Below are 55837 nucleotides of genomic sequence, written 5' to 3'. Positions count from 1 at the left end.
CTTGCCCGCGCCGTTGGGGCCGACCAGGGCGGTCATCCCGCCCGAGGGGATCTCCAGGTCCACGGGGCCGATGGTGACCTCGCCCCCGTAGTCCTTGCGCACGTTGGTGAGGGTGATCACAGCCGGCCCTTTCGGAGGATGACGTAGAGGAAGACGGAGCCGCCGACGAGCTCGATGATGATCGAGACCACGCCCTGGGCGTAGAAGACGTGGTGGAGCACGAAGTAGGCGCCGGTGAGGACGAGGAAGCCGGTGAGGACCGCCACCGGGAAGACCCGGCGGTGGTCGTACGTGTCGGCGAACTGGTAGGCGAGGGTCGCCACCAGGAAGCCCAGGAACGTCATCGGGCCCACCAGCGCGGTGGAGACCGCCATGAGGACGGAGACGAGGAAGAGCGTGCGCATGACCTCGGCGCGGTGCCGCACCCCGAGGTTCAGGCTGGCCTCCCGCCCGAGGGCGAGCACGTCGAGCCGGCGGGAGCCGGACCACAGCAGGCCGCCGGCCAGCAGGCACAGCGGGACGGCCACGGGCAGGTAGTCGGCGTGGGCGTTCGTCACGGAGCCGAACAGCCGGGCGGAGAGCACGTCGAAGTCGCTGGGGGAGAGCAGGCGCTGCATGAACGTCGAGACCGAGCCGAGCCCTCCGCCGACGATGATGCCCACGAGCAGCATGACGTGCAGGTTCCCGTACCGGCCGGAGAGCAGCCACCCGTAGAGGGCGAGGGACAGGGCCACCATGAGGGCGACCTGCAGGAGGAACTGCGGCACGCCCTGCAGGACGAGGATCCCGGCGGCGCCCAGGAAGTAGACCGTGGAGGTCTGGATCGCCACGTAGAGGGACTCGAAGCCCATGATCGACGGGGTGATGATGCGGTTGGTCGTGGCCGTCTGGAAGCTCACGGTGGCCATCGCCTGGCAGAAGGCCACGACCGCCATGATGACGACGCCGGTGGCCCGGCGCTCCGCGATCCGCCAGAAGCCGTCCGAGCCCACCGGCATCGGGTTGTCCCAGGCGAGCAGGCCGAAGGCGAAGCCCGCCGAGGCGAGGGCCAGCACGGCCACGACGGTCCAGTACCGCCGCCGGGCCCGCGGCGTGGGGAAGGGGCCGGTGCCGCGCCGGGCGCCGGGCGCCGGCGGTGCCGCCGGGGCGGTCGGGGTCGCGAGCACGGCGTCAGACACGTCGACGCTGCCTCAGGAGCAGGTGGACGAACACGACGGCGCCGACGATCCCGAGGATCACCGACACCGGGATCTCGAACGGCATGATGACGATCCTCCCGATCAGGTCGCACACCGTCACGATGGCGATGCCCAGCAGGCACACCCACGGCAGGTTGCTGCGCAGGTCGTCGCCGCGGACCATCGAGACGATGTTGGGGACGATGAGGCCCAGGAACGGCAGGTTGCCGACGACGACGGTCACGACGCCGGTGGCCACCGCGATCAGCCCGGTGCCGAGCAGGACGGTCCGGTGGTAGTTCAGCCCGACGTTGGTGGCGACGTCCTCACCGAGCCCGGCGACGGTGAGCCGGTCCGCCACGAGGAAGACCGCGACGCCGACCAGCAGCACGATCCACAGCACCTCGTACTGGCCGCGCAGCACCGAGGTGAAGCTGCCGGCGAACCAGACCCCCAGGTTCTGCAGCATGTCGGTCTGCAGCGCCAGGAACGTCGAGGCGGAGCCGACCACCGCGCCCAGCATGATCCCGACGATGGGGACGATGAGGGAGGAGCGCAGGGACACCCGGCGCAGGAAGAGGAAGAAGATCATGGTCCCGACGAAGGCCGCCGCCACGGCCCCGGTCATCCGGGTGAGGAGGCTCGCGGTGGGCACCAGCAGCGTGACGACGAGCAGCCCGAGCCCCGCCCACTCGGTGGTGCCCGTCGTGGTGGGCTCCACGAACCGGTTCTGCGTGAGCAGCTGCATCACCAGCCCGGACATCGCCATGGCCGCACCGGCGAGCACCAGGGCGACGGTGCGGGGGATCCGCGTGATCGCGAACATCGCGCCGCCGCCCTCGGCGCCGAAGACGTCGTAGACCCCCGTGAGGAGGGAGGCGGCCAGCAGCGCCAGGACCCCGAGCGCACCGGCGAGCAGCTTCCGGTCGAACAGTGCGCCCTTGCCGCCCGTGCGGCTCCGGGGTCGCGGTGTGGTCGTCGTCATGGGGGAGCCTCTCCTCCGGCCTCGTGCCCGGCGCGGGACGGTGGTGGTGCCCGCTGTCGCAGGCCCCGCCACCGTCGTCCGCACGACGGGTCAGTCCTGCTCGCCCATGGCGTCGGCGAGGGTGTTGAAGAACTCCGTGTAGGTCTGGATGCCCTCGTTGGTGTAGGTGTCCTTGGGCATGTAGACCACGTGGTCCTCCCGCACCGCGGTGACGTCCTGCAGCGCCTCGGCGTTCTCGAGGACCTCCTGCGCCGGGGTGAACTCCGCGTCGTCGGCGGCGATCGCCGCGTCGCGGTCCATCACCAGGATCCAGTCGGGGTTCGAGTCCGCGATCGCCTCGACCGAGATGTCGTCGCCCTGGTGGTCGTCGCTGGCGCCCTCGACCTCGAGGGCCGGTGCGAAGTCGAAGATCTCGAACAGCGGGCCCAGGGTCCGGCCCACACCCGGGGCGACGTAGCCGATCTCGCCGCCGGAGACGGTGACCGCCATGACCGTGTCGCCGGGCCGGTACCCCTCGACGACGCGCTGCATCGCCTCGTCGAAGGCGCCGTTGATCTCCTCGGCCTCCGCGGTGCGGTCGAAGATCTCGCCCAGCACCGAGGTCTGCCGCTTCAGCTCCTCGTCGAGGGGCTGGTCCTCCCGCGGGTCGAGCTCCACGACGGTGGCGTCCGGCACGAGGTCGGCGAAGTCCTCGCGGTAGTCCGCGAAGCGCTGACCGTTGACGATGAGGTCGGGGTCCGCCGCGACGACGGCCTCGAGGTCGGGCTCGCGGTGGTTGCCGATGTCGGTGACGGACTCGTCGTCGGCGTAGGCGATGGTGTCCGGCATGAGGGCGCGCGGGGCGGCCGCCAGCCGGACGTCCCAGTCGGCCAGCGTCTCGAAGGTGCGGTTGTCGGTGGCGACCACGGTGGACGGCGGGGCGGCGACGGTCTGCGTGCCGTGGTTGTCCTCGACCTCGACCGCGGCCGTGGCCGTGGAGGCGGCGGAGGACTCCGTGGACGCGGTCTCGCTGCCCTGTGCTCCACCGCAGGCGGTGAGGGCGAGGGCGCTGACGGCGGCCAGGAGGGCGGCCGGGTACTGGGTGCGGTTCATGGTGTTCCTTCGTGCGCGGATTCGGCTGCGGAGCCCCGTCGCGCCGCCCCCGGCGGGGCGCACGGCGGGGCTCCGCACGGGGCGACGCCCCGGTGCGGGTGCACGGGACGTCGGGGGCGGCACCGGTTCTCGGCCGAGGTAAGGCTTGCCTTACCGCTCAACCTAGAGGGCGCGGGCGGGGGAGGCAAATCATTGGGCAATACCGGCGTGCCCTAATTCGGCCGCACGCGGATCGGCCGCTCCGCCGCGCTGGCACTCGCCTTGACCGACTGCTAGGCGACTCCTATAGTCGGCCTTGGCACTCTCCGGGTGAGGGTGCTAAGGGCCAGGCGATCGATCGGCACCGCGACGACGGTTGGTGCGCCAACCGGCCCGAAGCACGACGGCGGGCCCTGCCCGCGGTCGCCCACCGCTTTCCACGCCTACAGAGAAGGAGAGATCGTGTCGGTCTCCATCAAGCCCCTCGAGGATCGCATCGTCGTTCAGCCGCTCGCCGCTGAGCAGACCACCGCTTCCGGCCTCGTCATCCCGGACACCGCCAAGGAGAAGCCCCAGGAGGGCAAGGTCCTGGCCGTGGGCCCCGGCCGTGTCGACGACTCCGGCAACCGCATCCCGGTCGACGTCAAGGAGGGCGACGTCGTGATCTTCTCCAAGTACGGCGGGACCGAGGTCAAGTACAACGGCGAGGAGTACCTGGTGCTCCCGGCCCGCGACGTCCTCGCCGTCGTCGAGAAGTAGACCCCGCGCAGACCGCGCAGTCCTGACGAAGGGTGCCCGCCGCGCGCCCCGCTTCCCCGGCGGGCCCGCGGCGGGCACCCTTCGTCGTCCCCGATTCCCGAACCCCGCTGGACCACCAGCCACCCAGAAGGAGCTCTTCGCTCATGGCCAAGCAGCTGGCATTCGACGATGCCGCCCGCAAGTCCCTCGAGAACGGCGTCAACAAGCTCGCCGACACCGTCAAGGTCACCCTCGGCCCCCGCGGGCGCAACGTGGTGCTCGACAAGAAGTGGGGCGCCCCCACGATCACCAACGACGGCGTGACCATCGCCCGGGAGGTCGAGCTCGACGAGCCCTACGAGAACCTCGGCGCGCAGCTCGCCAAGGAGGTGGCGACCAAGACCAACGACGTCGCCGGCGACGGCACCACCACCGCCACCGTGCTCGCCCAGGCGCTCGTCAAGGAGGGCCTGCGCAACGTGGCCGCCGGGGCGGACCCGCTGAGCCTCAAGCGCGGCATCGAGAAGGCCGTCGAGGCCGTCGCGCAGCGCCTGCTGGACAACGCCCGCCCGGTCGAGGGCGTCAACGTCGCCCACGTGGCGACCATCTCCGCGCAGGACCCCGCCATCGGGGAGCTCATCGCCCAGGCCTTCGAGACGGTCGGCAAGGACGGCGTCATCACCGTCGAGGACGGCTCCAGCACCGAGGTGGAGCTCGAGGTCACCGAGGGCATGCAGTTCGACAAGGGCTACCTGTCCCCGTCCTTCGTGACCGACGCCGAGCGCCAGGAAGCGGTCATGGAGAACTCCCTGGTGCTGCTGTACCAGGGCAAGATCTCCTCCGTGCAGGAGCTCATGCCGGTGCTGGAGAAGGTCCTGCAGGCCAAGAAGCCGCTGACCATCATCGCGGAGGACGTCGAGGGTGAGGCCCTGTCCACCCTGGTGGTCAACAAGCTGCGCGGCACGCTCGACGTCGTGGCGCTCAAGGCCCCCGGGTTCGGCGACCGCCGCAAGGCGATCCTGCAGGACCTCGCGGTGCTCACCGGCGGCGAGTTCATCACCTCCGAGCTCGGCATCAGCCTCGACCAGGTGACCCTGGAGCAGCTGGGCACGGCCCGCCGCGTCACGGTCACCAAGAACACCACCACGGTGGTCGACGGCGGCGGGACCCCGGAGCAGATCCAGGAGCGCGTCGCCACGATCCGCGCCGAGGTGGAGCGCACCGACTCCGAGTGGGACCGCGAGAAGCTCCAGGAGCGGCTCGCCCGCCTCGCCGGCGGCGTCTCCGTGATCAAGGTCGGCGCGGCCACCGAGGTCGAGGCCAAGGAGCGCAAGCACCGCATCGAGGACGCCGTGTCCTCGACCCGCGCGGCGCTCGAGCAGGGCATCGTCTCCGGCGGCGGCACCGCCCTGGTGCACGCGGCCAAGGTCCTCGACGAGTCCGACCTCGGGCTCACCGGCGACGCGGCGACCGCGCTCGGCATCGTCCGCCGCGCGCTGCGCCAGCCGCTGTACTGGATCGCGCAGAACGCCGGCCAGGACGGGGCCGTGGTCGCCTCCCGCGTGGCCGACCTGGAGCCCGGCCACGGCTACGACGCCGCCGCCGGCGAGTACGTCGACATGGTCGCCGCCGGCATCATCGACCCGGTCAAGGTCACCCGCTCGGCGCTGCAGAACGCCGCCTCCATCGCGGCGCTCGTGCTCACCACGGAGACCCTCGTGGTGGACAAGCCCGCCGAGGACGCGGGGCACGGCCACCAGCACTGACCCGCGCCGCCCGTCCGACGGACCCGTCCCGCCCGCGCGGGGCGGGTCCGTCGGCCGTTGCCGCCCGTGCCCGGCCGCCTCCGGTAGAGTGCGGGGGTCCCATCCGACCACTGCCCGCGCCCCTCGGCGGCACGGTGTTCCCAGGAGATGCCCATGACCAGCCTTCGCGAGCAGGGCGTCCCGGCCCCGGCCGACACGGTCACCGCCCGGCGGGTGGCCCGCTACGCGGGGTTCCGCCCGGAGGTGCAGGGGCTGCGCTTCGTGGCGGTGCTGCTGGTGGTGCTCTACCACGTCTTCCTCGACCGGGTCTCCGGCGGGGTGGACATCTTCCTGCTGATCTCGGCGTTCTTCCTCACCCTGTCCTTCGTGCGCAAGCTCGAGGCCGGCCAGCCGCTGGCCCTGGGCCGCTACTGGCTGCACGTGTTCAAGCGGCTGCTGCCCCTGGCCGTGCTCACCGTCCTGGGCACCCTCGTGCTCGCGTGGCTGTTCTACCCGGAGGCGCGGATCGACCGGATCCGCACCGAGGCGCTGGCCTCGGTGTTCTACGTGGAGAACTGGGCCCTGGCCCGGGCCGAGGTCGACTACTACGCCGCCGACGACTCCACCGCCTCCCCGTTCCAGCACTTCTGGTCGCTGTCGGTGCAGGGGCAGGTGTTCCTGCTGTGGCCGCTGGTCTTCGCCGCGGCCTGGCTGCTGGGCCGGTGGCGGGGGTGGCGGCCGGTGCCGGTGCTGGCGGTGCTGTTCGGCGCCGTGTTCGTGGTCTCGCTGGCGTGGTCGGTGCACAGCACCGCCGCCCAGCAGGCCTTCGCCTACTTCGACACCCGCGCCCGGCTGTGGGAGTTCGCCCTGGGCTCGCTGCTGGCCCTGGCGGTGCCCTACCTGCGCCCGCCCCGGGCGGCGCGCGTGGCCCTGGGCTGGGCCGGGATGCTGAGCATGGTCTCGGTCGGGGTGCTCATCGACGTGCAGGGGGCGTTCCCGGGGTGGATCGCGCTGTGGCCGCTGCTCTCGGCGGCGGCGATCATCGTGGCCGGCCGGTCGGGGTCCCCCTTCGGGCTGGACCGGGTCCTGGCGTCGAAGCCGCTGGTGCGGCTGGGGGACGCCTCCTACGCGCTGTACCTGGTGCACTGGCCGCTGCTGATCACCTACCTGGTGCTCCGGGACCGGCCGGTGGCCGGGCCGCGGTCGGGCGTGGTCATCATCCTCGTCTCCCTGGTGCTGGCGGTGCTCGCCACGGCCCTGGTGGAGCGCCCGTTCCAGCGCTGGGCGTGGCCGGAGCGCACCAAGCGGCGGCTGGCGGTGTCGGTGGCGGTGAGCCTGGCCCTGGTGGCCGTCCCGGTGCTGGCCTGGCAGCAGGCCGACGCCCGGCGCGCCGCGCTGCTCGCGGAGGAGGCCGCCCGCAACAGCCCCGGGGCGGCCGTGCTGCAGCCGGGCTTCGAGTTCCGCGGCGACCCGGAGGCGCCCACGCTGCCGCTGGCCTCCGCGCTGCAGGAGGAGTGGGTGGGGCTGCCCGAGCCCTGCTCGGGGCGCTTCGCCCCGGAGCAGGAGCTGCTCGAGCAGCACTGCCGCCAGACCCCGGCCCTGCCGGACCCCGAGCGCACCGTCCTGGTGGTCGGCAACTCCCACATGGAGCAGTTCATGGGCGCGGTGATCCCCCTGGCGGAGGAGCGCGGCTGGCAGCTCGTCGCCGTCCTGCAGCCCGGCTGCGCCTTCGCCGTCCGGCCGGAGGGCGACGCGTGCCACGAGGGCAACGAGGCGGCCCTCGACTACGTGGAGCGCCTCGACCCGGACATGGTCCTGACGACGTCGACCTACGCGGCCCGGATGGACGGATCCGCGGAGGCCATGGTCGGAGGCTTCCCGGAGCTGGTCGACCGCCTGACCGGCCAGGGGATCGAGGTCGTCGGCTTCCGCGACAACCCCCGCTTCGACTTCAACCCCTACGAGTGCGCGCAGACCCACGGCGAGGACGCGGCCCGGTGCCAGGTCCCCGTGGCACAGGTGCTGGCCCCGGTGAATCCCGCCGACGCCCTCCGCGACCGCCCCGGGTTCACCTCCCTGGACCTCACGGACCTGATCTGCCCCGAGGGCCTGTGCCGGCCCGTGGTGGGCAACGCCTTCGTCTTCTTCGACCCGCACCACCTGACCTGGACCTACGCGCGGACCATGGCCCCCGCCCTCGAGGAGCGGCTCCTCGGGGCCGCCGGATCCGGGGCCGTCTCGTGAGCACGGTGCGCACCGGTGCCCCGCGGCCCGCCGACGGGCCCTCGTCGGCCTCGGCCGCGGGGGCGCCCGGCGCCGGCGACCCGGCCACGGCCCGGCGGGTGGCCCGGTACTCCGGCTTCCGCCCGGAGGTGCAGGGGCTGCGGTTCGTGGCGGTGCTGCTGGTGGTGCTCTACCACGTGTTCCTCGGGCGGGTCTCCGGCGGGGTGGACGTGTTCCTGCTGATCTCGGCGTTCTTCCTCACCCTGTCCTTCGTGCGCAAGCTGGAGTCGGGCCGGCCGCTGGCGATCGGGCGCTACTGGCTGCACGTGTTCAAGCGGCTGCTGCCCCTGGCCGCGCTCACCGTGCTCGGCACCCTGCTGCTCGTCGAGCTGCTCTATCCGGCCTACGACGTCGGACGCTGGCGGGCCGAGGGGCTGGCCTCGGTGTTCTACGTGGAGAACTGGGCGCTGGCGCTGAACGCGGTGGACTACTACGCCGCCGACCACTCCACGGCCTCCCCGTTCCAGCACTTCTGGTCGCTGTCGGTGCAGGGGCAGGTGTTCCTGGTGTGGCCGCTGGTCTTCGGGGTGGCCTGGCTGCTGGGCCGGTGGCGGGGGTGGCGGCCGGTGCCGGTGCTGGCGGTGCTGTTCGGGACGATCTTCGCCGTCTCCCTGGCGTGGTCGGTGCACTCCACGGCCGCCCAGCAGGAGTTCGCCTACTTCGACACCCGCACCCGGTTGTGGGAGTTCGCCCTGGGCTCGCTGCTGGCTCTGGCGCTGCCGTATCTGCGGCCCTCGCCCAGGGTGCGGGTGGTGCTGGGCTGGGCCGGGCTGGTGAGCATGGTCTCGGTGGGGGTGCTGGTGGACGTGCAGGGGGCGTTCCCGGGGTGGATCGCGCTGTGGCCGCTGGCCTCGGCGGCGGCGATCATCGTGGCCGGGCGCTCCGGGTCCCGGTTCGGGCTGGACCGGGTCCTGGCCTCGAAGCCGCTGGTGCGGCTGGGGGACGCCTCCTACGCGCTGTACCTGGTGCACTGGCCGCTGCTGATCACCTACCTGGTGCTGCGCGACCGCCCCATGGCCGGACCCCGGTCGGGAGTGCTGCTGGTGCTGCTGTCGGTGCTGCTGGCCGTGCTGCTCACCCGCTTCGTCGAGGACCGGCTCAGGGCCTGGTCCTGGCCGGAGCAGTCCAAGCGGCGGCTGGCCGGGGTCGTGGTGCTCTGCCTGGCCCTGGTCGCGGCCCCGGTGCTGTCCCTGCAGCACGCCGAGGACCGCCGGGCCACCGCGATCCTCGCCGAGGCGGACCGCAACAACCCCGGGGCCGCGGTCCTGCTGCCCGGGTACCGCGGCCAGGCCGACCCGGACGCACCGGCCATCCCGGTGGTCACCGGGGACCACTACCGGAAGCCCGGGCTGGGCGAGCCCTGTCCCGCGGAACTGGGGATCTCCGAGCGCCACCAGCAGTGGTGCTTCGACACCGTCCCGAACGCCGAGCCCGCCGCGACCCTCCTGGTCGTCGGCAACAGCCACGTGCACATGTGGATCCCGGCGGTCGAGGAGCTGGCCGAGGCCAACGACTGGCGGGTGGTCACCTACATCCGCGGCAACTGCATGTACTCCACCGTCGAGGAGCAGGTGGCCGACCACGAGGCCTGCGCCCGCTGGCTGGAGGGCACCGACCCCGTGGTCGAGGCCGTGGGACCGGACCTGGTGCTGCTGCAGGGCACCCGCAGCACGGACGAGGACGAGGAGCAGTTCACCCCCGGGATGGAGCAGCGCATCCGCGGCCTGGCCGAGCGCGGCATCCAGGTCATCGGGCTGCGGGACAACGCCCGCTTCGACTTCGTCCCCGCCCAGTGCGCTGTGGACCACGGCGCCGACGCCGCCGAGTGCGCCGCCTCCCACGTGATCCTGGGCCCGGACAGCCCGCTGGCACCGGTGGCCGACGAGCTGGACCGGGTGTCGATGGTCGACATGGGGGACCTGATCTGCCCGGACGGACGCTGCCCACCGGTCGTCGGCAACGTGTACACCTACTGGGACAACAACCACCTCACCGTCGAGTACGTGCGCACGCTGGCCCCCATGTTCGTCGAGCGGGTCCGGGAGGCCCTGGCCGCCGACGGCGTCGCTCCCCGCCCGGCACCGTGAGACCGGGCACAGCCCGGCCGCCGGCCGGTCCGGCGCGGCGGCAGGCCCGTAGAATGGACGGGACTCCCTCGAAGCTGAAAGGCCCCACCGTGTCGGATACCGCCGTCCCCACCGCCCTGTCCGAGGACCCGTTCGGGTTCACCGGGCTGACCTACGACGACGTCCTGCTGCTGCCCGGCAACACGGACGTCATCCCGTCGGAGGCCTCGACGCGCACCCGGCTGTCCCGGCGCATCACCCTGGAGGTGCCGCTGCTGTCCGCCGCCATGGACACCGTCACCGAGTCCCCGATGGCCATCGCGATGGCCCGCCAGGGCGGCCTGGGCGTGATCCACCGCAACCTCTCGATCGAGGACCAGGCGGAGCACGTGGACCGGGTCAAGCGCAGCGAGTCGGGCATGATCACCGACCCCGTGACCATCTCCCCGGACGCGACCCTCGAGGAGCTCGACCGGCTCTGCGGCTACTACCGGGTCTCCGGGCTGCCGGTCGTGGACGCGGAGCAGAAGCTGCTGGGCATCATCACCAACCGGGACACCCGCTACCTGCCGGAGAGCGACTTCCCGAAGCGCCGGGTGCACGAGATCATGACGCCCATGCCCCTGATCACCGGCAAGGTGGGGATGGCCAAGGACGACGCCCACGCCCTGCTGGCCTCGAACAAGATCGAGAAGCTCCCGCTGGTCGACGACGCCGGCCGGCTCACCGGGCTGATCACCATCAAGGACTTCACCAAGGCCGAGCAGTACCCGTACGCCACGAAGGACGACGAGGGACGCCTGCGCGTCGGCGCCGCCGTCGGCTTCTTCGGCGACGGCTTCGAGCGCGCCATGGCCCTCGTGGAGGCCGGGGTGGACGCGCTGTTCATCGACACCGCCAACGGCCACTCCCAGGGCGTGCTCGAGATGGTCGCCCGGCTCAAGGCGGAGCCCGCCGCCGCCCACGTGGACGTGATCGGCGGCCAGGCCGCCACCCGGCACGGCGCGCAGGCCATCGTCGACGCCGGCGCGGACGCCGTGAAGGTCGGCGTGGGCCCCGGCTCGATCTGCACGACCCGCATCATCGCCGGCGTGGGCGTGCCCCAGGTCACCGCCGTCAACGAGGCGGCCAAGGCCGCGATCCCGGCGGGCGTGCCCCTGATCGCCGACGGCGGCCTGCAGTACTCCGGCGACATCGGCAAGGCCCTCGTGGCCGGCGCGGACTCCGTCATGGTCGGCTCCCTGCTCGCCGGCTGCGACGAGTCCCCGGGCGAGCTGATCTTCGTCAACGGCAAGCAGTTCAAGACCTACCGGGGGATGGGCTCGCTGGGGGCCATGCAGTCCCGCGGCAAGAAGACCTCCTACTCGAAGGACCGCTACTTCCAGGCCGACGTCTCCAGCGACGAGAAGCTCATCCCCGAGGGCATCGAGGGCCAGGTGCCCTACCGGGGCCCGCTCTCGGCCGTGGTGCACCAGCTCGACGGCGGCCTGCGCCAGACCATGTTCTACGTGGGCGCCCACAGCCTGGAGGAGCTCAAGCACAAGGGCCGGTTCGTGCGCATCACCCCCGCCGGGCTCAAGGAGTCCCACCCGCACGACATCACCATGACCGTCGAAGCACCCAACTACCAGCGCTGAGCGGCGGTCCGCTGCACCCTCCGGAAAGGACACCATGAGCTACGACATCGAGATCGGCCGGTCCAAACGCGCCCGCCGCACCTTCTCCCTCGACGAGATCGCCCTCGTCCCCTCCCGCCGCACCCGCGACCCCCGGGACGTCTCCACGGACTGGCAGATCGACGCCTACCGGTTCTCGATCCCCTTCCTGGGCGCCCCGATGGACTCGGCCACGTCCCCGGAGACGGCCATCGCCCTCGGCCGCGCCGGGGGACTGGGCGTGCTGGACCTCGAGGGGCTGTGGACCCGCTACGAGGACCCGCAGCCGGTGCTCGACGAGATCGCGGACCTCTCCGGCGACGACGCCCCGGCCGCGACCCGCCGGATGCAGGAGCTCTACGAGGCCCCGGTGCAGCCCGAGCTGATCACCGCCCGGCTCGCCCAGATCCGGGAGGCCGGCGTGATCGTGGCGGGCTCGCTCACCCCGCAGCGCACCGTGGAGCACTACCGGACGGTCCTGGACGCCGGGGTGGACGTCTTCGTGATCCGCGGGACCACGGTCTCCGCGGAGCACGTCTCCCGCAACCAGGAGCCCCTGGACCTCAAGAAGTTCATCTACGACCTCGACGTCCCGGTCATCGTGGGCGGCGCGGCCGGCTACACCCCCGCCCTGCACCTCATGCGCACCGGCGCGGCAGGGGTGCTCGTGGGCTTCGGCGGCGGCGCGTCCATGCGGATCCAGAACACCCTGGGCATCCACGCGGCCATGGCCACGGCGATCTCCGACGTCGCCGCCGCCCGCCGGGACTACCTCGACGAGTCCGGCGGCCGCTACGTCCACGTCATCGCCGACGGCGGCGTGGGGGTCTCCGGGGACATCGTCAAGGCCCTCGCGATGGGCGCCGACGCCGTGATGCTGGGCACCGCCCTGGCCCGCACGGCCGAGGCCCCCGGGCAGGGCTGGCACTGGGGCGCGGAGGCCCACCACGGGCAGCTCCCGCGCGGACTGCGCACCCGGGTGGGCACGGTCGGGCCGCTGCAGGAGGTCCTCTTCGGCCCCTCCCGGCACGTGGACGGCACCTCCAACCTCGTGGGCGCGCTGCGCCGGTCGATGGCCACCACCGGGTACCTGGAGCTCAAGGAGTTCCAGCGCGCCGAGGTGGTCATCCGCGGCTGAGCCCCGCCCGTGCCGGGGTCCCCGCGGACCCCGGCACGGGGGCCGGCGCCGTCGTCCCGTGCGGGCGGGCCGGAATTGGCGAACGTCCAGGAAGGCGCACTAGCCTTGACGGGTGCTCACGACCGCCCTGCGCCCCCGATCGATCCTCACGCTGCTCGTGAGCCTCGGGCTGGCCGTGGGCTTCGTGCTGCTCAGCCAGTGGCAGCTGGAGTCCAGCGAGCGGGCCCGCACGGTGGAGGACCCCGCCAAGGACGTGGCCGTCCCGCTCGCCGAGGCCGCCGAGGCCGGGGCTCCCGTCACCGCGGCGCAGGCCGACCAGCTGGTCACGGTCACCGGGGACTACCGGGACGGCTCCACGCTCCTGGTCCCCGGGCGGCTGCAGGACGGGACCGAGGGGTACTGGGTCGTCTCGGCGCTGACCGTGGCCGACAGCGCGGGGCGGTGGCCGGACGCCGCCGGCGAGCTCACCGTGGCCGTGGCCCGCGGCTGGACCGCGGATCCCGCGGCCGTGCCGGCGGAGCCCGAGGGCCGGGTCGGCGTCGTCGGCCGCTACCTGCCCGCCGAGGGCCCGGTGCCCGGCGAGGACCTGCCGGACGGCCAGGTGGGCACGGTGTCCCCGGCCCAGCTCACCAACCTCTGGGACGCCCCGCTCTACGCCGGGTTCGTGGCGGCCTTCGCCGAGAACCCGGCCTCCGCGCCCTTCCAGCTCCGCGAGGACGGGACGCTCGTCGCGGACCCGGCGCTGCTGAGCCCGCGGCTGTCCGAGCTGGAGATCGACCAGCAGCCCACGGACGAGTCCGTGAACCTGCTCAACCTCTTCTACGCGGTCGAGTGGGTGGTCTTCGCCGGCTTCGCCCTCTACATCTGGTGGCGGTTCGTGCGCGACGAGTGGCTGCGCGAGCAGCACCCCGAGGAGTACTTCTACTTCGAGGGCGAGTACTACCTCGACGAGGCGAGCGGGCGCTACTACTACTACGACCCCGAGGCGGGGGAGTACTACTGGTTCGACGACCAGCCCGGCGACCAGCCCCGTGACCAGCCCGGCGAGCAGCCCGGCGACCGGGCCCGCGGAGCGGGCGCCCACGACAGGACCCAGGACAGGACCGGAGCCCACCATGACTGAACCCACCCAGCCGACCCCCTCCCCGAAGGAGCGCACCGACGGGGTGCGGGTCTCGCTCCCGCAGGACGCCCGGCCCGCGACCGGCGGTCCCGGCCGGGTCCCGCGCCGGACGGCCCTGCAGCCGCGCCGGCGCTTCGGCGGCACCGAGGCCCAGATCCGGGGGGCGCTGACCTTCTACATGGTCTGCGCCTGGATCTCCGGCACGTTCCTGCTGCTGCTCGTGGCCGAGATGATCACCCGCTACGGGCTGGGCTACGATCTGATCGCCGGGGGCACGGACAAGCTCACGGGGCAGACGGTGGCCCTGGGCTGGCAGGACCTGGAGCTGGAGAACCTCGCCGGCGGGGTCAACATCTCCACGTGGATCCTCATCGTGCACGGCTGGTTCTACGTGGTCTACCTCGTCTCCTGCTTCCGGGTCTGGACGCTGATGCGCTGGCCCTTCCCCCAGCTGGTGGTCATGGCCCTCGGCGGCGTCGTGCCGTTCCTGTCCTTCGTGGTGGAGCGCAAGATCCACGCCTCGACCACCGCGGAGCTGCGCGCCAACCCGAAGGCCGCCAAGCGGTACTGAGCCTCTCCCGCGCCTGGCCTAGGATGGAGGGCGTGACCGAAACACCTGAGACCCGTACCGAGCTGGAGCAGCGCCCGGTCCTGGTGGTCGACTACGGCGCGCAGTACGCGCAGCTGATCGCCCGCCGGGTCCGCGAGGCCAACGTCTATTCCGAGATCGTCCCGCACACCTGGTCCACCGAGCAGATCCTCGCCAAGCAGCCGGCGGCGATCATCCTCTCGGGCGGCCCGTCCTCCGTCTACGCCGAGGACGCCCCGCAGCAGGACCCCGCCCTCTTCGAGGCCGGCGTGCCCGTCTTCGGCATCTGCTACGGCTTCCAGGCCATGGCCCAGGCCCTCGGGGGCACGGTCGCGCACACCGGGGCCCGCGAGTACGGCGCGACCACCGCGACCGCCGTGGGCGGCCCCGGCGCCTCCATCCTCGAGGGCTCGCCCGGCACCCAGACCGTGTGGATGAGCCACGGCGACTCCGTGGTCGAGGCGCCCGCCGGGTTCGAGGTCCTCGCCTCCACCGAGACCACCCCGGTGGCCGCGTTCGCCGACGACACCCGCCGCCTGTACGGGGTGCAGTGGCACCCCGAGGTCAAGCACTCCGTGCACGGGCAGAAGGTGCTGGAGCACTTCCTGTTCGACGGCGCGCGCGTGGAGCCGACCTGGTCCACCGGCAACATCATCGAGGAGCACGTCCAACGGATCCGCGAGCAGGTCGGCTCCGCCTCCGTGATCTGCGGGCTCTCCGGCGGCGTGGACTCCGCCGTGGCCGCCGCCCTGGTCCAGCGGGCCGTGGGCGACCAGCTCACCTGCGTGTTCGTGGACCACGGCCTGCTCCGGGAGGGCGAGGCCGAGCAGGTCGAGAAGGACTTCGTCGCCGCCACCGGCGTCAACCTGTACGTGGCCGAGGAGAAGGAGCGCTTCCTCGGCGCCCTCGCCGGCGTCACCGACCCGGAGCAGAAGCGCAAGATCATCGGCCGGGAGTTCATCCGCTCCTTCGAGGCCGCCGCGGAGGCCGTCGCCCGCACCGCCGCCCAGGAGGGGGAGCCCGTGCGCTTCCTCGTCCAGGGCACCCTCTACCCCGACGTCGTCGAGTCCGGCGGCGGGGAGGGCGCCGCCAACATCAAGAGCCACCACAACGTGGGCGGGCTGCCGGAGGACCTGCAGTTCGAGCTCGTGGAGCCGCTGCGCACCCTGTTCAAGGACGAGGTGCGGGCCGTGGGCCGGGAGCTGGGCCTGCCCCACGAGATCGTGGGCCGCCAGCCCTTCCCCGGCCCCGGCCTGGGCATCCGGATCATCGGGGAGGTCACCGAGGCCAACCTCGCGGTGCTGCGCCGGGCGGACGCCATCGCCCGCGAGGAGCTCACCCGCGCCGGGCTCGACGACGAGGTCTGGCAGATGCCGGTCGTGCTCCTGGCCGACGTGCGCTCGGTGGGCGTGCAGGGCGACGGCCGCACCTACGGGCACCCGATCGTGCTGCGCCCGGTCTCCAGCGAGGACGCCATGACCGCCGACTGGTCGCGCCTGCCCTACGACCTGCTGGCCCGCGTCTCCAACCGGATCACCAACGAGGTCGAAGAGGTCAACCGGGTGGTGCTGGACGTCACGTCCAAGCCCCCGGGCACCATCGAGTGGGAGTAGGCATCCAGCGGGAGTAGCCGTCGTGCGGGGGCAGCCCCGCAGGAGCCGCCCCCGCACGGGCGAGACACGAGCAGCCGGGGTCGGGTGGTCCGCGCGGACCACCCGGCCCGTGCGCGCCCGGCCCCCGGGCCGCGGCGCAGGAGGAGAACCATGTCGATCGCATCCGACCGCACCCCCCAGACGTCGGACACCCCCGGGACGCCGCCCGAGCGCGTCTCGCTGCAGCCGTGGACCCGGCAGATGGACGCCTACACCGGGCCGGACACCCTGCTGGACTTCAACCAGGTCGACAACGTCTGCATCGACCTGACCGAGGCGAACTCCTCGGGCCAGGCGCAGCTGCTCATGGGCCGGCCCACCCGCCTGTCCACGATCGTGCACGACCCCCAGGCCTACGGTCTGGCCGTGCGGGCCGCGCGCTCCCTGCGCACCAAGATCCACGAGCTGTCGGTCAACCACGGGCTCGACGCCGCGTACCTCGCCGCCGGCACCGCCTCCTGGCTCGCCCGCCCCAAGGGCTCGGACCCGACCGGGGCGGGCCAGCGGCGCTGGATCGCCCCGGTGCTGCTCGCCCCGCTCACGCTCAGGCCGCGCCCCGAGCTCGACGACTTCGAGCTGCAGCTCGTGGGCCCCGCCCGGCTCAACCCCGCGATGGTCCGCCGGCTGGCCGCCGACCACGGCGTGGACCTCACCTCCGGGGAGCTGGCCCGGCTCGCCTACGGCACCCGCCGGCTCGACCCGGCCCCGGCCCTGGAGACCCTGCGCACCCTGGCCGGGGCGGTGCCGGGGATGCACGTGGAGCACAAGCTGCTCGTCTCCACGTTCGCGGACCTGCACGACCGTCCCGCCGACCTGTCGGTCGTGGCCCGCACCGCGGTGGTGCGCGACCTCGCCCGGCTCAAGGCCGCCACCGTGGGGCGCATCCCCCAGGTGCAGGAGATCTCCCACGACGCGCCCCCGCTGGACGAACGCGACCCCGCCGGCGAGCTGCTGCTGCTCGACGCCGACGGCCCCCAGCAGGAGGTCCTGGACCTCGCGGCGCAGGGGCACTCCTTCGTGGTCACCGCCGCACCCGGCACGGGCCAGCTCGACACCGCCGTGAACACCGTGGGCACCCTCGTGGCCGCCGGGCGCACCGTCCTGGTGCTGGGGGAGCGGCGCACCACGCTGGCGGCCTTCGGGCGCCGGATGGACGGGCTCGGGCTGGGCACCGCGGTGCTGCCGCTGTCCTCCCAGCTCAGCGACGCCGACGTGGCCCAGCAGCTCATCCGCGCGGTCGCCCGCAACGAGCGCGCCGAGCGCCCCGACCTCGCCGAGCTGCACGAGACGCTGCGCACCAGCCGCGACCAGCTGGCCGAGCACGTGCGGTCCCTGCACACCGTGCGCCCGCGCTGGTCCGTCTCCCCGTACCGGGCGGTGCAGGCCCTCGCCGAGCTGACCTCCCGCCGCCCGGCCCCGGCCACCGCGGTGCGCTTCCCGCGCTCGGTGCTCGACGCCGTCGCGGACCGGGACGCCGTGGTGGCCCGCCTCGGGCGCGCCGCCGAGCTCGGAGCTTTCGACGCCGGGATCCTGGCCGGGCCGTGGAGCGGGGCGCGGCTGGTCAACGAGGACGAGTCCCGCCAGGCCCACCGCCTCGCCCAGTCCCTGCTGCTCGAGCTGACCACCCTGGAGACCGGGATGCGCCACGTCCTGGCCACCAGCGGACTGCGCGGCGGCACGACCGTCCCGGAGTGGGGGCGGCAGCTGCGCCTGCTCCAGGAGGTCCAGGACTCCCTGACCCGGTTCACCCCGGACATCTACGACCGGCCGGTCACGGACCTGGTCGCCGCCACCGCCGGCTCCGCCTGGCGGCGCGAGCACGGGATCGAGATGACCGGCCTGCAGCGCTCGCGGCTGCGCAAGGCCGCCAAGGAGTACATCCGGCACGGCGTCCACCTGTCCGACCTGCACAGCGCCCTCGTGCGGGTGCAGTCGCAGAGGGAGCGGTGGCAGGAGTGGGCCACGTCGTCGAAGCACCCCGTGGTCTCCGAGCGGGTGGAGGAGCTCGCGGCCGTGCACGCCCGGTTCGTGGAGGACCTGGAGGGCCTGGCGATCGCGCTCGAGGGCGCCCCGGCCGGCGAGGACCTGCTCGCCCGGCCGATCGACCGCCTGCGCGAGACCCTGGACGGGCTCATCAACGACGAGGACAACCTCGAGATGCTGCCCGAGCGCACGGTCCTGCTCGACGAGCTGCGCGGCCAGGGCCTCGGCGAGCTCGTGGACGACCTGGTGCGGCGCACCGTGCCGCCCGAGCAGGTGCCCGGGGAGTTCGACCTGGCCTGGTGGCAGTCCACTCTGGAGGCCATGATCACCGGCGACGACTTCCTGGCGATGCCCGAGGGGCACACCCTGCGCACGGTGGAGTCCACGTTCCGGCGCGCCGACGCCGCGCACATCGCCTCCGGCGCCGGCCGGCTGCTGTGGGAGCTCGCCGACCGCTGGCAGCGCACCGTGCGGCGGTCCCCGCGCGCCGGCGCCGCCCTGCGCCGGATGCTGCGCGCCGGCGCCGCCCCGCTGGAGGAGGTCAGCGCCTCCGCCGGCGAGCTGATCGGCTCGCTGGTGCCCGTGTGGACGGCCAGCCCGCTCGTCCTCTCGGCGGCGCTGCCCGAGGAGCACGACTTCGACGCCGTGGTGGTGCTCGACGCCGAGAGCTCCCCGCTCGCGGCGGTGCTGCCGGCGCTGACCCGCTGCCGGCAGGTCATCGCGTTCGGCGACCCGCACCTGGGCCGGCCCCAGCCCTTCACCGTGGCGCCCACCGCGGCGCCGGCCCCGGGCGCCCATCCCGTGGTCGAGGTGGACAGCGCCTTCGACGCCCTCTCCCGCGTGGTGCCGGAGCGGACGCTGCGGACCGTCCACCGGTCGATGGACGAGCGGGTCTTCCACTACCTCGACGAGCAGTTCTACGGCGGGCGGCTGCGCCGGCTGCCGCACGGCGAGTCCGTCACCGGCACCGCGCCGGCGCTCTCCGTGGAGTACGTCCCCGACGGCGTGGGCGCCCTGACCGCCGGGATCGAGGGCATCCAGGCGCCCGCCGCCGAGGTCCGCCGGGTCGTGGAGCTGGTGTTCGAGCACGCCGCCGGCCACCCGCGCCGCTCCCTGGCCGTGGTGACGGCCAGCGCGGTGCACGCCGCCCGGATCGCCGAGGCCGTCCGGCGGCGGATGCGGGAGGAGCCGGCCACCGCGGCGTTCTTCGCCCCGGGGCCCGAGTCCTTCCGGGTGGTCGACCTGCACCGTGCGGCGGGCATCGTCCGGGACACCGTGATCTTCTCCCTGGGCTTCGGCAAGACGGCCAACGGCCGCACCGTGCCGTACCTCGGCGCGCTGTCCGAGCGGCACGGGAGGCAGGCGTTCGTGCTGGCCATGACCCGGGCCCGGCACACCACCCGGATCGTGACCTCGCTGCACCCGGAGGAGGTCGAGGCCAAGGGGCTCCAGCACGGCGCCCGGGACTTCGCCCGCGTGCTCGCCATGCACCTCGGCGCCGGCCTGGACCTCCCCCGCCGGCTCGCGGAGCGCGGGGCGTCGGTGCGGCTGCACCACGCCGGGGTCGTGGACCTCGTGGCCTGGGCGGACACCGAGTCGATGTCGGCCGGGGCCGTGCTCGACGGCCGGACCCGCGCCGAGGGCCGTCCGCTGCGCATCCCCGTGGCCGGGCAGTCCGACGGCTCCGCCGAGGCCGCGGCGCTGTCCGTGCGGGAGCGCTCGCGGCTGCGGCCGCAGCAGCTCGAGCGCACCGGCTGGAACTACCTCACCCTGTGGACGATCGAGGTCTTCACCGACCCCGACACGGTGGCCGAGCTGATCCGGCGCTACCTCGGCCTGCCCACCGGTCCAGGGCAGGATCCCCGTGCCCGGTGAGCCGGAGACCCCGGTCCCGGCCGATCCCGCCCAGGACCGGCCCGCCCCGGAGCGGCCCGCCCAGGAGCGGCCCGCCCGGGACCGGACGCCGACGCGGCGCCGGCCCCGGCGGGCGACCGGCGGCACGTTCTCCGGGGCGGAGCCGCGCCTGGCCGGCCTCGCCGGCCCGGCCCCCGGGACCGGGGACGAGCCCGTGGACGAGGCGCACGAGGACTGGCTCAGGGCCCAACGGCCTCCGCACTGGGGCTGACGGGCGCGGGCACGAGCACCACGGTGCTGGGCCCGGCACCGGCCAGCCGGGCCGCGTCCTCGTGCGGGGCCCCCACCACCAGCAGGCCCGCCTCCTCGCCGGGCGGGGCGGCGAGCAGCCCGCCGTCCGCCCCGGAGGCGGGGGAGGGCACCCACAGCACGGGCAGGGCACGGCCCAGGATCCGCCGCTCGCCGGAGCGGTCGCCGCCGGAGAGCTCGCCGCCGGAGAGGTCGTCGGAGAGACCGACGACGTCCACGTGGTCCCCGGCGCGCACGTGCTGCAGGACCGCCGGGTCGTCGATGCGCAGCGTCACCGCGGTGGCCCCGGCGGGACGGCCGGTGAGCAGCCCGGGGCCGACGACGGCGGCGCCGGTCAGCGGCTGGCCGGCGACGGCGGCCCCAGCCAGGGTGCGCCCGGCCAGCTCGGCCGGGTCGGCGACGGCGCCCTGGGGCACCAGTCCGGGCGGATAGGCGGCCACCGCGAGCTGCTCCGGTCCCAGCACCGTGCCCGCCGGCAGGGCCTCGGCGGCGGTCACGACCGGCACGGTGCCGGTCCGGGGCGGGCCGAGCCGGAGGACGACCAGGCCCAGGGCGAGACTGACGAGAACGGCCGCGGCGAGGCGGCGGCGCCGGGACAGCGCCGAGCGCAGGTGCAGGGACAGCGGGTAGCGCCGCCGGACGGGGCGCGGACGAGGGCTCATGGCCGGCACGCTACGGTCCCGGCCCGCCCCCGGGCACGGCGGCGCGGGGACCCGGGGACGGGGCCGCGGGGCCGTCCCCGGTCGCGGGCCCGGTGGAGCGCGGACGCCGGGAGGGCGCCGGCTCAGGCCGCGGAGCCGCCCGAGCCGGAGGCGGACGTCCCGGTGGAGGACGGGGCGGAGGACGCCGTGGCGGACGCGGCGGCCGCCGGCGCGGCGTCGGCCGTCGCGGGAGCCGGGGCGGAGGACGAGGAGCTCGTGCCGGTGCGGTCGGAGCGCGAGTCGTTGCGGTAGAAGCCGGAGCCCTTGAACACCACGCCCACCGTGTTGAACTTCTTGCGCAGGTCGCCGCCGCACTCGGGGCAGGCCGTCAGGGCGTCCTCGCTGAACGACTGGCGGATGTCGAACGCGTGGCCGCAGTCCTTGCAGGCGTAGGCGTAGACGGGCATGGGTCCTCCTGGAACGGGTCGCCGGGTGCGCTCTCTGGCACTCGAAGGTGTCGAGTGCTGATTCTAGCGTGTGCCGGCACCCGTCCGGGCGCCCAGGCGCACGGGCCCGTCCTCCGTGAGCGCGAGCCCCACGGGGGCGTCGAGCCGCTCCGTGGGGACCGCTCCGGCGGGCAGCACCTCGTCGGCGAACACGCACACTGCGGTGCGCAGCTCGGGATGGGCCGTGCGGGGCAGCTGCGCCAGGAACCGGTCGTAGTAGCCGCCGCCGAAGCCCAGCCGGCCGCCGTCGTGGGAGACCGCGAGCGCGGGCACCAGCAACACCCCCACCGCGCGCATCACCTCGGCTCCGTGGCGGGCGCCCACGGGTTCGCGCAGCCCGCCCAGGCCGCCGGTGCGCACCGGGGCGTCCGGGGTCCAGTGCGCCCACGCGAGCCGGTGGCCCGGCTCGCACACCGGAACCCAGATCCGGTGCCCGCGCCGGTGCGCCGCGGCGAGGGCCGGCTCCAGGGGAGGCTCGGTCGGCATCGGCAGGTACGCCGCGACGTCGAGGTGGGGGCGTCCGGCGAGCAGCTCCGCCAGGTGCCGGTCGAAGCCCACGGCGGCGTGCTCGCGTGCGGCGCGAGCCCGCCGGGTGCGGGCCGCGCGCAGCTCCCGGCGCAGGCGGGCCTTCGCCTCGGCAGGGGTGCCCGGGTCGGTCATCGTCGCGTCCGCTCCTGTCCGGCGCCCGGTCGGGACGGCGTCCCGGACCGACCGGCCCGTCCGGGCCGGTGGTGCGAGGGTAGCCGCGGGTGGCGTGGGGATCAACCGGCGGAGGTCGTCGATCCGTTAGCCTGTGCCCATGAGTGGAAACAGCAACCCCCGCGCGGTCCGCAAGGCCGTGATCCCCGCCGCCGGGCTCGGCACCCGGTTCCTGCCCGCGACGAAGGCCATGCCCAAGGAGATGCTGCCGGTCGTGGACCGCCCGGCCATCCAGTACGTGGTGCAGGAGGCCGTGGACGCCGGCCTGCAGGACGTGCTGATGATCACCGGCCGGTCCAAACGAGCTCTCGAGGACCACTTCGACCGGGTGCCGGCCCTGGAGCACCAGCTGGAGGAGTCCGGCAAGACCGCCCTGCTGCGGGAGGTCGAGCACGCCTCGGAGCTGGGGGAGATCCACTACCTGCGCCAGGCCGACCCCAAGGGGCTGGGGCACGCGGTGCTGCGGGCCAAGATCCACGTGGGCGACGAGCCCTTCGCGGTGCTGCTGGGCGATGACCTCATCGACGCCCGCGACGACCTGCTGACCCAGATGATCGAGGTGCAGGAGCGCACCGGCGGCTCCGTCGTGGCGCTGATGGAGGTCGAGCCCGAGCAGATCAGCTCCTACGGCTGCGCCGACGTCACCGTCGTGGACGGCGACGAGTACGTGCGGATCAACGGGCTGGTGGAGAAGCCCGCCCCGGAGGAGGCCCCGTCCAACCTGGCCATCATCGGCCGCTACGTGCTGCACCCGGACGTGTTCGAGGTGCTGGAGAACACCGCCCCGGGCCGGGGCGGGGAGATCCAGCTCACCGACGCGCTGCAGACCCTGGCCGGGCGCGACGGCGAGGGCGGCGGGGTGTACGGGGTGGTCTTCAAGGGCCGCCGCTACGACACCGGCGACAAGCTCAGCTACCTGAAGGCGAACATCATCCTGGCCTCGGAGCGGGAGGACCTCGGCCCGGAGCTGCGGGAGTGGCTCAAGGACTACACCCGGTCGCTGTCGGTCGGCTGAGAGACCGCGCTGCCGTGGCCGGACAGTTCCGGTGGCCCGTCGTCGTGTCCTGGGGTGATCTCCGGCTGCGCCCCCTGGCCCGGGGGGACCGCCGCGAGTGGGACGTCGTGCGCGCCCGCAACCGGGAGTGGCTCGACCCCTGGGAGGCGACGAACCCCGCCCCCGGCGGAACCGCCCCCACGTTCGGGCAGTTCGTGCGCACCCTCGACCAGCAGGCGCGGCAGGCCACGGCGCTCCCGTTCGTGATCACGGAGCGGATCCCGGGGACGGAGCAGTTCGGCCTCGTCGGCCAGCTCACCGTCTCCGGGATCTCCTGGGGATCCTTCCTCTCCGCGAGCCTGGGCTACTGGGTCGACCGGGAGCAGGCGGGGCGCGGCGTCGCGCCCATGGCGGTGGCCATGGCCACCGACTACTGCTTCCAAGGGCTGGGGCTGCACCGGATGGAGATCAACATCCGCCCGGAGAACACCAAGTCCCTGCGGGTGGTCGAGAAGCTCGGCTTCCGGGACGAGGGCCTGCGCAAGGACTTCCTGCACATCGACGGGCGCTGGACGGACCACCGCAGCTTCGCGATCACCGCCCCGGAGGTGCCCGAGGGGCTGGTGCGGCGGTTCACCGGCTCGGACCGGCCCGCCGTGTGGGAGTGACCGGGCCCGCCGTGTCCACAGGGATACCCACAGGCGGCGCCCCCCGGTAGTAGGCTGTGCCTCACGGCCCGGCCCCGGGCCGGGACACGCCGCGCGCCGGCGGTTCCCGTCCGCTCGTCCGAGCGATCGCAGAGGCAGGACCACGACCATGATCTGGGTGAGCAGCTCGGCCGTGCTGGCCGTGGTGTGCGCGCTCTGCCTGGTGTGGGTCGTGCCGCGTCTGCAGCGCCGCCGCGGGGTCCCCGCCGCGGCACAGGCCCAGGACACCGGCCCCGACGTGGCCGGTGCGGCCCCCGCCGCGGGGGAGCTTCCCCCGCAGGCCGCGGTTCCCTTCCCCGAGTCCCGCCGACGAAGGATCACCATGGCGACCACCGACACCGTCTCCCCGTCGTCCGGGGCGGCCCGCCGCCCCGGGGCGCTGCGCGTCCGGCGCGGCCGCGCCGGCATCTTCCTCGCCGGCTGCACCGCGCTCCTGGCCGCGCTCGTCACCGCCCTCGTCGCGCCCTTCTCGGCCGCGGTGAGCTGGCCGTGGCCCGTGTTCCTGCTGCTGCTGGGGGTGGGCTCCGTGCTCGCCCTGCGCTATCTGGCCGTTCAGGACCGGTCCGCCCGCCGCCGGTCGCGGCCGGTCCCGGCCGCGACCGTGGACCCGCACGCCCCCCGCGGGGACGTGGCCCTGTTCGACAACGAGGACGGGGCGGTCGAGCAGAGCCCCGCCGAGCTGCCCCCCGCCGCCCAGGACGAGCCCGCCGAGGACCTCGACCTCCCGGCCGAGCACGAGCAGCCCCGGGTGCCCCCGGCGTTCACCGTGGAGGAGCTGCGGGCCGAGGCGCTGCGGGTGGCGCGCGAGTCCGCCGATCCCGGCCGCACCTGGGAGCCGGTGCCGGTGCCGCGGCCGACCTACGCGGAGGCCCCGGTGGTGGAGCGCCCCGCCCCGGAGCCGCTGCCGGTGCCCGAGCAGCCCACCTCCCGCTCCAGCAGCCTCAAGGACGCGGTGCGCACGGGGGAGGAGCGCGGCCGCGCCGCCCTCGACCTCGACGACGTCCTGAAGCGCCGCCGCGCCTGAGGCGCCCGCACCCCGCTCCGCCCGCACCCCGCTCCGCCGCCCGGTCGCCGACCGGGCGGCGGAGCCGTTCGAGGGGCCGCGCAGGTCGTCCCGGTATCATCGCCGCAACAGCCGCCCGCCGGCTCCGGCCGCCGGGCGCCCCGACCGAGGAGGACCCATGACCGCCGTCGCCCACCGCGAGGTCGAGCGCAAGTACGAGGTGCCGGAGGGCGCCGAGAGCCGCATCGACTGGAGCGGGCTGCCGGGCTACACGGTCTCCGCCGAGCCCGTGGAGCACCGCATGGAGGCGGTCTACTACGACACCGAGGACATGGCGCTGGGCCGGCGGTCCGTGGCGCTGCGCCGCCGCCGGGGCGGCGCCGACGACGGGTGGCACGTGAAGTTCTCCGAGGCCACCGGCCGGCGGGAGTGGCAGGTCCCGCTGCTGCGGACCCCGGACCGGATGCCCGCGGCCGTGCGCCACCTGCTGGCCGGGCTCACCGGTGGGGAGCCGCTGCGGCCGATCGCGACCCTGCGCACCGTCCGGCGGGTCCTGATGGTCAGCGACGCCGGCGGGGGCGAGGTCGCCGAGCTCGCCGCCGACGTCGTGGAGGCCGTCGACGAGCGCACGGGCACGGCGCGCTCCTGGTCCGAGTGGGAGGTCGAGCTCCTCGACGGGTCGATCCCCGAGGAACGGCAGCAGGAGATCTTCGACGCGGTCGAGTCCTCGATCTTCGCGGTGGGCGGCCGGCCCTCGAGCTCCCGGGCGAAGATCGCCCGCGCGCTCGGCGCCGAGGACGGCGCCGAGGACAGGGCCGGCGCGCCCGCGCCGGGCGGGCCCGCGCAGGAGGCGGAGGAGGCCGGGCGGACGACGGGGAAGGACTCCGCGGGGGACGAGGGCAGGCAGGACGGGAAGACAGGGCAGAAGACAGGAAAGAAGAAGGGGCAGAAAACAGGGAAGAAGAAGGGGCAGCAGAAGGGCCAGAAGGCGAAGGGCACGGGCCCGGAGGTCCTCCGGACGGTGCTGGAGGGACTGGCCGAGCAGCTGGTGCTGTGGGACTTCAAGGTCCGCCTGGACGCCCCGGACGCCGTGCACCAGATGCGGGTGACCTCGCGGTCCCTGCGCAGCGTGCTGCGGGCGGCCGGGCCCTTCTTCGCGGGGGACACCGCACAGGAGCTGGACGGGCGGCTGCGCGAGCTCGCCGGGGCGCTGTCCGCCGCGCGCGACGCCGAGGTGACCGCGGAGCTGCTCGCCGGACGCGTGGCGGCCCTGGACGGCCGGGTGGGTGCGGCCGCGGCGGAGGTCCTGCAGCGCGCCGCGGAGGAGCAGGCGCACCAGGCCGCCGGCACGGTCCGCCGGCACGTCACCTCCCCGGAGCACCTGCAGCTGCTGGCGGACGTCCGGGCGTTCGCGGCGGCGCCGCCGCTGACCGAGGAGTGCGCCGAGCTCTCGGCGCGGGAGGTCGCCGACGCCCTGGTGCACCGGGCCCTGCGGAAGGTGGTCCGGGTGGCCGAGCGGGGGGCCGCGGCGGAGGAGGCCGGGGAGACGGCGCAGGAGCAGCGGCTCGAGCACCTGCACGACGTCCGCAAGGCCGTCAAGCGGGTGCGCTACGTCGACGGCGTCCTGGGCCGGGCCGGGTTCCGCCCCGGGAAGTCGCTGCGCCGGGCCGCCCGGGACGCGGAGGACTACCAGGACGCGCTGGGCCGGGTGATGGACGCCACGGTGGTCGAGCGGTGGCTCGCGGGCCGGGCAAAGGCCCTCCAGGGCTCGGGGGAGGACCGCTACGCGGTGGGCCTGCTGCACGGCGCCGAGGTGTCCCGGCTGCACGCCGGGGCGGAGGGCGGCTCCGAGGTGGTGGGCGTGCTGCTGTCGCAGCTGCGCGCGGACCTCGCCTGAGCGCTGGGCGTCCGGGCCGGCCGCACCCGCCGGGTGCGGCCGGCCCGGACACGACGGAGGCCCCCACCTGGCGTCCTGCCTGGTGGGGGCCTCCTGATCCGGTGGAGCTAAGGGGAATCGAACCCCTGACCTTTTCATTGCGAACGAAACGCTCTACCAACTGAGCTATAGCCCCGGAGCAACCGTTCCATCCTATACACCCGGGGCCGGTTTTGCATCTCGGGGGGCCGGCGTGCCGCGCAGCGCGCCGCCGGGTGGTCGGGAGCCGGTCCCGGCAGTGGGTAGATTGGCGGCCATGGACGACGCGCCCGGGCCCCTGCACCCCACCGACGACGACGCCGGGAGGGCGGCCGACCTCGCCGTCGCCTTCGTGCCCGGGGTGATGCCGGGCAAGTGGTTCTTCCGCTGGCGGGACCGCAACCGCGGCCGGGTCCTGGCCGAGCGCCCGCTGGAGACGGACGCGTGGCGGGAGGAGCTGGAGGCGGGGCGCGCGCACGCCTGCTTCGTGCGGCTGCCCGCCCACCCGAGGGCCGGAGCCGACGACCTCGCCACCCTGCGCCGGCAGTTCCGGGCCGTGGAGCTCTACGCCGAGCAGCAGGTCGTGGTGCTGCCGCGCGAGCACGAGCTGACGCTGCTCGACGAGGTGCCCGTCGCGGAGCTCGTGGACGAGGTGCTGCTGCAGGAGCCGGCGACCCTGCCCGAGCGGGAGCGGCTGCGCTCCCCGGAGGCGGCGGCCGCGGACGCCCCGCTGCCGCCGATCCGCCACGCCCGCGACGCGATCGAGCTCGTCGCCGCGGGACTGGGGCTGGTCGTGGTGCCGATGTCGGTGGCGCGGCTGCACCACCGCAAGGACCTCGTCCACCGTGTGGTGCCCGACGCGGCCACGGTCCCCGTGCTGCTCGTGTGGCCGCAGGACCTGCCCGAGGAGCAGGAGGAGCTCGTGCAGGACTTCGTGGGCGTGGTCCGCGGACGCGGCCTCAACAGCTCCCGCGGAGCGGGGACGGCACCGGCCCGTGAGGACGGGACGGCCGCGGGCGGGAAGGGGCGGACGACGGCGCCCTCCCGCGGCGCCGCCCGGGTCCCGCGCGGCCCGGCCCGCGGTGCAGGCGGACGCGCCGGAGGAGCCAGGGGAGGAGCCAGGGGCGGGCGCCGCTCCGGCGGCCGGGGACGGCGCTGACCCTGCGCTGACCCGGTGCTGACCCGGGGCTACGACTGCTCGACGGCCACCGTGTAGGACCACAGCTCCGAGGAGGTCCCCACCGGGGCCGGACGCCCGGAGGAATCCGCCCCGTGGCCGGCACCGCCCTCGCCGCCGCGGCCGTGCGAGCGGGCGAAGTCCTGGGAGGACGTCCAGGCCGCGAAGGACTGCTCGTCGGCCCAGCGGGTCAGCACGAGCCACTGGGTGCGGCCGTCCGTGGGCCGGAGCAGCTCGAAGCCCTCGAACCCGGGGACCCGGGCCATGGACCCGCGGTGGGCGGCGAAACGCCGGCCCAGCTCGTCGCCGGAGTCGGCCGGAACGGTGATGGCGTTGATCTTGACGATGCTCATGCGCCCGATCCTGGCACACCGCGCCGGACGGCCCGGACCTGTCCCGTCTCGGGCGTCGTGGAGGAGCCGGGCTCCGTCCCGTCCTGCCGGATCACCGTCTGGTTCAGCAGCGGCACGTGCAGGCCCTCACGGTCGAGCATCTTCTTCATCCGCAGCCGCAGCGCCCGGGCCACGTCCCACTGCTTGAGGGGCACGGTGCGCACGGCGACGCGCACGGTCACCGACTCGCCGGTGACGGCCTCCACCCCCCACACCTCCGGGTCCTCGGTGATGAACTCGCCGACCTTGGGGTCGTCCCGCAGCAGGGTGGCCTCGTGCAGGAGGAGCTCGGTCATCAGCTCGATGTTCGTGTCGTAGGGCACCGGCAGGTCGAGCACGCAGCGCGCCCAGCCCTGGGACTGGTTGCCGACGCGCAGGATCTCCCCGTTGCGCACGTGCCACAGGGTGCCGTTGACGTCCCGGACCTGCGTCACCCGCAGCCCCACGGACTCCACGGTGCCGCTGGCCTCGCCGAGGTCGACGACGTCGCCGATCCCGAGCTGGTCCTCGGCGACGATGAAGATCCCGGACAGGTAGTCCTTCACCAGGGACTGCGCCCCGAAGCTCAGGGCCACGCCGGCGATCCCGGCGCTGGCCAGGACGGGGCCGATGTCGTACTCGAGCTCCGAGAGGACCATCAGCAGCGCGACCGCCCAGATCAGCACGGTGCCCACGGAGGAGAGCACGGAGCCGATGGTCGTGGCCCGCTGCGACTGGCGGGCCCCCGCGAGCCCGGCGTCCTCGACCCACCGCGGCCGGCCCCGGTCGAGCCGGCGGACGATCCTGGAGCGGGTGCCGCGGGCGATGCCGCCGGACACCCGGCGGATGAGCAGCCGGGCCACAGCGGCGAGCAGGGTCGCGCCCAGCAGGACGATCAGGATCCGCAGCGGCTTGTCCAGCCAGAACTGCCAGCTCAGGTCGGGAACGGGGGACGAGATGGGGAGGAGCATGGGGGAAGCGTAGCGAACCCGCCCGCCGGTCCGGACGCCGTCCAGCCGCCCCGGTGGAGCATCGGGCACAATGGGGGTCGACCCGGCGGGACGACCGCGCCCCGCCCCGCCCAGCCCCGAGGACCCATGACTGCCGCCAGCTCCGTCCTGCCCGCCGCGCTCGCACCCACCGCTCCCGCGCTCCACGCCGCCCCGGACCTGGCTGCCGCGGGCGGCGCGGCCGCGGGACTGGGAGGTGTCGCGGAGTGGGCGGTGCAGGTGATGGAGACCATCGGCGCCCCGGGCGCCGGTCTGCTGGTGGCGCTGGAGAACCTCTTCCCGCCGCTGCCCTCCGAGGTGATCCTCCCGCTGGCCGGGTTCACCGCCAGCCAGGGCAACTTCTCGCTGGCCGGGGCGATCTTCTGGACCACCCTGGGCGCGGTGCTCGGGGCGACCGCCCTGTACTGGATCGGCGCGGCCCTGGGCCGGCGGCGGCTGCGGGTGATCGTCGACCGGATGCCGCTGGTGGACCTGCACGACCTGGACCGCACCGAGGCGTGGTTCGAGCGCCACGGCCGGGCGGCGGTGTTCTTCGGGCGGATGATCCCGATCTTCCGGTCGCTGATCTCCATCCCGGCCGGGGTCGAACGGATGTCCTTCCTGGCCTTCGTGCTGCTGAGCACCGCGGGGTCGCTGATCTGGAACACCGTGTTCGTGCTCGCCGGGTTCTACCTGGGGGAGAACTGGCACCTCGCCGAGCAGTACGCCGGGGTCTTCTCGCGGATCGTGCTCGTGACGGTCGCCGTGCTCGTGGCCTGGTGGGTGGTCAAGCGGGTGCTGCGCAACCGCCGGGGACTGTCCGACGCCGCCCGGCGCGAGCGCGGGGAGCCCTGAGCCCGGCGCTCACAGCCAGCGCTTGAGCCTGAACACCACGTAGAGCACCACACCGGTCACCAGCATCAGGCCCAGGGCCATGGGGTAGCCCCACACCCAGGACAGCTCGGGCATGAACCGGAAGTTCATCCCGTACACGGAGCCGATGATCGAGGGCGCGAACAGGATCGCCGCCCAGGACGAGATCCGCTTCATCTGCTCGTTCTGCTCGATCGCGGCCTCGTTCTGCCGCGCGGCGAGCTGGGTGGAGTCCAGCATCAGCGCGTTGGTGAGAGAGGACTGGAAGGCCTCGACCTTGTTGTTGACGAAGATCAGGTGGTCCAGGACGTCGCGCAGGCTGTGCCGCAGCTCGAGGGCCGCGTCGTCGAGCTCCTCGAGGAACCGCCGCAGCTCCATCTCCAGCGGGGCGACCGCCCGGTGGAAGGCGCTGACCTCGCGGGTGAGCTGGTAGATCCGCTGGGAGACCAGGCCGTCGCCGGAGCCGGAGAACAGGGCGTCGGAGATCTCGTCGATGTCGTTCTCCAGCCCCTGGACGACGGGGTAGTAGTCGTCCACGGTCTGGTCGAGCACCGCGTAGAGCACCGCCTCGGGTCCGGTGGCGAGCAGCCGCGGCTCGGCCTCCACCCGGGCGCGGACCCGTCCCACCCGGCCGTGCTCGGACCGGCGGACGGTGATCACGAAGTCCGGGCCCGTGAAGATGTGGATCTCCCCGAAGTCGACGGTCTCGGTGGCGTCCTGGTAGACGGCCGGGCGCAGCACCGTGAACAGGGTCCGGCCGTAGCGGTCCAGCTTGGGCCGCTGCTCGGCCTGCCGCACGTCCTCCATGGCCAGCTCGTGCAGCCCGAAGTGCCGGGCGAGGGAGTCGAGCTCCTCCTCCGAGGGGCTGTGCAGCCCGATCCACGCCAGCACGCAGTGCCCCCCTGGCTCCGTGCACCGCGGGTCCTCGGCCCGGAGCCGGGCGAGCAGCCGGTAGGTCTCCTCGAGCGTCGCGGGCGAGGCGATGCGCTGACCGTCCCGGTAGACGGCGTTGTCGACGATGCTCACGCGGCCCATTATCCCCGGGCCCGCCGCGCCGCCGGTCGTCGGTTCCCGGGCGGTCTTCCTAGAATGGGCCCATGAGCTTCCCCATGGACACCCGGGTGGGTGCCTACGCCGTCGTCGTCGAGGACGGGGCGGTGCTGCTGAGCCACTGGAACCCCCGCCACCCCACCCTGCGGGGGGCGTGGAGCCTGCCCGGCGGGGGCATGGAGATCGGGGAGCAGCCCGCGCAGACCGCCCTGCGGGAGGTCGCCGAGGAGACGGGATACACCGTGGAGCTCGACGAGCTGCTCGGTGTGCACAGCCGGCACATGGGGCCCGAGGAGCGACTGGACGGGCGCGGGCGCCCCTTCCATGCGCTGCGCGTCATCTACCGGGCGCACATCACGGGCGGGACGCTCACCGCCGAGGTGGACGGCTCCTCGGACGAGGCGCGCTGGTTCCCGCTGCACGAGGTCCCGGAGCTGCCGCTGGTGAGCCTGGTGACGGTGGGCCTGGACCTGGCCGGCGTCGCCCCGGCCGCCGCGCGGCCCGCGGGGCGGGACCGGTGAGGCGCCGCCGCACGACCGCCGGCCTGCTCGCCCTCACCGTGCTCACCGGGTGCGCCGGCACCTCCGGGGTCCCGGCGCCGACCTCCCCGGTCACGGGCTCGGCCGACCCGGCGGGCCCCGTCCGGATCGCGGCCGGCCCCACCGGGCAGACGGCCGTGCTCGCCCACGTCTACGCCGGGCGGCTGCGGGAGGCCGGCTTCGACGCCACCGTGGTCGGGACGGGGACCGAGCGCGCGGACTACCTCGCGGCCCTGGAGCGCGGCGACGCCGACCTCGTCGCCGACTACTCCGGCAACCTCTACCTGCACCTGCGCGGACGGGCCCCGGTCGGCTCCGCGACACCGGCGCCCACGGGCTCCGCCGCACCCCGCCCCACGCCCACCCCCGAGGACGGGGGCCTCGCCGAGGACCTCTCCGAGCTGCTGGGCCTGGGCGAGGAGCGGGCGGACGACGACGACGTGCTCTCCGGCGTGCGCGACGTCCTGCCGGAGGGCCTGCGAGCCCTCGAGCCGGCGCCGGCGGAGAACACGGTGGCGGTCGTGGTCACCCGGGCGACCGCAGTGGAGCACGAGCTCGACGACCTGGAGGACCTCGGGCCCGTGTGCGAGGAGCTCGCCCTCGGCACCGACCTCGACTTCGCGGGCCGCTCCTACGGCCCGGAGGGCCTGGAGGACGCCTACGAGTGCGTCCCCGCACGCTTCGTGCCGTTCGGCGACCAGGAGGAGCTGGTGGACGCCCTCCTCGGCGACCGGGTCCAGGCCGCGGCCCTGTTCACGGCCTCGCCCGCGATCGAGGACAACGCCCTCGTGGTCCTCGCCGATCCGCTCAACAACTTCGTCCCCCAGCGCGTGGTCCCGGTCGGCACCGAGGAGCTGCCCGACGCCGCCGTGGACGTCGTCGACGCGGTCTCCGCGCAGATCGACACCGACGACCTCGTGCTGATGACGCGGATGACCACGGCCCGTGATCCGTACACCCCCGAGGAGGCCGCGCGGTACTGGCTCGAGGGCGGCGACGACACCTGAGCGGCGCCCCGGGCGCCGCCCCGCCCGGGGGTAAGGTGGACCGCATGTCAGTGGTGAAGCAGTCCGACAAGCTCAAGAACGTCCTCTACGACATCCGCGGACCCGTGCTGGAGCAGGCGGAGCACATGGAGGCGGAGGGCCACCGGATCCTCAAGCTCAACATCGGCAACCCCGCACCGTTCGGCTTCGAGGCACCCGACGCGATCCTCGTGGACATGATCAAGAACCTGCCCAACGCGCAGGGCTACTCGGACTCCCGTGGCATCTACTCGGCGCGCACCGCCGTGGTGCAGTACTACCAGACCCGCGGGATCCTGAACCTGGACACCGACGACGTGTACCTGGGCAACGGCGTCTCCGAGCTGATCACCATGACCCTGCAGGCGCTGTGCAACCCCGGCGACGAGATCCTCATCCCGTCCCCGGACTACCCGCTGTGGACCGCCTCCGTGGCCCTGTCCGGCGGCACCCCGGTGCACTACCGCTGCGACGAGGACAACGACTGGAACCCCGACCTCAAGGACCTCGCGGCGAAGATCACCCCGAACACCCGCGGCATCGTGGTGATCAACCCCAACAACCCCACCGGCGCGGTCTACTCGCGCGAGGTGCTCCAGTCGATCGTGGACCTCGCCGCCGAGCACGAGCTGATCCTGTTCGCCGACGAGATCTACGAGAAGATCACCTACGGGGACGCGGAGATGATCAACACCGCGAGCCTCACCGGGGAGGACGTCCTCTGCCTGACGTTCTCCGGGCTGTCCAAGGCCTACCGGGTGGCCGGGTACCGCTCCGGGTGGCTGGCGATCACCGGCCCCAACTGGAAGGCCGAGAGCTTCATCGAGGGGATCAAGCTGCTGGCCAACATGCGGATGTGCGCCAACGTCCCGGCCCAGCACGCGATCCAGACCGCCCTGGGCGGCTACCAGTCGATCAACGACCTGATCCTGCCCGGCGGCCGGCTGAAGGCCCAGCGCGACCTCGCCCACCGGCGGCTCAACGAGATCGACGGCGTGTCCTGCCGGCAGGCCGACGGGGCCCTGTACCTGTTCCCGAAGCTGGACGTGGAGAAGTTCCACATCGTCGACGACGAGAAGTTCGCCCTCGACCTGCTCAAGGAGCAGAAGATCCTGGTCAGCCACGGCCGGGCCTTCAACTGGCCCGAGCCCGACCACTTCCGGCTGGTGACCCTGCCCTCCGTGGAGATGCTGGCCACCGCCCTGGACCGGATCGAGGAGTTCCTCAGCAACTACCGCCAGTGAACGGCGGTCCGCCCCGCACCCCAGGAGGACCAGCATGAGCGTCGCCGACCGCAGGACCGGCACCGGTTTCGAGCAGGACGTGCGGCCGCTGCTGCGCGCCCGGCCCGGACTCGCCCTGGCCGAGGTGGACACCGGGTCCACGCCCGGGTTCTCCGGGACCAAGAAGCTGGGCACGGCCCTGCGGGCCGCCCGCGAGGGGGAGCTCGCCGAGCTGCAGCGGCTGATCTACGCGGAGGCCACCGCCGGTGCCCGGCACCGGGTGCTGCTGGTGCTCCAGGGCATGGACACCTCCGGCAAGGGCGGGGTCATCCAGCACGTGCTCGGCCGGCTGAGCCCGCACGGCGTGCACACCCACGGCTTCGGCCGGCCCACGGCCGAGGAGGCGTCCCAGCACTTCCTCGAGCGCATCCGCCGGCAGCTGCCGCGCCCGGGCGTGATCGGCGCCTTCGACCGCTCCCACTACGAGGACGTGCTCGTGCCCGTGGTCCACGACGTGCTCGAGGACCGGCAGCTGGAACGGCGCTACACCGAGATCCGGAACTTCGAGCAGGAACTGGCCGACGACGGCACCGTCATCGTCAAGGTCTTCCTGCACCTGGGCCGGGACGAGCAGCGCCGCAACCTCATGGCCCGCCTGGGCGACCGGACGAAGCAGTGGAAGTTCGACCCCTCGGACCTCACGGCCCGCAGCCGGTGGGAGACCTACATGGCGGCCTACGAGCGGGCGATCGACGCCACCGACGCCGACCACGCACCGTGGTACGTGGTGCCCACCGACCGGAAGTGGTACGCCCGGGCCGTGGTCCAGGACCTGCTGATCTCCGCCCTGGCGGGTCTGCGCCTGGACTGGCCGGAGCCCCAGTACGACGTCGAGGAGATGCGCCGGCGGCTCGCCGAGCTCTGAGCGGCCCGCCGTCGCGCCGGGGCGCTGCCCCGGGTCGGCCGGCCCTGCCCGGCCGGCGTGCCGGGACCGGTCAGCCGTGGGCGTCGTCGTCGCCCTCGGCGTCCGCGCGGCGGGCCCGGGCGGCGTCGAGGCGCTCGCGGGCGCCGTCCAGCCACTGCTCGCAGCGGGTGGCCAGGGCCTCCCCGCGCTCCCACAGGGCCAGGGACTCCTCGAGCGAGGTCCCTCCGGCCTCGAGCCGGGAGACGACCTGCACGAGCTCCTCCCGGGCCTGCTCGTAGCCCATGTCCGCGATGTCGGACAGATCGGGCGCTGCTGCGGGACGGTCGGTGCTCGCCATGGTGGGGCCTCTCTGCGGCGGGTGGGGTGCGTGCGGTGCGGACGGCGGACCTCGTCCGGTCCGCGGCTGCGCCCATTCTTCCACCTCCGGCCGTGCCCGCGCCCTCCCGGAGCGCCCGGTCCCGCCCGGCGCCCGGGTGTGTCGCACATCTCACCGGACAGTCCGGGCCTATCGTCGGGAGCGTTCCCATTTGCAGTGGCACATGAATCGAGGCCCCCCCTTGACACTCGACATCACCCGCCGCGGCGCACGCTGCGCCGCGGCACTCGCCGTCACCGGCGCCGTCGTCCTCGCCCCCGTCCCCGCGACGGCAGCCCCCGCCGAGGGCACCCCCTCCGCGCACCTCGCGGGCGGTGCGCCGGGCGCGGACGGACTGGCCGCCGCGGCCGACGACCGCCCCGACCGCGCCGCCGAGGCCCGCCGGGAGCGCAACCAGCAGGCCGTGGAGCTGGTCGTCGCCGAGAAGGCCCCCGTCCAGGACCGCGGCGGCTCCCGGTCGGTGCAGGTGGCACCGGGCCAGTGGGCCCAGTACGGCCTGCAGGGGAGCGACCAGATCCTGTCCTTCCTCGTGGAGTTCGGCGACCAGGCCGACCCGCGCTTCCCCGACGCCCCCGCGGGGCCGGTGCACAACGACATCGCCGCGCCGGACCGCGCCGTCGACAACTCCACCTATTGGACGGAGGACTTCGACCGGGAGCACTACCTGGACATGTTCTTCGCCGACGAGGGCGAGTCCCTCAAGACCCTCTACGGGGAGATGTCCAGCGGCCGCTACACGGTCGACGGCGACGTCAGCGACTGGGTCACGGTGCCCTACAGCTCCGCCAGCTACGGCGAGACCGAGAGCCAGGCGGACATGACCCGCTTCATCCAGGACACCGCCGACGCCTGGTACGCGGCGCAGCTCGAGGCGGGGAAGACCGCCGAGGAGATCGACGCCTACCTGTCCGGCTTCGACCGGTGGGACCGCTACGACCACGACGGCGACGGCGACTTCGCCGAGGCCGACGGCTACATCGACCACTTCCAGGCCATCCACGCCGGCGAGGGCGAGGAGGCCGGCGCGGACTCCTCCGCCATCTGGTCGCACCGCTGGGCGGCCGGCCAGGCCGGCCGGGGGACCACCGGGCCCGAGGCCAACCCCTTCGGGGGCGTCCGGATCGGGGACTCCGAGCTGTGGATCCGCGACTACACCACCGAGCCGGAGAACGGCGGGCTGGGCGTCTTCGCCCACGAGTACGCCCACGACCTCGGCCTGCCCGACCTCTACGACACCAGCGGCGGGGAGAACGGCACCGGGTTCACCACGCTGATGAGCTCGGGGTCCTGGCTGGGTCACGGGGACGGCACCATCGGGACCACCCCCAACCACATGGGCGCCTGGGAGAAGCTGCAGCTGGGCTGGCTGGACTACGAGGTGGCCACCGCCGGTGAGCGCTCGACGCACCGCATCGGCCCGTCCTTCCACGCCACCAAGGCCCCGCAGGCGCTGATCGTGGCCCTGCCGGAGGACGCCGAGGGCAACGGCCGGTACTACATCGCGGAGAACCGGCAGTACCTCGGCTACGACGCGACGCTGCGGACCGGGCCCTACAACTTCGGCTGGCCGCAGTCCGCGCCGGACACCGTCGAGCACTTCCCGTACCAGGACGGGCTGAGCATCACGTACTGGAACACGGCCCAGCGCAACAACAACACGCGCCAGCACCCCGGCTCCGGGCTGGCCCTGCCGGTCGACGCCCACCCGCAGGCCCTCACCTGGTCGGACGGGGCGCTGGTGCGCAACCGCATCCAGGGGTTCGACGCCACCTTCGGGAAGGAGCCGACGGACCCGATCAGCCTGCACCGCGAGGTGAACGGGGCCGTGACCACCCTGGAGGTGCCCGCGCGGGCCGGGGTGCCGGTCTTCGACGACACCGACCCGGGGGCCTACTACGACCCGGCCAACCCGCAGGGCAGCGTGCTGGTGGCGGGCACCGGGACCCGGATCGAGGTCGTGCAGAGCAACTCCCAGGGCATGATGACCGTCCGCGTCGACTGACCCGGCGCTCCCGCCCGAGGGGAGCCGCCGGCGCCGGGCGCCCCGCACGGCAGGAGCCGGGAGCCGCACGCTCCCGGCTCATGCCGCGTCCCGGGGCCCGGGGATGCGCCCGGGCTCAGGCGCCGCCGGGGTGCTCGCCCGGGCGGCGGGCGGAGACCGTCTCGGTCCGCACGCCCAGCTCCCCGGCGGCCAGGCGCACCCCCAGCAGGTCCCCGGCGCGCACGGCCCCGGCGTCGGTGACCACCGCGCCGGAGGCGTCCAGGACCACGGAGTAGCCGCGCTGCAGCGTCTCCTGCGGGGACAGGGCGCGCACGCGGGCGCGCAGGTGCCGCACGGCGTCCCACTCCCGCAGCGCCCGGGAGTCCACGGCCGACAGCGCCCGGGTGCGCCACCGGTCGACGTCCTCCTCCCGCAGCAGGATCATGTCCTCCGGCTGGGCGAGGGCCGGGCGGGAGCGCATCCCGGCCAGACCCGCGGCCTCCCGGTCCAGGAAGGTGCGCACGGCACGGTCCAGGGACGCCCGGGCCCGCGCCACCCCGGCGCGCTCCTCCACGACGTCCGGGACGATCCGCTTGCCGGCGTCCGTGGGCGTCGAGGCCCGCAGGTCGGCCACCCAGTCCAGCAGCGGCTGGTCGTTCTCGTGCCCGATGGCGCTGACCACCGGCGTCCGCGCGGCCGCCACGGCCCGGATCAGGGCCTCGTCGCTGAAGGCCAGCAGGTCCTCGAAGGAGCCGCCGCCGCGGGCGATCACGATGACGTCCACCTCGGCCATCCCGTCGAGCTCGCGCAGCGCCTGGGTCACCGCGCGCACCGCGCCGGAGCCCTGCACGGCGACCTCGCGCACCTCGAAGTGCACGGCCGGCCAGCGCAGCGAGGCGTTGCGGATCACGTCCTTCTCGGCGTCCGAGTTGCGCCCCGTGACCAGACCGACCCGGCGGGGCAGCAGGGGCAGCGGCTTCTTGCGCCCGGCGTCGAACAGGCCCTCCTCGGCCAGGGCCCGGCGCAGCCGCTCGAGCCGCTCGAGGAGGTCCCCGAGCCCGACCGGCCGGATCCCGCGGCCGAGCATGGACAGCCGGCCGGTCTTGGCCCAGAAGTCGGGCTTGAGCTGGGCGACCACCCGCATGCCCTTCTCGAGCGGGCGGTCCAGGTGCGCGGTCTCGTTGGCGAAGAGGGTCACGGGCACGGAGATCTCCGCCTCGACGTCGCGCAGGGTCACGTAGGTGACGCGTGCGCGCTTGTTGAGCTCGATGATCTGGCCCTCGACCCACGTGGGGGCGCAGCGGGCGATGTAGGCGTGCAGGTTCTCCGAGAGCATCCGCAGCGGCCAGGGGTTCTCCGGGGTGGTCCGGTCCGCCCGCGCGGGCAGCTCGCGTCCACCGCCCGGGGGCACGTCCTCCTGCGGCTCGAGATAGGTCATGTCCCATGCTTACCACCCGGCGAGGACAGCCGCGCGCGACCCCCGCCCGTACAGTGGTGCCGTGACGACCTCCGCGCCCCCCACCTCCGGACACCGTCCCCGACGACGCTCCGCCACCGTCCTGCGCACCGGCCTCGGCACGCTCCTGGGCCTGACCGCCGCCGCGCTCGTGGCGGTGCTCGTGCCGCTGCACTGGGCCCAGGACACTCTCGTCTCGAAGGACGGCTTCACCCAGGTGGTGGGCACCCTGGCGGAGGACGAGCCGTTCCAGGAGGAGCTGGCCCGCACCGCGGTGGACCGGGCGGCCGAGCGCATCGTGGGGGAGCGGGCCACCGGCGTCGGCTTCCTCGACCGGATGCTCGAGAACGCCGTCCGCCGCGCCGCCGACGTCGCGGCGGGACTCACCTCAGACCCCGCCTACCAGCGCGCGTGGACGGAGGCGCTCGCCCGCACCCACGAGGCCAACGTCCCCGCCGACGGCTCGGCGGACGCCCCGCCGAAGCACCTCGTGCTCGACATCGGCCCGGTCCTGCGGGAGGTGGACGCGGCCGTGCAGCGGGCCGTGGGCGTGGACGTCGGCCTGGCGGAGCGGGAGAGCACGATCACCGTGCCGGGGTCGAACACCGGGCGCCTGATCGCCGCGGGGACCCGGCTCACGGACCTGGCCGTGCCGCTGACCTGGGCTGCCGCGGTCCTGGCGGTGCTCGCGCTGCTGGTGACCCGCCACCGCCTCGCCACCCTGGCCGTGCTGGGGCTCGGCTCGCTGGCCGGTCTCGGCGTGGTGTGGCTGGTCGTGGAGGAGGCCGTGCAGCGGGCCTCCGGCGTGCTGGGCTCGGACCCGGTGGTCCGGCTCGCCGCCGACCGGGTGCTGACCCTGCTCACCGGCTCCCTCGGCGAGCAGATGGCCACGGCGGCCTGGGCCGCCGGGATCACGGGCGTCGTGGGCCTCGTGGGAGCGATCGCGGTGTCGGGCGGATCACGGCGCGGCGTCCGGCCCACCGCGTAGCATGGAGGCCATGCCGACCACCGTTGCGCTCTCCATGCCCACCGTCCCCCGTCAGCGGCGCTCGCCCGCGGACGTGGCCGCCGCCGCCCCCGTCGACGGGCCCAAGAAGGTCCTGCTCGCGTCCCCCCGCGGCTACTGCGCCGGGGTGGACCGCGCGGTGATCGCCGTGGAGAAGGCGCTCGAGCACTACGGCGCCCCGGTGTACGTGCGCAAGGAGATCGTGCACAACAAGTTCGTGGTGGGCACCCTCGAGGAGCAGGGGGCCGTGTTCGTCGACGAGACCGACGAGGTCCCCGAGGGCTCGCTGCTGATCTTCTCGGCGCACGGGGTCTCCCCGGCGGTCGTCCGCTCGGCCGAGGACCGGCAGCTTCGCACCATCGACGCCACCTGCCCGCTGGTCACCAAGGTGCACCGCGAGGCCGTGCGCTTCGCCAAGAGCGACTACGACATCCTGCTCATCGGCCACGACGGCCACGAGGAGGTCGAGGGCACCTCCGGGGAGGCCCCCGAGCACATCCAGGTGGTGAACAGCCCCGACGAGGTCGACCGGGTCGTGGTCCGCGACCCCGAGAAGGTCGTGTGGCTGTCCCAGACCACCCTCAGCGTCGACGAGACCCTGGAGACCGTGCAGCGGCTGCGCGAGCGCTTCCCGTCCCTGCAGGACCCGCCGAGCGACGACATCTGCTACGCGACCTCCAACCGGCAGACCGCGATCAAGAAGATCGCCCCGGACGCCGACCTCGTGATCGTCGTGGGCTCCGCGAACTCCTCGAACTCCGTGCGGCTCAAGGAGGTCGCCCTGGAGTACGGCGCCCGCCGGGCCGAGCGCGTGGACTTCGCCCACCAGGTGGACGAGGCCTGGTTCGAGGGCGTCGCCACGGTCGGGGTGACCAGCGGCGCCTCGGTGCCCGAGGTGCTCGTGCAGGACGTGCTGCGGCTGCTGGCCGACTACGGCTACGGCGAGGTGGAGCAGGTCGTCACCGCCGAGGAGGACGTCCTGTTCTCCCTGCCCAAGGAGCTGCGTGCCCGGCTCACCGCGGCCGGGGACACCTCCCACCGCCTCGGCGGCCGCGGGGCCCGCCCCACGCGCTGACCCGCGTCCTGGTCCCCGCGCGCTGAGCCCCGGCGCCGGGGCTCAGCCGGCCGCCCGCTCCGCGCCGGCGCCCGCCCGCCCCGGGGCGGGGTGATCCGGGGACTCGGCGGACGGCCCGCTTCCCAGCTCCCGTGCCGCCCCCTCGAACCGCGTCCCGGTCGCCTCCGCGGCCGCGAGCGGCGCCGCGCCGGGCTCCGGCCCGTTGCCTCCGGTCGCGGTGGACTGCGCCACGGTGGACTGTGCCTCGGTGGACTGTGCCTCGTTGAACTGCGCCACGGTGGACTGCGCCTCGGTGAACTCCGGGGCGGTGAGCGGGCGCGGCGCCACCACGAGGGGCCGGGTGCTGAGCCGGTCGTCCGGTGCGAGGGTGGGGTCGAGGTCGTTGATCCGCCGGGCGGTGGGGAAGACCCGGGTCTCCACGGAGCCGGCCAGCCGGTTGTACGTCTCGACCGACTTCTGCAGCGACCTCCCCATGTCGTCCAGGTGCTTGCCCACCGTGCCCAGCCGCTCGTAGAGCTGGCGGGAGAGGTCGAAGAGCTCCTTGGCGTTCTCCGCGAGCCCGTGCTGGCGCCACGTGAACGCCACGGCCTTGAGCGAGGCCAGCAGCGAGACCGGGGAGACGAGGGCCACGTTGCGGCCCGCCGCGTGGTCGAGCAGGGTCGGGTCCGTGTCCAGGGCCGCCGACAGCGCCGACTCGGCGGGCAGGAAGCACAGCACCAGCTCCGGGGAGGCGTCCCGGGCCTCCCAGTACTTCTTCGAGGCCAGCGCGTCCACGTGCCCGCGCACGGCCTTGGCGTGGGCGCTCAGCTGGGCGCGGCGGGCGTCGTCGTCCCCGGCGTCCTGGGCGCGCAGGTAGGCGGTCATGGGCGCCTTGGCGTCCAGCACGATGTCCCGCCCGCCGGGCAGGTGCACCACCATGTCGGGGCGGATCGCGCTGCGCTCGCCGTCGGCGGTGGTGCCGGTGGAGGCGACCTGCTCGCGGAAGTCGACGTGGGCGGTCATGCCCGCGGCCTCGACCACGCGGCGCAGCTGCACCTCGCCCCAGGTGCCGCGCGCGGAGCCCGAGCGCAGCGCCGAGGACAGCGAGGTGGTGGCGGTGCGCAGGTGGTCCCCGACCTCCCGGGTGTGCGCCAGCGCCTGGGTGATCCCGCCGTACTGCTCGGCGCGGTCCCGCTCCAGCGCGGCCACGTGCTCCTCGACCGAGCGCAGCTGGTGGGCCACCGGCGCCAGGGCCCGCAGCACGTTGTTGTCCTGCACGGAGCGGGCGTCGGCGTCGCGCAGCCGGTCCTCGAGCTGGGCGCGGGCCTCGACGGCCGCGGCCCGCTCGGAGGCCAGGTCCACGAGCCGGTCCTGCACGGCGGCGAGCTCGGCCTGCAGCCCAGCCCGTTCCTCCTCCGCGGCCGGGACGTCCCGGCCGGTGCGGGCCCGGGCGGCCGCGGCGCCGAGGAGGGCGCCCACGAGCAGGGCGAGGAGGACGAGGGCGACGGCGAGGCTGACGGTCATGCCCAGCAGTGTGGCACGCCACCCGGACACCGCACGGCAGGGCCGCCGCCGGCCACCGCGCGCCCGGCGGTCAGCGGCGGATCGTGGTCCGGCGCACGGCCAGCAGCACGACCACCGCGAAGACCACCGCCCAGACCCCGGTGTTGAGCGCCAGCGCCCACAGGGGGTCCGACTCGACGGGCGGCCCGCTCGTGGCGACGACGTCCCCCTCCACCAGCGGGTACCGGGCCAGCCCGGCCAGGCCGTACAGCGGGGTGAACCGCGCGATGTCGAGCATGACCCCGGTGAGCGGGACGAAGAGGTTGCCGAAGAAGCTGAGCACCACCAGCAGCCCCGACGCGGCGCTGACCGCGGACTCGGAGCGGAACAGCAGCCCGGCGGCCAGGCCGTACAGGGCGAACACGGAGGAGCCGGCCACCACGATCGCCCCCGTGGCGGGCCAGCGCCAGCCGCCCAGCTCGGCGCCGGTCAGGGCGCCCACGGCGTACACGGCGAGCACCGGCAGCACGGCCACGGACAGGGCCACCGCCACCTTGGCCAGCACGTAGCCGTGCCGCGGCGCGGGCGTCAGCCCGATCTGGCGCCCCCAGCCGCGGGCCTGCTCGACGGCGGCCGAGCCGGCGATCGAGGTCGTGGCGGTGACCGCCCCGTACACCGCCATGGAGATCATGTTGTACCCGCCGGCGTTGCCGTGCCCCACGGGCAGGTCCGCGAAGTCCTGCAGCGCCGTGAACATGAGGTACAGCACCGGGGGCAGGACCACGGCGAAGAACGAGGTGGGAACCATCCGCACGGTGCGGCGCAGGTCGTGGGCGGCGTAGGCGAGGCTCATGGCGGGGACCTTCCGGGGAACGGGCGGGGCCGGGGTGCGGGGCGTGCGGTCAGTCGGCGACGAGGCCCAGGAAGGCCTCCTCGAGGCCCGCGTGGCTGATCTCGAGGTCGGTCGCCGCGGGGTCCGCCAGCAGGTGGCGGGCGATCGCGTCCGTGTCGGGACCGGTGAGGCGCCGGCGCGCGCCCACGGCGGGCAGCGGCGTGGCGCCGGGCACGTCGACGGGCCCGGTCCCGGACCAGCGGAAGCTGACCACCCGGGTGCCGGCGAGGGACTGGACCTCCGCGGTGGGGGCGTCGGCGACGATCCGCCCGCCCTTCATGACCACCGTCCGAGCGGCGAACTCCTCGGCCTCGTCGAGGTAGTGGGTGGCGAAGACGACCGTGCGGCCGCGGTCGGCCTCCCGGTGCATCGCGGTCCAGAACTCCCGGCGGGCGTTGACGTCCATCCCAGCCGTCGGCTCGTCGAGCAGCAGCAGCTCCGGCTCCGGCAGCAGGGCCAGGGCGAAGCGCAGGCGCTGCTGCTGCCCCCCGGAGCACTTGGAGACCTTCCGGCCCGCGAAGTCCGCGGCGCCGGCCCGGGCCAGCGCCTCGTCCACGGACAGGTGCCGCCGGTGCAGGGTGGCGACCATCGCGACGGTCTCGCGCACGGAGAGGTCGTCCAGCAGCCCGCCCGTCTGCAGGACGGCGCCGATCCGCCCGGCCCGGACGCTGCGGCGGGGTGCGGCGCCCAGGGTGCGCACGGCGCCGTCGTCGGGGTCGGTGAAGCCGAGGACCATGTCCAGCAGCGTGGTCTTCCCGGCCCCGTTGGGCCCCAGCAGCGCGACGACCTCGCCGCGGCCGATGCGCAGGTCCACGCCGTCGACGGCCTGCACCCGGCGGCTCCCGTGCCCGAAGTGCTTGCGGGCGCCGACGACCTCGATCGCGGGCATGGCGCCGTCGTCGGTCGCCGCGGGTCCGGTGGTGGTGTGCATGCTCCTACTCTGGCGCATGCCCCGTGCCCTGGCACGGACCGGGCGCCGGGCGATTCCTGCCGGGCCGCCCCCGCGCGCACCGCGCGGGGCGCCCGGTAGGATGGTCTCCCGTGGCTCTTACTATCGGAATCGTCGGACTGCCCAACGTCGGCAAGTCCACCCTGTTCAACGCGCTGACCCGCAACACCGTCCTGGCGGCGAACTACCCGTTCGCCACGATCGAGCCGAACATCGGCGTGGTCAACCTGCCGGACCCCCGCCTGGACCGGCTCGCGGAGATCCACGGGTCCGAGCGGATCCTGCCCGCGACCGTGTCCTTCGTGGACATCGCCGGCATCGTCAAGGGCGCGTCCGAGGGGGAGGGGCTGGGCAACCAGTTCCTCGCCAACATCCGCGAGGCCCACGCCATCGCCCAGGTGGTCCGCGCCTTCGACGACCCGGACGTCATCCACGTCGACGGCGAGGTCGACCCCGCCTCCGACATGGAGACCATCAACACCGAGCTGATCCTCGCCGACCTGCAGACCCTCGAGAACGCGATCCCGCGCCTGGAGAAGCAGGTCAAGATCAAGAAGGCCGACCCGGCCAAGCTCGCCGCGATGCAGCAGGCGCAGACGATCCTCGAGCGCGGGGACACCATCTTCGGGGCGGCCGAGCGGGAGAAGCTGGAGCTCGACCAGCTGCGCGACCTGAGCCTGCTCACCGCCAAGCCGTTCATCTACGTCTTCAACGCCGACGACGGGGTGCTCGGCGACGAGGCGAAGCAGCAGCAGCTGCGCGACCTCGTGGCGCCGGCCGACGCCGTGTTCCTCGACGCGAAGCTCGAGGCCGAGCTCGTGGAGCTCGACGAGGAGGAGGCCAAGGAGATGCTGGAGATGTCCGGGCAGGACGAGGCCGGCCTCGACAAGCTCGCCCGCACCGGCTTCTCCACCCTCGGGCTGCAGACCTACCTCACCGCCGGGCCCAAGGAGTCCCGCGCCTGGACGATCCCCGTGGGCGCCACCGCCCCGCAGGCGGCCGGCGTCATCCACACCGACTTCGAGCGCGGGTTCATCAAGGCCGAGATCGTCTCCTTCGAGGACCTCGACGCCGCCGGGTCCATGGCCGACGCCAAGGCCGCCGGCAAGGTGCGGATCGAGGGCAAGGACTACGTCATGCGCGACGGCGACGTGGTGGAGTTCCGCTTCAACGTCTGACGATCCGTCCGCGTCGGCGCCCGGCTCATTCCGGCCCGGGGCGTCGGCGCTGCTGCTTGGTCTCGGAGCGCCGGCGCTTCCCCTCGAGCCGGCGCCGCCGTGAGCCGTTCGTCGGACGGGTCGGGCGCCGCACGAGAGCCGGGACCAGGGCCTCGCGGAGGATCGCGGCCAGGCGCTCTCGCGCGGCGGTGCGGTTGCGCCGCTGCGAACGGTGCTCCGCGGCGCTGATGGTCAGCACGGTGCCCGACAGCCGTCCGGAGAGCCGGTCGAGCACGAGGGCGCGCTGGGCGTCGCTCAGGGCGGTCGTCGTGGCCAGGTCCAGGGAGAGCTGGACGCGGGAGTCGGTCGTGTTGACGCCCTGGCCACCGGGCCCGGAGGCGTGGGAGAACTGCTCGACCAGCTCTCCCGCCGGCACCCTGAGGCCGCGGGGCGCGCCGGGGCCCGGGGGTACGTGCAGATCGTCCACCCGACGATTCTCTCGCACCCGCGACGTGATGGCCGCTGTCGGAGTCCACGGGACACCGCTGAAGGCAACGGCTGCCCGCCCCCGATGTGCATGTCCGCCCGGAAGCGCGTACACTCGACGAGTCGCCGCGGGGTGGAGCAGTTCGGTAGCTCGCTGGGCTCATAACCCAGAGGTCGCAAGTTCAAATCTTGCCCCCGCAACCACGGAAGGCCCCGGACCGCATCGGTCCGGGGCCTTCGTCCTGTCCCGGCCCGGCCCGGGCGTCCGCGGGCATGGCTATCCTCGGGGCATGACCGTCCTCCGCCTGGATCCCGCCGAGGCCCGGCGCCTCGCCGTGCGCGCGCAGCTGCTGGACGCACCGCGGCCGGCCGACCTGCTCGCCGTGGTCCGCGGGCTCACGCTCCTGCAGATCGACCCGATCGCGGCCGTGGCGCCCAGCGCCGACCTCATCCTGTGGAGCCGGCTGGGCCGCGCCTACCGGCCGGCGCAGCTGCAGCTGGCCCTGGAGCGGGACCGCACGCTCTTCGAGCACAACGCCATGGTCCGCCCGATGGAGGACCTGGCCCTGCACCTGCCGGCCATGGCGGCCTGGCCCGCGCGCGAGGCGCCGCGGGAGTGGCTGCGCGCCAACGACCGGTTCCGCCGCGACGTGCTGGAGCGGCTGGGCGCGGCGGGACCGCTGCTCTCCCGGGAGATCCCGGACACCAGCGCGGTGCCGTGGCGGTCCACCGGCTGGACCGACAGCCGCAACGTCACCCAGATGCTGGAGTTCCTCATGCTGCGCGGCGAGGTGGCCGTGGCCGGCCGCCGGGGCCGGCAGCGGCTGTGGGACCTCGCGGAGCGCGTCTACCCGGCCGGCACCCCGGTGCTGTCCCCGGAGGAGGCCCACCGGCGGCGCACCGCCCGGCGGCTGCGCTCGCTGGGCATCGTGCGGGCCGGCGCGCCCGGCACGCCCGCGGAGCCGTTGGCCGTCGGGGAGGTCGGGGTCGAGGCGGCCGTGGAGGGCGTCCCGGGCACGTGGCGGGTGGATCCGGAGGCGCTGGGGCGGCCGTTCGCGGGTCGCACGGTGCTGCTGTCGCCGTTCGACCGGCTGGTGCACGACCGGGCCCGGATCCGGGACCTGTTCGGCTTCGAGTACACCCTGGAGATGTACAAGCCACGGGCCGCACGGCGGTGGGGGTACTTCGCGCTGCCCGTTCTGCACGGGGACCGGCTGATCGGGAAGGTCGACGCCGCGGCCGACCGCAGGAGCGGCACGTTCACCGTCTCCGCGGTGCACGAGGACGTCCCCTTTCCCCCGTCCACGGCCGAGGCCGTGCAGGAGCAGCTCGAGGACCTCGCGGCCTGGCTCGGGCTCCGGGTCTCCCGGGGCGGCTGAGGCTCAGGCGGCGGCCGGCTCCGCCCCGCCGTGCCGGTCCCCGGGGTGCTCGCCGCCCGGCACGATCCGCAGATCGGTCAGGTCGGCGCCGTCGAGCAGCGGCAGGATGACGGTGGCCAGCAGGGCCAGCGCCGAACCGTAGGCCCCGGCGCAGTTCTCCGCCAGGACGTCCATCCGCACCGACAGCCCCTGCGCCCCGCTGCTGCGGGCCGCGCACCGGGCCACCGCTCCGGCCCGGCCGAGCGCCTCGACCGTGCCGGCGTCGACCCGGCCGGCCGTGCGGACCGTGGCCTCCGCGATCCACCGGGTCCCCGGTCCCGTGGTGTCCGGTCCTGTGGCGTCCGGGCGTGCTCCCGCCTGCGCGACGTCGTCCATCGTTGCCTCCCCCTGGCTCGTCCCCGTGCCCCGGCTCCGCCCCCGAACCCGTGGTCACGACCCTGCGCGATGGTGCTGCGGCCGGCCCCGGCCGCCCTTCCATGGTCGGGGCCCGGCGGGGCGCCCCGCCAGCATCCGCTCCCGCCGGTGCGCTTTCCGGACCACCCGTGCCCGTTCAGGCGCGCAGCGTCGCCGCCGGGTTGCACCCGTGGCGCTCGCGGTAGGCGGCAGCGAAGCGCCCCCGGTGCACGAAACCCCACCGGACCATCACCGTCTCCACGGTGGTGCCGGGATCGGCGTCGAGCAGCGCGCGGTGCGCCGCGTCCAGGCGGGCGTCCCGCAGCCGGTGCGTCGGCGTGGTGCCCAGCTCCCGCCGGAACGCCACCTGCAGGCCGCGGGGGCTCATCCGGGCCGCGGCCGCGATCTCGGCCAGGCCGATGTCCTCGTCCAGGTGCGCCTCGATGTAGGCCAGCGCCCGCCGCACGGCGGACGGTGGGGCCGCGGGGCCGCCGGTGCGCTCCCGGGAACGCTCCAGGAAGGAGCCCGGGAAGGTCTGCAGCAGCGCCGTGACCAGGCACCGCACGGTCTCGGCGCGCACGAGCGGCGCCCGCATGAGCTCCTCGTGCGGCAGGACGTCCCGCCCCAGGTGCCGCACGGTGGCGGTCCAGTACCGGGCCATGGTCGGGTCCACCGGCCGGTCCCCGGTGAACTCCAGCCGGAAGTCCTCGTCGCCCAGCAGCCGCCGGGCGTGGGCCTGCACCGCCGCCGGCTGCAGGGAGACCGTCATGAGGTCGAGCTCCGCCCACCGGCTGGAGAACGGGCGGCGCGGGAACAGGAACGGTCCCCGGCGGGCGAAACGGTCGCCGCGGCCGGTCGCCGTCAGCTGCCCGCCCAGCACGTGGCCGACCCGCAGCACGCCGCTGCCGTCCGTGCTGCCGGCGGCGGAGGAGCCGCCCAGGCGCAGCCGCTCGTGCCGCAGCGGTCCCGTGCCGGCCGAGGAGAGCTCCATCCGGAACGGCTCGTCGGGACTGCGGCGCACCTCCCGCACGGCGAAGACCCGGTCGAGCACGGCGACGCCCTCGGCGGGGTCCCGGGTGGCGAACGCGGCCCGGTGCATCTGCTGGTCCATGCTGGGCACGCTACGCGGCCCGGCCGGCGGGACGGCCGACTGTGACGGCGCGTTGAGCGATGCGTGCCCGTGCGGCACGACACCGGAAGGGGGCCGCCGCGCCGGGCGGCTCAGGCCTCGCGGGGGGCCGCTCCGAGGCGGTCGAGCGTGTCGGCCACCCCGGCGGCGAAGAGGTCGAGGTCGGGGACGACGTCGGCGTCGGCGACGAGGCCGAGGTTCAGCCGCCCCGCGTAGGAGAGGGCGCCCACGGCGAGGGCGACGTTGCCCTGCACGGCGCCCAGCTGGAACAGCTCGAGCACCCGGGCGCCGCCGAGGCGCAGCGGCTCCGCGGGGCCGTGCAAGTTGCTCAGCCACAGGTTGACCAGCCGCTGGCGGTGCATGGTGCGGGCGGTCCACCGCTGCAGCAGGCGGCCGCCGGGCACGTAGGGCGGGCGGCGGCGCTGCGCCGCGGTCCCGGCCGCGACCCGGGCGAGCCGCGCGGCGGGGTCGGCCTCGCCCAGGGGGACCGGCACGATCCGCACGCCGGTGCGGTTGCCGCCCGTCTGCCCGGGCCGGCGGACCGAGACGGGCACGGAGACCTTCAGCACCAGGTCCGGCGTCAGCTCGCCGCGTGCCGCCAGCACGGCGCGGACGCCGCCGCCGGCGGCGGCGAGCAGGACGTCGTTGACGGTGCCCCCGTGGCGGTGGGCGGCCTCCTTGGCGGCCGCCAGGTCCGCGCGCACCAGGGCCAGGGCCCGCCGGCGCCCCACCGGCCGGTTGATCGACAGCGCGGGCGCCCGTCCCTCGCGGGCGACGGCGCGCAGCTGCTGCACCAGCCCCGCGGGCGCCGTCCACCACCGGCCGGACCGGGGAGCCCTGCCCGCCGGCGCCGCCGGGGTCCCGGCGCCAGTCAGCGCGGACGTGAGCGGGGGAGCCGGCGAGGAAGCCGGCGGGGGAGCGGCGTCGAAGAGCGGGGCGAGCAGCGCCAGGGCCGCGATCCCGTCGGCGACCACGTGGTGCATGCGCAGCAGCAGGCCGAGGCGCCCCCCCGGGCAGCCCGGGCAGGAACCACATCTCCCACAGCGGCCGGTCCGTCGCCAGGGGGGCGCTCGTTGAGCTCGCGGCAGACGGCGAGCAGGGTCTCCTCATCCGCGGGCTGCGGCAGCGGGCGCACCCGGACGTGGCGGCCGATGTCGAACTCCGGTGCGTCGGCCCAGCGCGGGCGGCGCAGCCGGTGCCGCGGCCGGACGAGGACCTGGTGCAGGCGCGGGACGTGGCAGATCCGGGCCCCCACGAGCTCCTGGACGGTTGCCGGGGGCAGCCGTCCGTCCGCGGTGAGCAGGCCGGCGCCGTCGAGGACCGCCAGCGCGGCCATCGGCATGGGCGCCCCGCGCTCCTCGACGCGCAGGAAGCTCGCGTCCAGGGGGCTGAGCCGCTCGGCCCGGGGCCGCGCGCACCGTGGTCGTCCTCGCACGGTCGTCCTCCGTTCCGGCGCACGGTCCCCGGGCTCGCCGCACGCCCTCCGGTGTCTAGGGCCGCGGGTCGCCCGCGCCCGAGGCGTTCTCCTCCAGCTCCAGGTACTCCTCGACGTCCACCAGCACGGCGGGCCCGGCCTGGGCGACCTGCAGGGCCACGGCCAGGCTCGTCACGTCGTCCTCGTCCAGGGGCTGGTCGGGCAGGTCCACGGCGTAGCGGGCCTCGCCGTCGACCACCACGGGGGTGATGTGGGCGGCGCCGGCCGCGAGGTCGACCACGGTCGCGGGGGCGACCACGGCGGGAGCGGCGGCGTCGGCGCCGGGGGCGTCCGCGTCGTCGGGGGGAGCGGGGCAGGTCATGGTGTCCGTCCTTCGTCAGGGTGCTGTCAGACTACGCGCTCCTCCGGCCGCCGGGCCGCAGCGGGCACCGTGGCGCGCCCGGTCCGGCCCGGCGCCGGTCCGCCGGACCGGGGGCTCAGCGCAGGGCGCGCTTGATGTCCGCGCGCTCCTTCTCCAGCTTGCGCACGCGGTGGTTCAGCCGGAAGAGGCGCACGGAGCCGACGAGGCCCATGACGAGGGCGCCGGCCACCGCCGCGAAGAGCATCGCGATGCCGAGGGGGAGGACGAACTCCCAGCCGAGGAAGCGGAAGTCCGTGGGGACGTTGTTCTGCAGGATGAAGACCAGCAGCAGGACCAGGATCAGCAGCCCGAGCAGCAGGGCCGTCCACATGGCCCCCGAGACGCCGCGCTTCTGCTGCTCGTCGAGGGTGGGGTCGGTGCGCACCGGGGGCGGGCCCGGCGCCCGCTCGGCCGGTGCCTGCTCTCCCGCGGCCGGCCCCGGTGCCGGCGGCGTCGCGTCGGCCGGCCGCGGCTCCTCGGGGGGCGGTCCGGGGCGGGGTGCGTCGGGGGACTCGGGGGTGCGTGCCATGACGGTTCTCTCCCTGCTGGTGCGGACGGCCGGTGCGGACGCTCGGGTGGGTGGTCGTGTGCCCACCGTAGCCCGCCGCGGGGCGCCGCTGAAGCCCCGGGCCGGCTCAGCCGGCCGCGGCGGCCGTGCGCAGGAAGCGGAGCGTCTCGGCGGTGACCTGTTCGAGCGTCTCCTCCTGTCCCAGCGCCGCCGACCGGCCCGTCCTGAGGCCGTGGTCGGCGCCCTCGACCGGGACCACCTCGACCCCCGGCGCCCCGGGCGCGGCGGCCCGCAGCTCGGCCGTGGAGCCGAAGGGGTCCCGGGTCCCCTGCGCCACGAGCACCGGCACGCGCGGCGCCAGCAGCTCCTCGAGCCGGGACCGCTCCGGCCGCCCCGGCGGGTGGAGCGGAAAGGCCAGGCAGACGACGGCCGCGGCCCCCACGGTCCCGGCCGTGCGGCACGCGACGCGGGCTCCGGCGCTGCGGCCGCCGACGGCGAGGGGCACCGCGCCGGCGAGCTCGGCGACCGCCGGGGCGGCGGCCAGCCACGCGGCGTCCAGGGCGGCCGGGCGGGGCGCGATCCGCTTGCCCGCCACCACCCAGGGCTGCTCGTGCCGGACCACGGTCACGCCGTGCCGGGGCAGCCCGGCGGCGAGCGCGGCGAGGTCGCGGGAGCCGGCGCCGCCGCCCGCGCCGTGCCCGAGCCACAGCACCGCCCAGGGGGAGCCGGCGGGGGAGGAGGCCCGGGAGACCAGGAGGCGTCCGGGGCCGGTCTCGGTGGGCACGGTGATCTCGTCCGGTGGCGGCATGGTCCCCACGGTAGCGGGACGGCCTAGCATGGCGGGATGGCACCAGCACGGACACCGGGCGGAACCCGGCCGAGCCGGGCGGACCTGGAGGCCGCCCGGGACACGACCCTGCCGGACCTGCTCGGCCCCGGGCTGCGGCTGCTGATCTGCGGCATCAACCCCAGCCTGTGGGCCGCGGCCACCCAGGCGCACTTCGCCCGCCCGGGCAACCGGTTCTGGCCGGCGCTGCACGACGCCGGCCTCACCGGCCACCTCGTGGACTGCTCCGCCGGGATGAGCGACGCCGACCGCGAGCACGTCGTGGGCCGCGGCCTCGGCATCACCAACCTCGTGCGCCGGGCCACCGCCCGGGCGGACGAGCTGGACCCCGCCGAGTTCGTGGCCGGGCGGGAGCGGCTGGCCGGGCTCGTCGCCGAGCGGCGCCCCGCCGTCGTCGCGGTCGCCGGGGTCACCGCCTACCGGCACGCGTTCGCGGACCCCCGGGCCGCGCTCGGGCGCCAGGAGCGGGAGCTGGCCGGGGCGCAGCTGTGGGTGCTGCCCAGTCCCAGCGGGCTCAACGCCCACGCCTCCCGGGCGGGACTGGCCGCGGCCTTCGCCGAGGCGGGCCGCGCCGCCGGGGTGCCACCGGCCCCCGGGCCCCCGCGCGGCGCCGACCGCGCTCGGCCGCCCGGCCCCTGACCCCGTCGGCCCCCGACCCGGCCCGGAACCGGCCGGCCCCGGACCCGGCCGTGCCGGGCGGGCTCAGACGAACAGGAGCAGGCTCACGGCCATGACCGCCATCCCGGCCACGAGCCCGTAGACCGACAGGTGGTGCTCGCCGTACTCCTGGGCCGTGGGCAGCAGCTTGTCGAGGGAGATGAAGACCATGATCCCCGCCACGCCCGCGAACACCACGCCGAAGACGGTGTCGCTCATGAACGGAAGCAGGACCAGGTAGCCGAGCACCCCGCCCAGGGGCTCGGCCAGCCCGGACAGGAACGAGTAGCGGAACGCCTTGCGGCGGTCGCCCGTGGCGGAGTGGATGGGCACGGCCACCGAGATGCCCTCCGGGATGTTGTGCAGGGCGATGGCCACGACCACCGGGATCGCCACGGAGGGCTGCTGCATGGCCGCCACGAAGGTCGCGAAGCCCTCCGGGAAGTTGTGGATCGCGATCGCCGCCGCCGTCATGGTGCCCATGCGCATGAGCCGGCGCTGCCGGCCGTCGTCGTCGTGCGGGTACTCGTGCGGGTTGACCCGGCTGGGCACGAGCCGGTCGATCACGGCGATCAGCGCGATCCCCCCGAAGAACCCGCCCGCCGTGGCCCACGCCCCGGCGCGCTCCCCGAGCTCGGCCACGAGGGCCACCTGGGCCTTGACGAAGATCTCGACCAGGGACACGTAGATCATCACCCCGGCGGAGAAGCCGAGGCTGACCGCGAGGAACTTGGCGTCGGTGCGCCTGGTGACCAGGGCCAGGAAGGCCCCCACCCCGGTGGCCAGCCCCGCGAACAGGGTCAGGCCGAAGGCGAACAGCAGCTCGTTCACGGGCGGGTGGACTCCGTTCCGGCGGGGGGATGGGCGCTCGCAGTCTAGCGAACACGGGCGGGGCCAGCGGGGGCCTCGTGGGCGAAGATGGTCCGGTGACCTGCGAGGAGGGCGGACCCATGACCGACGAGCGCGCGGGCCGGCTCCGGGCCGGGCTCGCGGAGCGCTACCTGGCCGCGTGGCAGCTGGTCCCGGACGGGCGCTCCCACGACGACGACGGCGCCCTGGCCCTGCCGGTGCGCACCCGCGCGGGGGAGCCGGCGCTGCTGCGGCTCGGCCCGCCGGGCGCCCGGGCCGAGCACGAGCACCTGGCGCTGCGCCTGTGGGGAGGGCGCGGCGCCGTGCGGCTGCTCCGGGCGGAGCCCGCGGACCGGGCGCTGCTGCTCGAGCGCACCGGCGAGCGGGACCTGCGGTCCCTGCCGGACCTGGAGGCCTGCCGGGTGCTGGGCGAGCTGACCCGCACCCTGGCCCGCCCGCCCCGGCCCCCGTTCCCGGCCCTGTCGGCGGCGGCCCGGGGATGGCGGGAGGACCTGGCCGGGGCCGCCGAGCTGGACGCCCGGTTCCCGCGGCGCTTCCGGCGGCAGGCGGTCGCGAGCCTGGACCGGCTGCTGCGCGAGGAGCTGGACGCCGCCCTCGTGCACCAGGACCTGCACCCGGGGGCCGTGCGCGCCGCCCGGCGCGCCCCGTGGCTGGCCACCGGGGCGGACCCGGTGCTCGGCACCGTGGAGTTCGCCCTGGTCCCCGCCCTGTGGCCCCGCACCGAGGACGCCGGCCACGGCGGGGCCCTGGCCGCGGCGCTCGAGGACCGGATCGAGGCCCTGTCCCTGGCGGCCGGCGCCGACGCCGAGCGCCTGCGGGCGTGGGCGCTCGTGCGGTTCACCCTCGCCGCCCGGGAGGAGGCGGTCCGGCCCACCGGCGCCCCGCACCGCGCGATCAGCCGACTGGTGCAGCTGTGCAAGGCCGTGCAGAAAGGCGGCTGATCCCCCGGCCGCGCTCCCGGCTGTGACCCAGCTCACGGGATAGACTCCAGCTCGTACCCCGAGCACCCCCTGCTCGATCCCATCACCCCCCCTGGAGACACCGTGAAACGTCGTCCATCCACCGTCCTGGCCGGTCTGCTGTCCGCCACCGCGGTCGGCGCCGCCCCGGTCGCCGTCGGCCTCGCCGCCGCACCGGCCGCCGCCGCGCCCCCCGCCGTGACCCTCGTCGGCAGCCTGCAGGACGAGCTCGGCTGCTCCGCCGACTGGCAGCCGTCCTGCGCCGAGACCGTCCTCGCCCCCGTCGGCGGGGACACCTACGAGGGGACCTTCGAGGTCCCCGCCGGCACCTGGGAGTACAAGGTCGCCCTCGACGGCGGGTGGGACGAGTCCCATCCCGCCGAGAACCTGCCGCTCGTGCTCGAGGGCCCCGCCACCGTGGTGTTCAGCTTCGACGACGCCGCCGACACGGTCTCCGTGCGCCCGGCCGCGGTGGCCGGCGAGGAGGTCACCGAGCAGGACCGGGCGCTGGCCGGCGACAGCCTGCGCGCCCCGGTCACCTCCGAGCAGTTCTACTTCGTGATGGCCGACCGCTTCGCCAACGGCGACCCGTCCAACGACACCGGCGGGCTCGAGGGGGACCGGCTCGAGCACGGCTTCGACCCCACCGACAAGGCGTTCTACCACGGCGGCGACCTGCAGGGCATCCAGGAGAAGCTGGACTACATCGAGGGCCTGGGCACCACCGCCATCTGGCTGACCCCGTCCTTCAAGAACCGCCCGGTGCAGGGGGAGGAGGGCGCGGAGAGCGCCGGCTACCACGGCTACTGGATCACCGACTTCACCCAGATCGACCCGCACCTGGGCAGCAACGAGGACATGCAGGAGCTCGTCGACGCCGCCCACGCCCGCGGGATGAAGGTCTACTTCGACATCATCACCAACCACACCGCGGACGTCATCGACTACGCCGAGGGCACCACCGACTACGTTCCCAAAGCCGAGGAGCCCTACCGCGACGCCGCCGGCGAGCCCTTCGACGACGCCGGCTACGCGGGCTCGCCGGAGTTCCCCGCGACCGACCCCGCCACGTCGTTCCCCTACACCCCGACCTTCCGCTCCCCGGAGGACGCCGGCGTCAAGGTCCCCGAGTGGCTCAACGACCCGAACCTCTACCACAACCGCGGGGACTCCACCTGGTCCGGGGAGTCCGTCACCTACGGCGACTTCGTCGGCCTGGACGACCTGTTCACCGAGCGCCGCGAGGTGGTCGACGGGATGGTGGACATCTACTCCGCCTGGGCGGAGATGGGCATCGACGGCTTCCGCATCGACACCGTCAAGCACGTCAACCTCGAGTTCTGGCAGGAGTTCAGCCCCCGGGTGCTCGAGGCGGCCCGGGCGGGCAACGAGGA

52 protein-coding genes, 2 tRNA genes and 1 pseudogene (2 of these 55 running past the window's edge) are annotated in these 55837 nt (G+C 74.6%); 30 read left to right on the top strand and 25 right to left on the bottom strand.

What is annotated here, in order from left to right:
- From AYX06_RS05445 to AYX06_RS05430, 4 genes are all read right to left on the bottom strand, one after another.
- Positions 1–120 carry the 5' end (the start) of an iron ABC transporter ATP-binding protein gene (locus AYX06_RS05445; protein ID WP_062734920.1) on the bottom strand. 636 nt of this gene lie to the left of the window's left edge, so only the first 120 of its 756 coding nucleotides appear in the window; the start codon lies at positions 118–120; its stop codon lies beyond the left edge, outside the window.
- Positions 117–1178: an iron chelate uptake ABC transporter family permease subunit gene (locus tag AYX06_RS05440; RefSeq protein WP_084271468.1), complete on the bottom strand. Its 1062-nt coding sequence runs from the start codon at positions 1176–1178 to the stop codon at positions 117–119. The genes AYX06_RS05445 and AYX06_RS05440 overlap by 4 nt, the downstream gene beginning before the upstream one ends.
- Positions 1171–2163: an ABC transporter permease gene (locus AYX06_RS05435; RefSeq protein WP_062734919.1), complete on the bottom strand. Its 993-nt coding sequence runs from the start codon at positions 2161–2163 to the stop codon at positions 1171–1173. The genes AYX06_RS05440 and AYX06_RS05435 overlap by 8 nt, the downstream gene beginning before the upstream one ends.
- 90 nt (positions 2164–2253) lie before the next feature.
- On the bottom strand, positions 2254–3255 hold the full coding sequence (locus AYX06_RS05430) for a siderophore ABC transporter substrate-binding protein (RefSeq protein ID WP_062734918.1): 1002 nt from the start codon (positions 3253–3255) through the stop codon (positions 2254–2256).
- Positions 3256–3696: 441 nt separating this feature from the next.
- On the opposite strand from AYX06_RS05430, the gene groES reads away from it, so the two are divergent.
- The 11 genes from groES (at position 3697) to AYX06_RS05375 (ending at position 20331) form a co-directional block, all read left to right on the top strand.
- The gene (groES, locus tag AYX06_RS05425; RefSeq protein ID WP_047801805.1) at positions 3697–3993 is read left to right on the top strand and encodes a co-chaperone GroES; all 297 of its coding nucleotides are present in this window, start codon (positions 3697–3699) and stop codon (positions 3991–3993) included.
- A gap of 143 nt (positions 3994–4136) precedes the next feature.
- The gene (groL, locus tag AYX06_RS05420) at positions 4137–5738 is read left to right on the top strand and encodes a chaperonin GroEL (RefSeq protein ID WP_062734917.1); all 1602 of its coding nucleotides are present in this window, start codon (positions 4137–4139) and stop codon (positions 5736–5738) included.
- 153 nt (positions 5739–5891) lie between these two features.
- Complete coding sequence (locus AYX06_RS05415; protein WP_062734916.1) at positions 5892–7961, top strand: acyltransferase family protein; 2070 nt, start codon at positions 5892–5894, stop codon at positions 7959–7961.
- Complete coding sequence (locus tag AYX06_RS05410; RefSeq protein ID WP_186815585.1) at positions 7958–10087, top strand: acyltransferase family protein; 2130 nt, start codon at positions 7958–7960, stop codon at positions 10085–10087. The genes AYX06_RS05415 and AYX06_RS05410 overlap by 4 nt, the downstream gene beginning before the upstream one ends.
- Positions 10088–10140: 53 nt before the next feature.
- Complete coding sequence (guaB, locus tag AYX06_RS05405) at positions 10141–11703, top strand: IMP dehydrogenase (RefSeq protein ID WP_084271467.1); 1563 nt, start codon at positions 10141–10143, stop codon at positions 11701–11703.
- Positions 11704–11737: 34 nt separating this feature from the next.
- Positions 11738–12859 carry a GuaB3 family IMP dehydrogenase-related protein gene (locus AYX06_RS05400; RefSeq protein ID WP_047801800.1) on the top strand — a complete coding sequence of 374 codons (1122 nt, stop codon included), beginning with the start codon at positions 11738–11740 and terminating at the stop codon, positions 12857–12859.
- Positions 12860–12971: 112 nt separating this feature from the next.
- Positions 12972–13982: an SURF1 family cytochrome oxidase biogenesis protein gene (locus AYX06_RS05395; RefSeq protein WP_062734914.1), complete on the top strand. Its 1011-nt coding sequence runs from the start codon at positions 12972–12974 to the stop codon at positions 13980–13982.
- Positions 13975–14553: a DUF3817 domain-containing protein gene (locus AYX06_RS05390; protein WP_062734913.1), complete on the top strand. Its 579-nt coding sequence runs from the start codon at positions 13975–13977 to the stop codon at positions 14551–14553. Before AYX06_RS05395 ends, AYX06_RS05390 begins: the two co-directional genes overlap by 8 nt.
- 23 nt (positions 14554–14576) lie before the next feature.
- Positions 14577–16184, top strand: a complete 1608-nt coding sequence (guaA, locus tag AYX06_RS05385; protein WP_062734912.1) for a glutamine-hydrolyzing GMP synthase — start codon at positions 14577–14579, stop codon at positions 16182–16184.
- A 150-nt stretch (positions 16185–16334) separates the two neighbouring features.
- The gene (locus tag AYX06_RS05380; RefSeq protein WP_062734911.1) at positions 16335–20081 is read left to right on the top strand and encodes a hypothetical protein; all 3747 of its coding nucleotides are present in this window, start codon (positions 16335–16337) and stop codon (positions 20079–20081) included.
- Entirely contained in the window at positions 20071–20331 is a 261-nt protein-coding gene (locus AYX06_RS05375; RefSeq protein WP_062734910.1) for a hypothetical protein, read from the top strand. The genes AYX06_RS05380 and AYX06_RS05375 overlap by 11 nt, the downstream gene beginning before the upstream one ends.
- Here AYX06_RS05375 and AYX06_RS05370 read toward each other — a convergent pair.
- The 3 genes from AYX06_RS05370 to AYX06_RS05360 form a co-directional block, all read right to left on the bottom strand.
- Positions 20300–21031, bottom strand: coding sequence for an SAF domain-containing protein (locus AYX06_RS05370; protein ID WP_062736899.1), 732 nt, complete (start codon positions 21029–21031; stop codon positions 20300–20302). The genes AYX06_RS05375 and AYX06_RS05370 overlap by 32 nt on opposite strands.
- 122 nt (positions 21032–21153) lie before the next feature.
- Positions 21154–21477 (bottom strand): FmdB family zinc ribbon protein, encoded by a 324-nt coding sequence (locus AYX06_RS05365; RefSeq protein ID WP_062734909.1) that lies wholly within the window; start codon positions 21475–21477, stop codon positions 21154–21156.
- 63 nt (positions 21478–21540) lie between these two features.
- Positions 21541–22176, bottom strand: a complete 636-nt coding sequence (locus tag AYX06_RS05360) for a 5-formyltetrahydrofolate cyclo-ligase (protein WP_062734908.1) — start codon at positions 22174–22176, stop codon at positions 21541–21543.
- 139 nt (positions 22177–22315) lie between these two features.
- Between AYX06_RS05360 and galU the strand changes: the two genes are divergently transcribed.
- The 4 genes from galU to AYX06_RS05340 all read left to right on the top strand — a co-directional run bounded on the left by galU (position 22316) and on the right by AYX06_RS05340 (position 26816).
- Positions 22316–23230 (top strand): UTP--glucose-1-phosphate uridylyltransferase GalU, encoded by a 915-nt coding sequence (galU, locus tag AYX06_RS05355; protein WP_062734907.1) that lies wholly within the window; start codon positions 22316–22318, stop codon positions 23228–23230.
- A 14-nt stretch (positions 23231–23244) separates the two neighbouring features.
- Positions 23245–23877: a GNAT family N-acetyltransferase gene (locus AYX06_RS05350; protein WP_062734906.1), complete on the top strand. Its 633-nt coding sequence runs from the start codon at positions 23245–23247 to the stop codon at positions 23875–23877.
- A gap of 148 nt (positions 23878–24025) precedes the next feature.
- Complete coding sequence (locus AYX06_RS05345; protein WP_232319399.1) at positions 24026–24940, top strand: hypothetical protein; 915 nt, start codon at positions 24026–24028, stop codon at positions 24938–24940.
- Between the two features lie 157 nt (positions 24941–25097).
- The gene (locus AYX06_RS05340) at positions 25098–26816 is read left to right on the top strand and encodes a CYTH and CHAD domain-containing protein (RefSeq protein ID WP_062734905.1); all 1719 of its coding nucleotides are present in this window, start codon (positions 25098–25100) and stop codon (positions 26814–26816) included.
- A gap of 102 nt (positions 26817–26918) precedes the next feature.
- Here the strand turns inward: AYX06_RS05340 and AYX06_RS05335 are convergent.
- A tRNA-Ala gene (locus AYX06_RS05335) sits at positions 26919–26991 on the bottom strand.
- A 120-nt stretch (positions 26992–27111) separates the two neighbouring features.
- Here AYX06_RS05335 and AYX06_RS05330 point away from each other — a divergent pair.
- The gene (locus tag AYX06_RS05330) at positions 27112–27993 is read left to right on the top strand and encodes a LysR family transcriptional regulator substrate-binding protein (protein WP_062734904.1); all 882 of its coding nucleotides are present in this window, start codon (positions 27112–27114) and stop codon (positions 27991–27993) included.
- Positions 27994–28022: 29 nt separating this feature from the next.
- Here the strand turns inward: AYX06_RS05330 and AYX06_RS05325 are convergent, their stop codons facing one another.
- Together AYX06_RS05325 and AYX06_RS05320 are read right to left on the bottom strand one after the other, a co-directional pair.
- Complete coding sequence (locus AYX06_RS05325) at positions 28023–28364, bottom strand: antibiotic biosynthesis monooxygenase family protein (RefSeq protein ID WP_062734903.1); 342 nt, start codon at positions 28362–28364, stop codon at positions 28023–28025.
- Positions 28361–29353 carry a mechanosensitive ion channel family protein gene (locus tag AYX06_RS05320; protein WP_062734902.1) on the bottom strand — a complete coding sequence of 331 codons (993 nt, stop codon included), beginning with the start codon at positions 29351–29353 and terminating at the stop codon, positions 28361–28363. Before AYX06_RS05320 ends, AYX06_RS05325 begins: the two co-directional genes overlap by 4 nt.
- A gap of 126 nt (positions 29354–29479) precedes the next feature.
- Between AYX06_RS05320 and AYX06_RS05315 the strand changes: the two genes are divergently transcribed.
- Entirely contained in the window at positions 29480–30226 is a 747-nt protein-coding gene (locus tag AYX06_RS05315) for a DedA family protein (RefSeq protein WP_062734901.1), read from the top strand.
- 9 nt (positions 30227–30235) lie between these two features.
- Here AYX06_RS05315 and AYX06_RS05310 read toward each other — a convergent pair whose 3' ends face one another.
- On the bottom strand, positions 30236–31270 hold the full coding sequence (locus tag AYX06_RS05310) for a magnesium and cobalt transport protein CorA (RefSeq protein ID WP_062736897.1): 1035 nt from the start codon (positions 31268–31270) through the stop codon (positions 30236–30238).
- 71 nt (positions 31271–31341) lie between these two features.
- On the opposite strand from AYX06_RS05310, the gene AYX06_RS20155 reads away from it, so the two are divergent.
- From AYX06_RS20155 to AYX06_RS05290, 4 genes are read left to right on the top strand one after another with little or no spacing between them, the layout of a single operon-like run.
- Positions 31342–31815, top strand: a complete 474-nt coding sequence (locus tag AYX06_RS20155; protein ID WP_232319398.1) for an NUDIX hydrolase — start codon at positions 31342–31344, stop codon at positions 31813–31815.
- The gene (locus tag AYX06_RS05300) at positions 31812–32840 is read left to right on the top strand and encodes a glycine betaine ABC transporter substrate-binding protein (RefSeq protein ID WP_062734899.1); all 1029 of its coding nucleotides are present in this window, start codon (positions 31812–31814) and stop codon (positions 32838–32840) included. The genes AYX06_RS20155 and AYX06_RS05300 overlap by 4 nt, the downstream gene beginning before the upstream one ends.
- Positions 32841–32884: 44 nt before the next feature.
- The gene (locus tag AYX06_RS05295; RefSeq protein WP_062734898.1) at positions 32885–34102 is read left to right on the top strand and encodes a pyridoxal phosphate-dependent aminotransferase; all 1218 of its coding nucleotides are present in this window, start codon (positions 32885–32887) and stop codon (positions 34100–34102) included.
- A 34-nt stretch (positions 34103–34136) separates the two neighbouring features.
- The gene (locus AYX06_RS05290; RefSeq protein ID WP_062734897.1) at positions 34137–35006 is read left to right on the top strand and encodes a PPK2 family polyphosphate kinase; all 870 of its coding nucleotides are present in this window, start codon (positions 34137–34139) and stop codon (positions 35004–35006) included.
- A gap of 70 nt (positions 35007–35076) precedes the next feature.
- On the opposite strand, the gene AYX06_RS05285 is transcribed toward AYX06_RS05290, so the two are convergent.
- Positions 35077–35343, bottom strand: coding sequence for an exodeoxyribonuclease VII small subunit (locus tag AYX06_RS05285; RefSeq protein ID WP_062734896.1), 267 nt, complete (start codon positions 35341–35343; stop codon positions 35077–35079).
- A 220-nt stretch (positions 35344–35563) separates the two neighbouring features.
- Here AYX06_RS05285 and AYX06_RS05280 point away from each other — a divergent pair, with 220 nt between their 5' ends.
- A complete protein-coding gene (locus AYX06_RS05280; protein WP_062734895.1) occupies positions 35564–37384 on the top strand; it encodes an immune inhibitor A domain-containing protein in 1821 nt (606 codons plus the stop codon).
- Between the two features lie 115 nt (positions 37385–37499).
- On the opposite strand, the gene xseA is transcribed toward AYX06_RS05280, so the two are convergent.
- Entirely contained in the window at positions 37500–38801 is a 1302-nt protein-coding gene (gene xseA / locus AYX06_RS05275) for an exodeoxyribonuclease VII large subunit (RefSeq protein WP_062734894.1), read from the bottom strand.
- Positions 38802–38862: 61 nt separating this feature from the next.
- On the opposite strand from xseA, the gene AYX06_RS05270 reads away from it, so the two are divergent.
- On the top strand, positions 38863–39807 hold the full coding sequence (locus tag AYX06_RS05270) for a hypothetical protein (RefSeq protein ID WP_062734893.1): 945 nt from the start codon (positions 38863–38865) through the stop codon (positions 39805–39807).
- 10 nt (positions 39808–39817) lie between these two features.
- Entirely contained in the window at positions 39818–40900 is a 1083-nt protein-coding gene (locus AYX06_RS05265; RefSeq protein ID WP_062736896.1) for a 4-hydroxy-3-methylbut-2-enyl diphosphate reductase, read from the top strand.
- Between the two features lie 42 nt (positions 40901–40942).
- Here the strand turns inward: AYX06_RS05265 and AYX06_RS05260 are convergent, their stop codons facing one another.
- From AYX06_RS05260 to AYX06_RS05250, 3 genes are all read right to left on the bottom strand, one after another.
- Positions 40943–42403 (bottom strand): DNA recombination protein RmuC, encoded by a 1461-nt coding sequence (locus tag AYX06_RS05260; protein WP_232319397.1) that lies wholly within the window; start codon positions 42401–42403, stop codon positions 40943–40945.
- Positions 42404–42473: 70 nt separating this feature from the next.
- Entirely contained in the window at positions 42474–43235 is a 762-nt protein-coding gene (locus AYX06_RS05255) for an ABC transporter permease (protein WP_062734892.1), read from the bottom strand.
- Between the two features lie 49 nt (positions 43236–43284).
- A complete protein-coding gene (locus AYX06_RS05250; protein WP_232319396.1) occupies positions 43285–44205 on the bottom strand; it encodes an ABC transporter ATP-binding protein in 921 nt (306 codons plus the stop codon).
- Positions 44206–44315: 110 nt separating this feature from the next.
- On the opposite strand from AYX06_RS05250, the gene ychF reads away from it, so the two are divergent.
- Positions 44316–45401, top strand: a complete 1086-nt coding sequence (gene ychF, locus AYX06_RS05245) for a redox-regulated ATPase YchF (protein WP_062734891.1) — start codon at positions 44316–44318, stop codon at positions 45399–45401.
- A gap of 25 nt (positions 45402–45426) precedes the next feature.
- On the opposite strand, the gene arfB is transcribed toward ychF, so the two are convergent.
- Complete coding sequence (gene arfB, locus AYX06_RS05240; protein WP_062734890.1) at positions 45427–45867, bottom strand: alternative ribosome rescue aminoacyl-tRNA hydrolase ArfB; 441 nt, start codon at positions 45865–45867, stop codon at positions 45427–45429.
- A gap of 126 nt (positions 45868–45993) precedes the next feature.
- On the opposite strand from arfB, the gene AYX06_RS05235 reads away from it, so the two are divergent.
- Positions 45994–46070, top strand: a tRNA-Met gene (locus tag AYX06_RS05235).
- 86 nt (positions 46071–46156) lie between these two features.
- Positions 46157–47245: a DNA glycosylase AlkZ-like family protein gene (locus AYX06_RS05230; RefSeq protein ID WP_062734889.1), complete on the top strand. Its 1089-nt coding sequence runs from the start codon at positions 46157–46159 to the stop codon at positions 47243–47245.
- A gap of 3 nt (positions 47246–47248) precedes the next feature.
- Here the strand turns inward: AYX06_RS05230 and AYX06_RS05225 are convergent, their stop codons facing one another.
- The 7 genes and pseudogenes from AYX06_RS05225 to AYX06_RS05200 all read right to left on the bottom strand — a co-directional run bounded on the left by AYX06_RS05225 (position 47249) and on the right by AYX06_RS05200 (position 51918).
- Positions 47249–47620: a hypothetical protein gene (locus AYX06_RS05225; RefSeq protein WP_062734888.1), complete on the bottom strand. Its 372-nt coding sequence runs from the start codon at positions 47618–47620 to the stop codon at positions 47249–47251.
- Positions 47621–47795: 175 nt separating this feature from the next.
- Complete coding sequence (locus AYX06_RS05220) at positions 47796–48749, bottom strand: AraC family transcriptional regulator (RefSeq protein WP_147017279.1); 954 nt, start codon at positions 48747–48749, stop codon at positions 47796–47798.
- A gap of 110 nt (positions 48750–48859) precedes the next feature.
- Positions 48860–49855 carry a WSD1 family O-acyltransferase gene (locus AYX06_RS20715; protein ID WP_261775360.1) on the bottom strand — a complete coding sequence of 332 codons (996 nt, stop codon included), beginning with the start codon at positions 49853–49855 and terminating at the stop codon, positions 48860–48862.
- A pseudogene (locus AYX06_RS20920) lies at positions 49843–50202 on the bottom strand (wax ester/triacylglycerol synthase domain-containing protein); the annotation flags it as partial. The pseudogene AYX06_RS20920 and the gene AYX06_RS20715, both read right to left, overlap by 13 nt.
- Before the next feature lie 55 nt (positions 50203–50257).
- Positions 50258–50563 (bottom strand): hypothetical protein, encoded by a 306-nt coding sequence (locus AYX06_RS05210; protein WP_062734886.1) that lies wholly within the window; start codon positions 50561–50563, stop codon positions 50258–50260.
- 115 nt (positions 50564–50678) lie between these two features.
- The gene (locus AYX06_RS05205; protein WP_062734885.1) at positions 50679–51131 is read right to left on the bottom strand and encodes a LapA family protein; all 453 of its coding nucleotides are present in this window, start codon (positions 51129–51131) and stop codon (positions 50679–50681) included.
- 106 nt (positions 51132–51237) lie between these two features.
- On the bottom strand, positions 51238–51918 hold the full coding sequence (locus tag AYX06_RS05200; RefSeq protein ID WP_062734884.1) for an alpha/beta hydrolase family protein: 681 nt from the start codon (positions 51916–51918) through the stop codon (positions 51238–51240).
- 36 nt (positions 51919–51954) lie between these two features.
- On the opposite strand from AYX06_RS05200, the gene AYX06_RS05195 reads away from it, so the two are divergent.
- The gene (locus tag AYX06_RS05195) at positions 51955–52596 is read left to right on the top strand and encodes a mismatch-specific DNA-glycosylase (protein ID WP_062734883.1); all 642 of its coding nucleotides are present in this window, start codon (positions 51955–51957) and stop codon (positions 52594–52596) included.
- 63 nt (positions 52597–52659) lie between these two features.
- Here AYX06_RS05195 and zupT read toward each other — a convergent pair whose 3' ends face one another.
- Entirely contained in the window at positions 52660–53445 is a 786-nt protein-coding gene (gene zupT, locus AYX06_RS05190) for a zinc transporter ZupT (RefSeq protein WP_062734882.1), read from the bottom strand.
- Positions 53446–53564: 119 nt separating this feature from the next.
- Between zupT and AYX06_RS05185 the strand changes: the two genes are divergently transcribed.
- Both AYX06_RS05185 and AYX06_RS05180 read left to right on the top strand, forming a co-directional pair.
- A complete protein-coding gene (locus tag AYX06_RS05185) occupies positions 53565–54425 on the top strand; it encodes an aminoglycoside phosphotransferase family protein (protein WP_062734881.1) in 861 nt (286 codons plus the stop codon).
- Positions 54426–54527: 102 nt separating this feature from the next.
- A protein-coding gene (locus tag AYX06_RS05180) for an alpha-amylase family glycosyl hydrolase (RefSeq protein WP_062734880.1) crosses the window boundary here: on the top strand, positions 54528–55837 show its start. Its footprint extends 2164 nt past the window's final position; 1310 of the gene's 3474 nt are visible here — the first part of the coding sequence; it begins with the start codon at positions 54528–54530; its stop codon lies beyond the right edge, outside the window.

This window comes from Kocuria turfanensis, from assembly GCF_001580365.1.
GTDB lineage: Bacteria > Actinomycetota > Actinomycetes > Actinomycetales > Micrococcaceae > Kocuria > Kocuria turfanensis.
Note: the sequence above shows the minus strand (reverse complement) of the source record. Positions and strands in the feature narration are given on the sequence as shown.

Excerpts from the sequence above, each read along its gene's own strand:
- AYX06_RS05435 (WP_062734919.1), bottom strand. The coding sequence starts at position 2,163 with ATGACGACGACCACACCGCGACCCCGGAGCCGCACGGGCGGCAAGGGC.
- AYX06_RS05430 (WP_062734918.1), bottom strand. The coding sequence starts at position 3,255 with ATGAACCGCACCCAGTACCCGGCCGCCCTCCTGGCCGCCGTCAGCGCC.
- groL (WP_062734917.1), top strand. The coding sequence starts at position 4,137 with ATGGCCAAGCAGCTGGCATTCGACGATGCCGCCCGCAAGTCCCTCGAG.
- AYX06_RS05415 (WP_062734916.1), top strand. The coding sequence starts at position 5,892 with ATGACCAGCCTTCGCGAGCAGGGCGTCCCGGCCCCGGCCGACACGGTC.
- guaB (WP_084271467.1), top strand. The coding sequence starts at position 10,141 with ATGGACGGGACTCCCTCGAAGCTGAAAGGCCCCACCGTGTCGGATACC.
- AYX06_RS05400 (WP_047801800.1), top strand. The coding sequence starts at position 11,738 with ATGAGCTACGACATCGAGATCGGCCGGTCCAAACGCGCCCGCCGCACC.
- AYX06_RS05390 (WP_062734913.1), top strand. The coding sequence starts at position 13,975 with ATGACTGAACCCACCCAGCCGACCCCCTCCCCGAAGGAGCGCACCGAC.
- guaA (WP_062734912.1), top strand. The coding sequence starts at position 14,577 with ATGGAGGGCGTGACCGAAACACCTGAGACCCGTACCGAGCTGGAGCAG.
- AYX06_RS05380 (WP_062734911.1), top strand. The coding sequence starts at position 16,335 with ATGTCGATCGCATCCGACCGCACCCCCCAGACGTCGGACACCCCCGGG.
- AYX06_RS05370 (WP_062736899.1), bottom strand. The coding sequence starts at position 21,031 with ATGAGCCCTCGTCCGCGCCCCGTCCGGCGGCGCTACCCGCTGTCCCTG.
- AYX06_RS05365 (WP_062734909.1), bottom strand. The coding sequence starts at position 21,477 with ATGCCCGTCTACGCCTACGCCTGCAAGGACTGCGGCCACGCGTTCGAC.
- AYX06_RS05360 (WP_062734908.1), bottom strand. The coding sequence starts at position 22,176 with ATGACCGACCCGGGCACCCCTGCCGAGGCGAAGGCCCGCCTGCGCCGG.
- galU (WP_062734907.1), top strand. The coding sequence starts at position 22,316 with ATGAGTGGAAACAGCAACCCCCGCGCGGTCCGCAAGGCCGTGATCCCC.
- AYX06_RS05345 (WP_232319399.1), top strand. The coding sequence starts at position 24,026 with ATGATCTGGGTGAGCAGCTCGGCCGTGCTGGCCGTGGTGTGCGCGCTC.
- AYX06_RS05340 (WP_062734905.1), top strand. The coding sequence starts at position 25,098 with ATGACCGCCGTCGCCCACCGCGAGGTCGAGCGCAAGTACGAGGTGCCG.
- AYX06_RS05330 (WP_062734904.1), top strand. The coding sequence starts at position 27,112 with ATGGACGACGCGCCCGGGCCCCTGCACCCCACCGACGACGACGCCGGG.
- AYX06_RS05325 (WP_062734903.1), bottom strand. The coding sequence starts at position 28,364 with ATGAGCATCGTCAAGATCAACGCCATCACCGTTCCGGCCGACTCCGGC.
- AYX06_RS05320 (WP_062734902.1), bottom strand. The coding sequence starts at position 29,353 with ATGCTCCTCCCCATCTCGTCCCCCGTTCCCGACCTGAGCTGGCAGTTC.
- AYX06_RS05315 (WP_062734901.1), top strand. The coding sequence starts at position 29,480 with ATGACTGCCGCCAGCTCCGTCCTGCCCGCCGCGCTCGCACCCACCGCT.
- AYX06_RS20155 (WP_232319398.1), top strand. The coding sequence starts at position 31,342 with ATGAGCTTCCCCATGGACACCCGGGTGGGTGCCTACGCCGTCGTCGTC.
- AYX06_RS05295 (WP_062734898.1), top strand. The coding sequence starts at position 32,885 with ATGTCAGTGGTGAAGCAGTCCGACAAGCTCAAGAACGTCCTCTACGAC.
- AYX06_RS05290 (WP_062734897.1), top strand. The coding sequence starts at position 34,137 with ATGAGCGTCGCCGACCGCAGGACCGGCACCGGTTTCGAGCAGGACGTG.
- AYX06_RS05285 (WP_062734896.1), bottom strand. The coding sequence starts at position 35,343 with ATGGCGAGCACCGACCGTCCCGCAGCAGCGCCCGATCTGTCCGACATC.
- xseA (WP_062734894.1), bottom strand. The coding sequence starts at position 38,801 with ATGACCTATCTCGAGCCGCAGGAGGACGTGCCCCCGGGCGGTGGACGC.
- AYX06_RS05265 (WP_062736896.1), top strand. The coding sequence starts at position 39,818 with ATGCCGACCACCGTTGCGCTCTCCATGCCCACCGTCCCCCGTCAGCGG.
- AYX06_RS05260 (WP_232319397.1), bottom strand. The coding sequence starts at position 42,403 with ATGACCGTCAGCCTCGCCGTCGCCCTCGTCCTCCTCGCCCTGCTCGTG.
- AYX06_RS05255 (WP_062734892.1), bottom strand. The coding sequence starts at position 43,235 with ATGAGCCTCGCCTACGCCGCCCACGACCTGCGCCGCACCGTGCGGATG.
- AYX06_RS05250 (WP_232319396.1), bottom strand. The coding sequence starts at position 44,205 with ATGCACACCACCACCGGACCCGCGGCGACCGACGACGGCGCCATGCCC.
- AYX06_RS05230 (WP_062734889.1), top strand. The coding sequence starts at position 46,157 with ATGACCGTCCTCCGCCTGGATCCCGCCGAGGCCCGGCGCCTCGCCGTG.
- AYX06_RS05225 (WP_062734888.1), bottom strand. The coding sequence starts at position 47,620 with ATGGACGACGTCGCGCAGGCGGGAGCACGCCCGGACGCCACAGGACCG.
- AYX06_RS05220 (WP_147017279.1), bottom strand. The coding sequence starts at position 48,749 with ATGGACCAGCAGATGCACCGGGCCGCGTTCGCCACCCGGGACCCCGCC.
- AYX06_RS05210 (WP_062734886.1), bottom strand. The coding sequence starts at position 50,563 with ATGACCTGCCCCGCTCCCCCCGACGACGCGGACGCCCCCGGCGCCGAC.
- AYX06_RS05205 (WP_062734885.1), bottom strand. The coding sequence starts at position 51,131 with ATGGCACGCACCCCCGAGTCCCCCGACGCACCCCGCCCCGGACCGCCC.
- AYX06_RS05200 (WP_062734884.1), bottom strand. The coding sequence starts at position 51,918 with ATGCCGCCACCGGACGAGATCACCGTGCCCACCGAGACCGGCCCCGGA.
- AYX06_RS05195 (WP_062734883.1), top strand. The coding sequence starts at position 51,955 with ATGGCACCAGCACGGACACCGGGCGGAACCCGGCCGAGCCGGGCGGAC.
- AYX06_RS05185 (WP_062734881.1), top strand. The coding sequence starts at position 53,565 with ATGACCGACGAGCGCGCGGGCCGGCTCCGGGCCGGGCTCGCGGAGCGC.